Source organism: Clostridium beijerinckii, assembly GCA_003129525.1.
Lineage (GTDB): Bacteria > Bacillota > Clostridia > Clostridiales > Clostridiaceae > Clostridium > Clostridium beijerinckii_D.
Genome location: CP029329.1, coordinates 467,501 through 525,171 on the forward strand (window position 1 = coordinate 467,501; position 57,671 = coordinate 525,171).

Below are 57,671 nucleotides of genomic sequence, written 5' to 3' on the forward strand. Positions count from 1 at the left end.
CGCAATCAAGCAACTCACTTAGTGTATCACTTGGTTTTAATCTTGTCAACAACTTTTTTCAAATCTTTCAAACTCCTATTTTTCAAAGGGTTCTTATTAAATTCTTTTAAGTTGTTTGCGTCTCTTTGCGACGTCTTTTATCTTAACATATATAAATATTATAAACAATCATAATATTCCCTTATACATACTTTAAACCAACTATTATACATTTTACTCTTGTTTTCTTCTCTTTCCTATTACTGACACGCCCCGCATAGTTATTAGACAGTTAATCATATGCTATGCTTTCATAACTCCAACCTTGATAACCAATACTCTATTTTTTGTCTTTGTTCATATGTGATTTTACATCACTCCTCGGCAAGTTATTCATCACTCTGCAAGTGATATTTGACAAGTTTTTATTATAAAATATTTATGTTCACAGTCTTTATTTATACTTTATACTACTTAATAATCACTTGAATCATCTATTTCATCAGTTATTGATTATTATCTAACAGTTTAGTATAGCTTGAAATCTTTCCATTTCCTTTTTCTTAGTGTTAGTACCTGAAATCCTCTCATCCATAGATATACCAGTAAATTCATTATTCGTATGGTTACTTATAGAATTAGTATAACAATTTGTCCATTTCACTATTATTTGTATATCAAATATATTTCTTATATATATTTTTATTTAAATTATTCTACAAATATAACTTTATCAAAATATGCAATAATATGGTGTATTATTTAACTACTATAAGCTATAGCAACCGTAAAGTAGATCACACGTGATTTTATCATCACAAATGCAATGTTAATATACTAAAGTTCTTATGCTTAAGATTTTAATATTTTAAAAAATCTATTTTAACTATTATAATTACAAATTCATCTATATTTTAATAATTCTTTTGCTTTTAGCATAATTGCACGCATCATCATCATCTTTAAAAGTTCTATCATAATTACTTTTTATTTTCCCTATCTTTATATCTTCCATTAAATCATTAATAAAAGACTCAAAGTCGATATTTTCGTTTACAAGCCTATCTATAGTATTCCAATCCAAAAATTCTTTAGTTTTAGCAGAAAATAATATTTCACTTTGAGTTATATGAGCTGGATTTAACTTAATTATTCCAATTCCAAAAGCATTGTTAAGTCTTCTTAATTCATCTATAAATTGAGTATCTTCTTCAATATTTAGTGTTACTAAATATCCTTCATGAGCCCAACTCGAATTAGATACTGCCTGAAAATAATATTCCCTAAGATTAGAAAAATTCAAATCTATTTTCATTTCAAACGCAAACAATTTATATGGATTTTCTTTTAATGCTTCTAACAATCTTAGTGTATTATTTTTATACTCTTCAAACGGAAAGTAGATGCCTACTATATCAGGATGCAACCATTTATTATAACCCTTGTCTCTCTTTTTTGAATTTTCATGATATATTGTTTTGGTATAACAATTAAAATGTGCATCTTGATTTACAAAAGTTGAAAGTAAAATATGTAAATCTCTTTCATTAAATGATATTTCTTTTGGTGTATTTTCTTTCTCTATCATTTCTTCATAAGCAGTCAAATCTGCAGTTTTTCCTTTTATAAAGAATTTTGCTGGCCTTTTGCTTACCTGCTCAAATATAGTGTCTTTTGAATTTTTAATATCCATATACAATCTAGCTGATAAAGTTCTGATTGGTGTCTTACCAGATGAGCCAAGTTTAGTAGTTAATCCTTTTTGCTCCGCCACTTTCCAAATTGCTTCAACAGATAATGGAGCTTCTGAACTTCTTAAAACTTCTTCTCCTAAATTTAAAAAACTATAATTCATGAATATATGAACTCCCCCTTACTTTAACTATATTCCTATTATGCCCATAATTGTTATAAAATGTTATTATGTTGATTAAAAAAGTAAAAAAGGTATAAAAATAGGACTAAGGAAGTTCTGTCCTTAATCCTATCATCATTCTATCTAAGCCCTTTATATATGTGGCTTCGCCACTAATACGGTCTACCTGTTAAATTCTCACTTAATCATCATTTTTTTCTTGCTTCTAAACTACCACTTCTGCACAGTTTTTTTCAAAATCACAGGGGTTTTTTAGAAGTAGCAATGGTTTTTTTAGTTGGCTACAATTTCTTAACTAGCTTAACAACTGTTTCAGCGTGAGGAGTATTCGGGAACATGTCTTTCACTTTAGTTTGAATAACTTCATATCCTCTTTCTGTGAGTACCTTAAGGTCCGTAACTAAAGTTTTTGGATTACAAGAAACATATATTATTTCTGGTGCCTTAAATTTAATTACATAGTCTAAAGCCTTAGGGTGTACTCCACTTCTTGGCGGATCTAGAATTATTATATCTGGTTTATCTTTTACATTTTTTATTATTTCTGCTACATCCCCAGCTAAGAATTCGCAGTTATCTAATTCATTTAATTTAGCATTTTCCTTCGCTGCTTCAACTGCTTCCTCTATAAGTTCAATACCTATAACCTTCTTTGCATTTGGAGCTACTATTTGGCCAATTGTTCCTGTACCACAATATAAATCAAATACAACTTTGTTTTCACTATTTCCCATAAACTCTTTAACTATTGAGTAAAGGCTTTCTGCACCTTTTGTATTAGTTTGGAAAAATGAGAATGGTGATATGTTAAATTCTAATCCTAAAACAGTTTCTCTAATGTAATTTTTACCATATAATAAATTAACCTTTTCTGGTATTACTGCATCAGATAACGAATCATTTTCTGTATGTAATATTGATACAAGATTTCCTTTATAACTTTGGTTTCTTAATAATTTAACGTATTCCGTTAAATCAAAGTCAATTTGAGTTGTTGTTACTAAATTTACTAGTATCTCCCCAGTGTTTTCAGCTTTTCTTATTACTAAATGTCTTAAATATCCTTCGGCCTTCATTATTCTATAATATGGCAAATCTTGCTTGCCAAAATAATCTGCAGTTAGTTTAATAATATTTCTATAATCCTCATCAACAATATGGCAATTATCTACGGTTATTATTCCGAAAGATTTTCCTCTAATGTGCATTCCAACAGATAGTGGTGCACCCTTTGATTCATCTCCAAAAGTAAATTCCATTTTATTTCTATATTCCCATTGACTTGGGCTTCCTTGAACTCCCAAGTATTCCCCTGTTGTAACATCTGCATCTTTAAACAAATCTTTAACTTCTTCACTTAGAAATTCTAATTGCATATCATAAGGTATACTTTGTGATGAACAACCTCCACAAATTCCAAAGTGAGGACATGGAGCCTCAATTTCATAATCTGCTTTTTCATCTACAGATAATAACTTAACTTCTGCAAATTCTTCTCTTTTCTTTTTTACTCTCCCTGTTATTGTTTGACCTGGAAATGCATTTTTAACATATATTATTTTATCTTCTGCATATCCTATTCCAGTTGATGGGAATTGGGATTTTTCTATTTTAACGCGTAAATCGCTTCCTCTTCTCATTGATTACTCCTATTGTATTCATATTTTTTTCTTATAGTTATCTGATATATATATTAATTTATATTTAATATCTTCTTTGCAATAGTATTTTTTATTTTTGTTTTCTCAATTATTGGTGCATAAATACAATTTAAAATAAAGTATATAATTCCGCCTGCTATAACTAATGCCCCTGTTTCTCTTATAAACATATAACCGAATAACTTTAATATAAAATCACATAATAATAGCAAAACTGCTGAACTTGCAACTATTAATAATTGATCAAGAACATTAGCTAAAATAACTTGTATAGATGAATTTTTATTAATATCTTCATCATTATTGTCGCCATTTATTAATCCTTCAATTTCAACGTTTGTATTTTCTATCTTTAGCTCTTGGCTTTCACTATTGGCATCTGATTCGGTAGCTTCTATATTTGAAGTTTGAGCCTCAGTTTCTTCTACCTCACTTTTTATTTCGTTTTCTTTTATATTGTCTTTTTCCAACAAAGTTTCCCCCTTATAATCTACTTCATACTCATTTCTGCATCTGCAAATTTATATTTCTTTGTAGATAGTTTATATATAATACACTCTTTGGTGGCTATAATTTCTTCTTTCAAGCCATCTATTGTGTTATTTATCTCTATTTCTTTATCTCCATTTTTTAGCTTATCAATTATTTCTTTATTTATGTCAGAATAATCCCTATTTTCTTGATCAGTAAATGCTTCTATGTACTTCTTAAAAGATGTTTTACCTAAATCAAAATCATTGTTTTTTATAGCACTTTCACCATCAAAATTTAAACTTAATTTTAAACTTATATCTCCAGTCTCCAAATCTTCTTCATATGTCTTCATTCCAAAATACATACTTTCTATCTTATTTGCTTCAGGCTTGTTATTATCATAATATATAGAATTATCATTAATAGATTGTTCTTGCTCTTCTTTTATTTTTTCATCCTTTGTATATTTTACCCCTACTTCCTTGGTTATATTCTCCATCTTAGATAACTTTTCTTTAAAGAGTTTTTGTGTTTCTTCTAAATTAAAGTTTTGGGCCCATTTTCCTTCTAATTTTTCATCACCTATATCCGCATTATCTTCTGTTGCCGTTTCAGTTTTCTTTTCTGCATTTCCTACTGAACCTTTACACCCTATTAATGAAACTGCGACTATTAAGCTCATTAAAATACTTATAATTTTCTTAGACAAAAAAGTTCTCCCCCTTGTACAGATATTATTTATAAATTGTTTAACAATACCTTATTCATGTATAAAACTAGTTATAAAATATTTACATAATAATCAATTAAAATTTTATGTTTAATTAATGCATAATAAATCAATATTACAATATTATCATTTTTGTATTACAATTATGTGTCAATGTTATACTTTTGTATTTATTTAAATATTTTATAATTTGAGTAATCATTTCTAATTTATTTTTCCATATACCTAACTCTATGTACGACATGTATGTCTATTATATATTTTTTTATGGTTCCGTGCAATTAGGCATATGAAATATAGATATAAAACTATTCTAATCCCTCGGAAACGTCTTATGTTTAATATCATATTTTAAGAAATATTTGTGAATAATAAGTTCAAAGGTTTCAATACAATATCCAAAGAAAGGATTAGGATAGAAATTATCATTATCTACTTTTTCACAATCTGGTATTATGAAAGTAATATTAGAATTTTTAGCTAAAGTACTTTGTGAATTGCCAGTGAATGATATTATTTTTAAATTTCTTTCTTTAGCTAGCATGCATGTTTTTACACAATGATTGCCTTCACCAGACTTAGATATAAGCATAACTGAATCTATAGTTTCTACATGGTTGTCGAAGAGAATATCAAAATCTATAAATGTTGAAAGTACACTTTTTTTTCCAAGAACTAATAACTTCATATAAATGTACTTTGAAACAAGTTCTGAAAAGCCTTCTGCTGAAACTAATATATTTCCTTTATCAATGCAATCTATAAAATCATTAATAGCTTCATCATAATTAGTACTGAATATTTGTTTGTTTTCTATGGCATTAATAAATTCATTATTATCTTCAGTGGATACCTTGATCTTTAATGAGTATACCAATTCAACAAATCCATTATATCCTAGTTTTTTTGATAATCTAATTATAGTTGATGGGGATGTATATGTCTTTTTAGCTATTCCTCTTATTCCTTCATCCATACAACTATCAATATTATTTAATATATATGTAATTATGCTTTCTTCAAGAGAAGTAAACTTTATATCTCCAAACAGTTTTGTTACGTCAAGCATTTTTATATCACCTCTTATCTTTTTTGAATATGCTTATACTTCTATGATAACATGTTCCTTTCAATGACAACAGGTTTCTAAAACCCTCAAAAGTATATAATTTATAAATTATATATAGTAATATGCAATTAACGGGACGATAATTTTTTAAATATCTCGTAGATAGAAATATTAAAAATAGGTTGATCTATAAATTTGTGAAAGAAGGAATAAATATGAATTTAATTATTGTTGAAAATTACGATGAAATAAGCAAGTTAGCAGCTATAAATATAAAAGATGTTATCAACAAGAAGCCAAATGCAGTTTTGGGATTAGCTACTGGGAGTACTCCACTCGGAACTTATAAGGAACTTATCAAAATGAATAAAGAAAATGAAGTAGATTTTTCTAATGTTACAACTGTAAATTTAGATGAATATATAGGATTAAGTGAAAATGATACTCAAAGCTATAGATACTTTATGAATGAAAATTTATTTAATCATATTAACATTAAAAAAGAAAATACTTTTGTGCCAAATGGATTAGCTAAGGATATTGATGAAGAAACAAAAAACTATGATAAAAGAATAGATGAATTAGGCGGCATAGATATACAATTTTTAGGAATAGGCGCTAATGGTCATATTGCCTTTAATGAGCCAAGTGATATTTTAATATCTGGTACGCATTTAACTGAATTAGCTCAAAGCACAATTGATGCAAATTCTAGATTCTTTAATTCTATTGATGAAGTTCCTAAAACTGCCATATCAATGGGACTAGGTCAAATAATGAAATCAAAAAAGATAATATTGCTAGCACACGGTGAAGAAAAGGCAAACGCTATAAAAGAAGCTTTATCCGGAAAAATAACTACTAAAAATCCTGCTACAATGTTACAAATGCATAAAGATGTAACTATCATAATAGATAATACAATAGCATCTTTAATAAAATAGCTTATGTAAATTTTATAGTATAAACTTTTTTATATTTTGATACTATATATTTAAAATTATATTATTTTAAAATCACCAGCTGATTATATAAAAACAGTAGATAATATTGTGTGAAAACAAAATTATCTACTGTCCCGAATTAAATTTGGCAATATATAAATATCTACTTAATACTTACAGTTCTAAACTCAATTTTATCACTTCTATGATGAGCATTTGAGTATTCAAAAGGTTGCCCATTATCTAAAAATCCTACTTGTTCAACTTCTAATATAGGAAAATTGTTATCTATTTTTAACCATTCTTGTTCTAGCTCATTAGGTAGAATTGCTCGGATATTTCTATGTGCACTCTTTATTTTTAATTTAAGGTTTTTTTCAATATAGCCATATACTGAATTCAATAAAACATCATTTTTTATTCCTGGTATAAGACCTATAGGCATATATGTATATTCAATTACATATGGTTCATCATCTGCATATCTAGTTCTTATTATGTCATAAACAAAATCATCAGTTGTAATCTTCAATTTAGTTGCAATTTCTTCAGTTGGATGCACCACCTCAAATTTTACAACTTTAGAATATATTTTTTTACCCTTCTGTGTCTCTGTAAATCCAGCAAATTGTTTAGCTAAACTTAATTCTTGAACAGCACCATTATCAACTGATTTTACAAAGGTTCCAGAGCCTCTTCTCTTTATTATTAATCCTTGAATAACTAGCTCGTCAACAGCCTTTTTTATTGTAATCCTACTGACCCCATAATATTCACACATTTCCTTTTCTAAAGGTAATTGTTCATTTGGATTATATTTACCGCTTAATATTCCATTTCTGATATCCTCAGCAATATCTTCGTATTTCGCCATTATATCTATGTTCACTCCTTAAAATATAACCTATTTATATATTAATTATATCATTCTTATACTTTATTATATACTTAAATTTATAAAGTCACTAAATTATCCATTATTAATAAACTTCTTTGTATTAATTCTTTAAACAAACTCTATATTTAAATTTATCCCCTCGTGCTATAGTTATTGTATATTCAATAATTTTCATATGTTCATATGTTATTCTTTCAAATTTTAGGCCTGCTTGGCCTTGAGGTATTCCTAAGTATACGCTTTCTAATTTATTTATCAGAACACTTTCAATTACTTCCTCAGCAGATGTTATCTTTGCACCAAAGGATTTTTTTAGTATTTCATATAATGAATTTTTTTCCATCATTTCTTTAGTCATTCCTATAAATCTTTCATAAGGTAAATATGTTATTTCATATATCATTGGTATATCATCCGCAATTCTTATTCTTGATATTTTAAATATAAGTTCACTTGTTTCTATTTGCAATTTTTTTGCTATTTTACTATTAGCTTCTGTAATTTCAAAATTCAATAATTTTGAAGTTGGATTTTTGCCACGCTTTTTCATGTCTTCAGTAAACGAAGAAACTTTTATTAAATCTTGTTCCACTACTCTCGAGGCTATAAAGTTTCCTTTTCCTTGTACTTTATATATATATTTACTGTTCTTTAATTCATCTAAAGCCTGTCGTACAGTTGTCCTACTCACACCATATTTTATGCAAATTTCTCTTTCTGAATCTAACTTATCATTTTCCTTCATGTGATTTTCTATCTTATTTATAATAATGTCCATCAATTGTACATATAAAGGAGTAATAGAATTTTTATTAATTGTATTCATAAGCGCACCTCTTTTTAGTTTTAGCAATTCAAATCTATATATGATTTCTTTTTTATAAAGCAAAAATATAATTTAAATTATATAATATTTAAATTATGTTTAAATTTTTTTATACAAAGCCCGTAGCTTCTTGGTGGTCATTACCAATATTTATATGATAATTTATTGCTCTTAATATGTCAATATTCTACTTGAAAAGCCCTTCATAAATGCATATAATAGTAGTATAGTAAAATTGGTAATGTCCACTTTACATGAATATGTGTAATTGTTAATTTGTAGTAAGTATTTCAAAATGTATAAAAAGAAAGGAAGTGAATTTTAGTGGGGGTTTGGTCCTTATTATCACTCTCTCACTAAAGATAAAAAATGTTAATAAAAAATTGTAATATTATTTATTTAAACAAAGTTGAAAATGGTTCAATACTAATTGAGAATGGAAAAATAAAAGAAATTAATCCTGTCACATATTATGATGAGAATATATTAGATGCAAACGGTTTATATGTTTCACCTGGTTTTATTGATGTTCATATTCACGGTGCTGGTGGCTTTGATACAATGGATGGCACTAGTGAATCAATGAATACTATTGCTAAAACAATAGTTAAACATGGAACAACTTCATTTACACCTACAACAATGACTGTTTCAATTGAAGCTATACAAAAATCTATGAAAGTAATCAAAAACTTAAAAGAAAAAGGAACTGAAGGTGCCCATGTTTTAGGTGCTCATTTAGAAGGTCCATTTGTAAATCTAGAAGCAATCGGTGCACAAAATCCAAATTATCTTTTAGCCCCTTCAATTTCTGCATATAATGAAATGGTAAAAGATTGTGAAGATGCTGTTATTTCAATAACATTGGCTCCTGAAGTTGATGGAGCTAAAGAACTTATTAAATATCTATCAGAGAAAGGCATTGTTTGTTCACTAGGTCATACTATAGCAACTTATGAACAAGCAATGGATGCTATTAAATGCGGTGCTTGCCATTCAACTCATCTTTATAATGCTATGACTCCTTTAAGTCATAGAGCTCCTGGAGTTGTTGGTGCTATATTTGATAGTGATATAACAACTGAAACTATTTCTGATGGAATTCATATTTCATATCCATCATTAAGAATTGCTTATAAACAAAAGAGTACAGATAAAGTTTTATTAGTAACTGATGCTATGATGGCTTGTTGTATGCCTGATGGAGATTATTCATTGGGTGGACAAAATGTTACAGTAACTAATGGTGCAGCTCGCCTTGAAAATGGTGCTTTAGCTGGTTCTATTCTAACTCTCGATAAAGCTGTTAAAAATGTATATAAAAATTGTAATTTACCTTTAAATGAAGTTGTAAAAATGGCTTCATACAATGGTGCTAAACATTGCAAAGTTGATGATCATAAGGGTCAAATTAAAGAAGGCTATGATGCAGATTTAATTTTATTTGATGATGATATTAATATTCAAAAAGTATTTATTTCAGGTAAAGAAGTTTACACAAAGTAATCTAAATTTACTTACATTTTCACTTTAGATTTCTAATCTTCACCTTTTATGTTTTATAAAATGATATTAAAAATGTACAAAAAATAGAGGATAATATTTATTGGAAAAATAAAATATTATCCTCTATTCTTTATAACACATTTAGGTATCTATATATACCCGCCTTCTAAATTATACTTATACTATGAAAATGTATCTAACCAGAACAAAAGCATGCTCCTTATTTCGGCGTGGTTATACGCCTAAGTATAATTCATTCTGATTATTTTTCTCTTTGAAGATAGTTACATAATGCACCTAATTTATTTGCATCATTTCCATATATACATGTTTTTAAAATTGGCTTTATTGTTCCTTCTAGGCCATTATTCATAATTATATCTAATCTTTTATTTATTTCATCAACATATTCATTTCTTGCACTTATTGCTCCACCCAATATAATAACTTCTGGATCATAAGTATATTGTATATTATATATACCTACTGCCATAGTAAAGTAATACTTATTTACTTCTTGAAGTGCAATTTCATCACCTTTATTACATAATTCAAAGACATCCACACCATCAATACTACCTTCTTCTAAGCCTTTTAATTTAGCAACATTTTTTGCTAATGCAGTAGTAGATCCTGATTTACTCCAAGTATTAAACTTAGGTTTCCCATCTACAAAATCAAAGTTTATTGAACAGTAGCCAAATTCTCCTCCATGTTTATGAATTCCAACATGAACTTTTTTATCTTTAACTATAGCTCCACCTATTCCTGATCCACAAACAACAAATGCTAAATCGTTGTTGTCCTTACCCGCTCCAAGCCAACATTCTCCGAGTGCTGCACAATTTGCATCGTTTTCAAGTTCCGCATTTAAGCTTGTACCTTCTTTTAAAATTTCCTTAAAATTAGGTCCATGTATATATGGTATTGCAGTTATGCCTCCAATTAATCCGGTTTCACCATCTACTGCACCTGGTGCACTTATAGCAATTCCTTTGACATCACTTTTTACTTTCATTTCATTTGTTATTTTAATTAATTCACTAAAAAATTCTTCTGCTGTACTTGGACATCTAAATTTACCGCTTTCCTTAAATTCTCCTAGTTCATTAATTACAGACCACTTAGTAGAACTTCCACCAATATCAAAAACCATAAAATCTCTCATCTATAATCCCCCTATTTTTTATAATATTCTCTTAGTTAAGTTTTAAGCATATAATTAAATTAAGTTTCTCACTACAAATATGTTAATACATTCATACAGAAAGATTTTAATTGTTAATAATTGATAAAACTTATATAACTTAGTTTATACTAAAACATTTACATAATTCAAGTAGCTGTTCCAAAATAATCATTCTTGAAACAGCTTTTTATATTAATTAAAATCCATTATTTTTCGAAACTTCTTTAATCCATCTTCCTGATTTTTTAATTGTTTTCTTTTGAGTAGCTAAATCTACCGCAATAAATCCATATCTATTTTTATATGCATTACTCCATGACCAACAATCAATTGGTGTCCATGTATGATATCCAAAACAATTAGATCCTTCACTTATTCCTTTATGAAGATATGTTAAATGTTCCTCATAAAATTCTATTCTATAATCGTCTTCTATTATGCCATCTTCATTTATATACTTTTCTTCACCTTCAACACCCATACCATTTTCAGAAATATACCAAGGAATATTATTATAATTATCTCTTATGTTAATTCCAATATCATACATACATTGTGGATATATTTCCCATCCTCTATAAGGGTTCATTCTTCTTCCTGGCATTTCATAATTATCAAAGTATTTATCTGGCATCCAACCATTTGTTTCATCGAATTTTGTTTCCTTAGCTTTGGCTCTTCTTGGTTGATAGTAATTTACTCCTAAGAAATCAATTATATTGTTTTTTATTATTTCAATTTCTTCTTCTGTTGATTCCCATATTACTTTATCGTTAGTTAATACTTCAACTAATGATGGTGTAAATTCTCCTTTAATGGCTGGATCTAAGAATGAATTATTGAAGAAATCTTCAGCAAATTTAGCTGCTTTTATATCGTCCTCATCTTGTGATCTTGGATATGCTGGAGTTAAATTCAGAATTATACCAATCTTGCCATCTTCTTTGTCACAACCTAATTCTCTAAATGCTTTTATAGCCTTTGCTGATGCTAAATTTATATTATATAAAACCTGAACTGCTTTTTTACCATCAACTATTTTAGGATAGTGAAATTGATATAAATATTCTCCTTCAACTACAACCATCGGTTCATTAAACGTAGCCCAATGTTTAACTCTATCACCAAATAGTTCAAAACACTTCTTAGCAAATACTGCAAATAAATCTACTACATGCTTAGATTCCCATCCTCCATATTTCTCATATAATTCAACTGGTAAGTCAAAGTGATGTAAATTCATAACTGGAAGAATATCATTTTCAATACATTCATCAATTACTTCATTATAAAATCTTACTCCATCTTCATCTACTTCACCAGTTTCAAAATCTTTGATTAGTCTTGTCCATTGAATTGATGTTCTCAAGCTATTTAATCCAATTTCTTTAATTAGATTAATATCTTCTTTATGACTATTATAAAAATTTGATGCCACATTAGGACCTACTCCATCAAAAAATACTTCTGGTTCTATATCAAACCAATGATCAAATACGCTATCATGTTTTTTGTTAAATCTACCTTCACTTTGTGGACCTGATGTTGCTGAACCCCACCAAAAATTTTCTGGGAATTTATATTGTAAACTCATTTTTTTCTTCCTCCTAAATTCTTTTTGTTTATTTTAACCATACTGACTTATTATTTTTTGAATATGCCTAGACTCTACTATAGAAGTGCAGCCCCAATAAGACCTGCATTATCGCCAATCTGTGCTATTCTTATGTCTACCATTGCTGGATCTGCTACTTTTGTCTTTACACACTCTATAACCTTAGGTAATAAATAAGGATTATATATCATTACGGCTCCACCAATAACTACAGTTTCTGGGTCTACTACTGCAATTATATTAGCGATTCCAATTGAAATATTATCTATCCATTTTTCTATTACTCGAGTAGCTTTTTCATCATTACTTTCATATAATTCAAAAACTTCTTTTGTGCTTAATGTTTTGCCATATGATTCTGATGCTATTCTTGCTATATGAACTCCGCTACATTGTCCTTCTAGCCCACCCTTATTTAGGCCTACATGACTATATTTATCTTCATTTATTATCATATTGTATATTTCTGCTGTTTGGCTATGTGCTCCATTTATAATCTTGTTATCAAGTATTAAAGCACCACCAACTCCTGTAGAAACTGTTATATAAAATACTGACTCACATTCCTTGGCACTTCCAACTAAACTTTCTGCAAGCCCTGCTACATTAGCATCATTATTAACTTGAACAGGTAAATTTAGTTTTTCATTTAAATATTCTTTTATATTAAAGTTTTCCCAGCCTTTTAAATTAACTGGATTTAATAATCTTCCTACTTTAAGATCTAAAGGTCCCGGTGCACCAACTCCAACTTTCTCAAATTCATACTTATTCCATTCTACGTTTATTTGATTAATTAATTTGTCCAAATTATAAGATGGCCCTTTTTTTACTTCATTTTCAACTTTAAATATTTCTACTATATTTCCTTCTTGTGAAATAATAGCTGCTCTTAAGTTAGTACCTCCAATATCAATTCCAATTAAATATGCCAATAGAACTCCCCCTAACTATTTATTAAGTAATTGTTAATTTTTTTGAATAATCACTTTTAAATTCATTTATATACTATTTATATTTTCAATTTTCTATTATTTGTAGATTAATTATATAATAATATTTATAATTAATCAATTATATGTTATATCTTTTCTATACCAAAAATATATTGTTTAATTTTAATCTTTTTTATCATTTGTTTCTATAATTATTTTTTGCTTTTAATTCTCTTCATTCTGAATTTTCTTTTATAAATAAACTTATTATTATTTTTATATTCTTTAAATTAATGGCGTACATATTAGAATTAACTCTTACAATTAATTCTATATTTGATCAAAATACACAAGACCATCATTGTTCAAAGAAAATAAAATCCTCCTCAAATAGTCTTGCTATTTGAGGAGGATAATTGAAGTTTTATAATTTTTCACGTCTTTGGGTTGATTTTATAAATATTTCTTTTAATGATTGTTTATCATCATTTTCTATTGCATCTTTTATTTTATCTAGTTCTATCTCAAAATTTTCTATACTTTTCAACAAATTCTCCTTATTTCCCAGGAAAAGTTCACTCCAAAGATCTTCATTTATATTAGCTATTCTTGTTAAATCTCTATAGCTATCTCCAATAAAGCTTCCCGTTTCTCTTCCTTCCACATCACTATTAACTAATGCTACAGCTAATGAATGTGGAAGTTGGCTTGTATATCCAATCATTTCATCATGATACTCTGGAGTTATTCTTTTAACTCTTTTAAATCCAATTTTATAAATTAAATCTTCTATCATGTTTAAATTTTCTTCTTTATTCCTAGCTACTGGAGTTAAAATATAATTTGCACCTTTAAAAACCTGACTACTTGCAAAATCTATTCCCTTCTTTTCCCTTCCTGCCATTGGATGTCCAAAAACAAAATCGATATTTTTAGGTAATATTTTTACTATATCTTCAACAAATAACTTTTTTATTCCAGTCGCATCTGTTATTACAGCACCATCTTTGAAATTGTCTTTATTATCAATAATAAACTGCTTAACCAATCTAGGATATAAAGATATAATTATAAAATCTGCACTTTTAACAATTTCTTGCCCACTTGTAAAGCCATCTTTAATTAATCCAAGCTTCTTAGCTTTTTCTAAAGATTCTTCATTGATGTCTATTCCATACACATCATCATACCCGGCTTCTTTCAAAGCCATAGCAAATGATCCTCCAATTACTCCAAGACCTACAACTACTATTTTCATATTTATAGCCTCTCTATGCCGACTTATATTTGTTTATCTTCTATCTTAGCCACGGCTTTAACTTTGCTCATTAATACATCAAATTGATCTGGTGTAAGTGATTGTTGTCCATCGCTTAATGCATTTTCAGGATCATTATGAACTTCTATCATAAGCCCATCAGCACCTGCCATTATAGCTGCTTTAGCCATTGGTTCTACAAGATATGCATATCCTCCAGCATGACTTGGATCAACAATTATAGGTAAATGTGATAACTTCTTAATTACTGGAATTGCTTGTAAATCTAATGTATTTCTTGTAATAGTTTCGAAAGTTCTTATTCCTCTTTCACAAAGAATTACATTTTCATTACCACCAGCCATAATGTATTCTGCTGACATAAGCCATTCTTCTATAGTTGCTGATAAACCTCTCTTTAAAAGAATAGGTGTCTTAGTCTTACCAATTTGCTTTAATAAATCAAAATTCTGCATATTTCTAGCACCAATTTGAATCATATCAACGTCTTCAACAAAGGCATCTAAGTAATCTGTAGACATAAGTTCTGTTACTATTGGAAGTCCTGTTTCTTTCTTTGCTGTTTTTAAAAGTTTTAATCCTTCAAGTTCTAATCCTTGGAAACTATATGGTGAAGTTCTTGGCTTAAATGCTCCTCCTCTTAAGAAGTTAGCACCTGCTACCTTTACTCTCTTTGCAATTTCAATAATTTGTTCTTCGCTTTCAACAGAACATGGACCAGCCATTATTCCAAGTCTTCCGCCACCAACTATTGATCCTTCAACATTAACTACAGTATCTTCAGGCTTGAATATTCTATTAGCTTTCTTAAAAGGTTCTTGAACCTTCATAACTCTATCAACACCTTTAAGTACTTGTATTTTTTTAGGATCTATTATAGACGTATCTCCTACAACTCCTATTATGTAGTATGTGTCTCCCTTAGAAAGATTAGTTTCTAAGCCTTTTGATTCAACTACTGCTTTTACCTTTCCTACTTCTTCGTCACTTGCTTTTGGGTTCATAATAATTATCATTTTACTTTCCTCCTGTACTTCTACTTTTAATTTTAGCTTTTCTTTCTACTATGCTTCTATCCTACAAACTTGACACCTTATACAAATAAACTCTAATTTACAGCTTTTTTAAAACTGATCATTATCATTTTAAGATGTCTATATATAATATAAACTATTTAGGCAATTGTTTCAATTCTAATGCCTTCATAGCTAATACATATCCATTTTCTCCAAAACCACACATTTGTCCTATACAAGCTGGTGCAGTTACAGATTTTTTTCTAAACTCTTCTCTTGCATGTACATTTGATAAATGTACTTCAACTGTATCAATATTAAGTCCTTTTATTGCATCATGAATTGCATAACTATAATGAGTATAAGCTCCTGGATTTATTATTATTCCATCATACTTTTCAAAATACGCTTTTTGAAGTTGATCAATTATTTCGCCTTCACAGTTACTTTGAAATAATGTTATTTCATGACCTCTTTTTTTTCCTTCTTCTTCAATATATTCACATATATCTTCAAAAGATTTTGTGCCATAAACGCCTTTTTCCCTAACTCCAACCATATTTAAGTTAGGTCCATTAATAACCATAATCTTCACTTTAATCACTCCCTTACACAATGCATCGTTAATTAGTTGTTTATTGTTCGTTAATAATTTTTTTCACTGCATTTACAGTATTTCTAACACTTTTATCATTTTTAACTATTTTATCTGCATATGATTTATACAGCTCATAACGTTCTTCATATAATTTAATTATCTTTTCTTTGCCTTCTTTAAGTAGTGGTCTTTTTGAAATATCCACATCAGTTAAAAGATCTTCTAACGGTCTATCTATAAAAATAATATATGATTCCTTTTTTAATATTTTAATATTCTCTTTTCTTTTTACAACTCCACCACCAGAAGAAATTAAGATATTACTTTTTTCTGCTAGTTCTTTACAAGCCAATGTTTCAAAATCTCTAAAGTAATCTTCTCCTTGCTCAAAAAGTTGCGAAATTGTTTTAGTTGTCATATTTTCAATGTAATCATCCATGTCAAAAAAATTAAGATTTAATTCTTTGCTTACCAATTTGCCAATTGTGCTTTTACCGCATCCAGGCATACCAACAAGTACTACTTTATTTTTCATACATTTCACCTACTTAAATTCATCTTGAAATATTGAGTACAACTCTTGAGTCACATCATTATCAAGTGGAATACCCTGCCATATTTCCTCTGCCTTTATAGCTTGACCTACTAGCATTTCAATCCCACCATATACTTTTTTGTTCAAGGTTTTCCCTATTTTTAAGAATTTTGTTTCTTTTGGATTATAAATGACATCTATTAAAACATTGAAATTAGATATTATATCTTCATTAACTGCAGTTTCATTTATATGAGGATACATTCCAAGTGGAGTTGAATTTATTAAAATATCACCTTTTAGATTTGATATATCTTCATAAGATCTACATTCAATTCTATTATCATCATAGCCACAACTATCTTTGCTTTTTCTTGATACTAAATAAATCTTTTTTATTCCTTTATCTAGAAGATAAGTAATTACAGATTTAGCTGCTCCACCATTTCCAAGTATCATTGCTATATTGCCTTTAACATTAATATCATTATTTTTTATAATCGTCCCAAAACCAAAATAATCTGTATTATATCCATATAACTTTCCATCATTTAAATAAATAGTATTTACTGCACCTATTTTCTTAGCTTCCTCTGATATACAATCTAAATATTTCATTACCTCTTGCTTATAAGGGATAGTTACATTAACTCCCTTTATTTTAAGAATTTTTAATGAATCTATAGCATTGCCTAAATCCTCCTTTTCTACTTCAAAGAGCTTATATGCCCCTTCAATATCTAAAGCTTTGAAAAGTGTATTATGAATCTTAGGCGAAAGACTATGTGGCAATTTTTCTCCTATTAATCCGTAAAAATCCAAGTTAATCCCCCCTTAATTCAATTAACAATGTACAATTAACAATTGATGATAAAGCTCAAAGAGAAAGTTCGAATACCGAAATATAAAATTTCGATTTTCACTTTTCCCTACAGGATTTTTTATATTATATTAATTGTTAATCGTTAATTGTTAATTGATTTTTTGTATCCACCAATAAGTTTAAAGTAAGCACTACTTTGTTCAATTAATTTTAAAGCTTTTATTACTTTTTCACTTTCAATATTACCTTCAAAATCAATATACAAGAAATATTTCCAAGCACCCTTTTCCATTGGTCTTGATTCAATTTTCATCATGTTTATATTATTTTCAGCAAAATGCCTTAATAATTTATATAAAGTTCCTGCCTTATGTTCAAGTGAAAATACAACACTTACCTTATTACAGCTTTGATCTGTCTCAAGATTTTTTGATATTATTATAAATCTTGTTGAGTTATCACTTTGATTATTTATATTTGCTTCTATAATATCTAATCCATATATACTAGCAGCTCTATTACTTGCAATAGCAACTTTGGATATATCTTTCAAATCACTAATGAGTTTTGCACTTACAGCTGTACTATGGAAAGGTATAAGCTTCCAATCACTATGTTTTTTCAAAAATTCAGTACTTTGTTCAATAGGTTGAGGATGAGAATATACCTCTTTAATTGTATCTAAAGTTGTACCATTAATACCAATTAAATTTTGGTTTATTTTAATACACTCTTCTCCAACAATGTGAAAACCGTATTTATATATAAGATCATAAACTTGTGAAATAGCACCTGTTGAAGAATTTTCTATAGGTAGAATTCCATATTTAATTTCATCATTTTTTACTGCTAAAAATATATCCTCAAACTCATCATAATCATTAGGTTTTTCCACAGAACCAAAATATTTCAACATAGCTTCTTCAGTAAATGACCCTGGAACACCATAGAACCCAATCTTTCCTTGTTTTATATCCTTAGTTTCCTGTAAACTTACTTTTTTTTCTATAACTTTTTCAGCTTCTAAAATTTTTCTGCTTTGAAGTTCCCTTGATACTTCCATTAATGATATAAAAAACTTTCTTGTTTCTTCAGCATAATCATTATTTTTTAGATATCCAACATTTTTTTCAATAACTTCATCTTCTCTATCTCTATTAAAAATAGGTAAGTTATTAGTCTTTTTATAATTTGCAATATTAATAACAGTGTCCATTCTATCTTCAAAAAGCTTAGTTATCTCTTTATCTATTTCATCAATTCTATTTCTATAATTATCTATATCTGACATTTTAACACCACCCCTTAAATCAATTGGCAATTAACAAAGAACAATTAACAATTGAGGATAAAATCCTCCGGGATTTTTCTAATATACTTTTTCCCAAGTTCCCTAGGAACTTGTTCCTCAATTGTTAATTGTTAACTGAGTAAATCAAGTATCCCAATGGCCGTTACTGCTTCAATTACTGGAACAGCTCTTTGTACTATACATGGATCATGTCTTCCTTGAATTACAAGGTCTGACTCTTTGTTTTCTGCAATATCTATGGTTCTTTGAGTCTTTGATATTGAAGGGGTTGGCTTTATCCCAACATTAAATAATATTGGCATTCCATTAGTTATTCCACCTGTTATTCCGCCATTATTATTTGTATACGTCTTAACTTTATCTCCATCATAATAATATTCATCATTACATTCTGAGCCTCTAAGTTCACTCATTGAAAATCCTTTTCCAAATTCTATACCCTTAACAGCCGGAACTGAAAACATTAAATGAGCTAATGTAGATTCTACTGAATCAAAAAATGGATTCCCAATACCTGCATCAATTCCAAGAACAGTACATTCAATTGTTCCTCCAACTGAATCTTGATCTTTCTTTGCTTCAAGAATTGTATTTCTCATTTCTTCTTCTTTTTCTGGAGTCAAAAGTGGTAATTCTTCAACTTTTAGTCGATCTAATAATTCTTTATTTAAATCAACATCATAAAAACTCTTATCTTCAACATTACCTATACTTTTAACGTGAGCTCCTATATTAATTCCCTTTGCTTCTAGAACTTGCTTGCAAACAGCTCCTGCAAATACTAATGGTGCTGTAATTCTCCCTGAGAAATGTCCACCACCTCTATAATCATTAAATCCGTTATATCTAATGGATCCAGGATAATCCGCATGTCCAGGCCTCATTAAATCCTTGAGCTTTCCATAATCCTTAGAGTGCATATCGGCATTTCTTATTAATGCACAAAGTGGTGTTCCTGTAGTTTTTCCTTCAAAAAATCCACTTAAGATTTCTGGTGCGTCAGCTTCTTTTCTTGCAGTGGATAAATTACTCTTACCTGGTGCGCGCCGATCCATCTCTTTCATAACTTCTTCAATGTTAATCTCAAAGCCAGATGGAAGTCCATCTATTGTTATACCTATTCCTACTCCATGAGATTCCCCAAAAATAGAAACCTTTAATTTATTCCCCCACATTCCACTCATCAAATACACCTCCTACATTCTTAAAATCTTTCCAAAATTCCGGATATGACTTTGAAACACATTCATAATCTTTTAATATAATAGGTTCTTTGCATACAGTAGATGCTATAGCTAAAGTCATTGCAATTCTGTGATCCTTATGGCTCCAAACTTCTACATTTCCTTTAAGTTCTATAACGCCTTCAATTATTAATCCATCTTCTTTTTCTGTGATTTTAGCGCCTAATTTATTCAGTTCAGAAGTTACAGCCGCTAATCTATCACATTCTTTTATTCTAAGCCTTCCAGCATTTATTATCTCTGTTGTGCCTTCACTTAAGGCTGCAACTAAAGATACTACTGGAATTATATCTGGACATTGAGAACCATCAATAACAGTTGCTTTTAAATTGCCATCAACTACTCCTATTAATCCATTATTTTTATTCTTTAAGTTTAGTCCCATTCTCTCCAAAATATCTATTACTTCTTTATCTCCTTGAAGTGAATCTAACTTTAAATCATTAAGCACAACATTATTTGAAAGTGCATCAGCGCAGAAGAAAAATGCTGATTGAGAATAATCTCCCTCAACTCTATAGTCTCTGCTCTTATAATTTTGATTTCCCTTAATTATAAATTCTTCATAATTATTATTTATAATCTCCACACCAAAATCCTTAATTGCACTTAAAGTTAAATCAATATATCCCTTTGATTCCATTTCTGTTGTTATTATTATTTTAGAATCTCCATCTAAAAGAGGAAGTGTAAATAATAACCCTGTTATAAATTGTGAACTTATATTTCCTTTGACCTCAAATTCTCCAGCTTTCAATTTACCTTCAGTCTTTAAATCTAATATTCCATCTTTATATGTGTATTTTATTCCTTGCTTATCAAATATATTGTAATATGTGTCTAGTGGTCTTTTTCCTAAATTACCTCTTCCAACAAACCTATTAACTCCATTAAATAAAGCTGCAATAGGTACTAAAAATCTTAAAGTTGAACCTGACTCATTACAATCTATAATTCTTTCTATTTTTACTTCATTATATTTAATATTTTCAGTACATTTAATTCCATAAACTTCAAGATGATCTTCTTTTCTTGTTATCTTTGCCCCTAATGATGACATAGCCTCAATAGTGGCTATAATATCATCTGAATAATCTATATTGGTAACCTTGCTTACACCATCTCCAAGTGCTGCACAAATTACTGCTCTATGTGCCATGCTTTTAGATGGCGGTATCTTAACTTCACCACTTAATTTGCTTGGATAAATTTTTAAATTCCCCATGATTTTACCTCACTTTATCAAATTTCAATTATCAATTATCAATTTAGCACTTTGCATCCATTCACACATATAATTGATAATTATGAATTGAAAAATTCAACATTAGTCTTTTCTAAAAATGATTCTCCAATATTCTTTAATAATACCACTTTAAGAACATTATCAATATTTTTCTTATCTAAAGCTATAGTATCTGAAATTACTGAATTATCATCAATTTCTACTTCATAAGGAAGACCATATTGAACTAATATTTCTTTAATATCTTCTGCCACACCCTTTTCAGTAAGTCCTTTATTTTCTGCAAGTTTACTTATTTCATACATTCCTATGGCTACCGCTTCTCCATGAGAAAATCTTTTAAAGTTATAATAAGTTTCTATAGCATGACCTAAAGTATGTCCGAAGTTTAATAACATTCTTTCTCCAGTATCTTTTTCATCATTTTCCACAACACATTTTTTTATAAAGCAACATCTGTGGATTATAGCCTCTATATTGTGCATAACTTCTTCTTTAGTCTTTAAGTTCTTTAGAAACAAGAAAAATTCGTTATCTTTTATACATCCATATTTAATAACTTCACCCATACCATCTCTAAAGAATCTTTCACTTAAAGTCTCTAACACATTTGGATCTATTAAAACTAATTTAGGATGATAAAAACTTCCAACTAAGTTTTTACCTCTTTCTAAATCCACTGCAACTTTTCCACCTACACTACTATCAACTTGAGCAAGGAGAGACGTTGGCATTTGTACAAAGTCTACACCTCTTAAGAAAGTAGATGCAACAAAACCACCAAGATCTCCAATTACTCCTCCACCAAGAGTTATAATCAAATCGCTTCTTGTAAGTTTAAAGTCTAAAAGTTCGTTATATATTATAGGAAGAGTAGCAAACGCCTTAGTTTCTTCACCAGGTTCTAAAGCCATTAGCTTAACCTCATATCCAGCATTAACTAAACATGATTTAACTCTATTTCCATAATGAGAGTCTACATTTTTATCTGTTAATATAAAGACCTTTTTACCTGTGTATATCTTTTTGATTTCTAAATTAATTTGATCAATTAATCCCTTTTTTATTATAATAGGATAGCTTCTTTCCCCTAACTCAACAACTAAGTCTTCCATTTTTCAAACGCCCCTTTTCTTTACTATAATGTAGAACCATCACTTTAATTAACAATTGATACCTTCTAAATAATTTACATTAAATTATTTATCTCTTAATCTTAACATAAAAAAATGGAGCTCATATATAATGAGCTCCATAAAATATCAATACTATTTACCTAATCTAAAAAAATTATATGAATATTAAACACTCATTAAAAAGGTATTATTCAGTTTTCTGCAAAATAAATAGCCAGCGCTAAAATAGAAGCCCCAGAACATAAAATAAAAAAAGCTATAAAATTTTTGCATAACTGATTTTTTAATATCCCTTTCCATGTTTTTCTCCATTCTTAATTTAATAGTTATTTTACACAACGAACATTAATCTAATATTCACCATTAAAATTTATCTTTTTACTATTATAACAAATTGAAATACAATGTCAATATTTTTTAATAATCTTTCATTTATATTATCAACCAGTTATTTACTTGTTAATAATAACTTTGTATGATTACTATATTTTTAAAAATTCAATTAAATAATTTTAAATCCATTAAAATTAAAACATTCATTATTTTTAAGAAAAACCTATTATATACTCTAACAATATATAATAAGGCACAATCAAAAAATAACAAGTCCATTTGTTAGCCTATTTCCCATCATAAATAATAATATAAATGTAAATAATAAATTAAATAACTATATGAATAAGGTGGACTATAATAATGATAAACAAAAAGTTTATTTGCATTTTTTTAACTTTTTTTATATTTTTTTTAGTCGGCTGTGATTATGAAAAGACTATTAAAAATAAAGATACTGAAAATATACCAGATATAACTTTAACTAATTCAAATAATGATTTACATGCAGATTATACTAATTTTAACGGTTTTAATATGACTAAAGATAATATAAGCTTTAAAATTGATGGTGTACCCTTAACTCTTACATTACCAATATATTTAGATAAAAATAGATATTATATTTCTTTAAATGAATTTACCGATAAACTTAATGGAAAAATTCAAAAAATTGATACTTTATTAAACATAAAAATTAATGATACGGATTATTCAATTAACTTATCAAACAATATAGTAGACTGTCCCAATAATAGTTTTTCCCTAAAAAAAGCATTATTAAATGAAAATGATATATATTATATAGGATTTTCTGATTTTTCACATATGCTTGATCTTTATACTAGATGGGATAAAGATCAGAAAATTATTAATTGTAAAACAAATTGTTTTACTAATTCAAATATTACTCCATATAAATCTAAAATAAATCAAATAGGTCTCATCAGATTTGAAGATGTTGGCTTAAACTCTCAACCTTATGGCAAAGATTATTTTGAAAAACTTCGTATAATATCATATTACATGAGTGAAACGAAAATTCCATATCATATTGCATGGATTCCACGATATGTAATTCCAAATAATGGAGTCGACAATGATCCATTAACTAAAAATAATTTTGAGATTGCAGAAATGGTCTATAGTCTAGATTATTTCACAACACATAACGGTATCATTGGACTTCATGGCTATACTCATCAATGTGGAAATTGTGAATCAGCTGTTGGATTTGAATTTGGAAAATATGAGCCTTCTCCAACTGTTTTTAGAGAAAAAATTCAAAAAGCTATTGAAACGGTTTTAGTGTTGCATAAAGCAACAATTTTCAATGAATAATTATTGAATATCAAGGACAACCTTCAATTATAAGATTGGAGGTTGTTTTTGATTATGGATAAACTTGCAAATAGAAGTGTGTTTAGAAAATTAATTAAACTTATTGATGGGAATATTGGAAGAAAATTAAGAAAAGCGAATAATGAATATAAATACTCAAAGTGCTATACAGGTCGGGATCATATTCTAACAATGTTGTTTTTACAAATCTCCGGCTGTGATGGATTAAGAGATATTAATGCTAAATATAAAAATTCATCGAAGATAAGTAAGGATTTCAACATGCCAAGTTATTCCCAAATATCTAGATTAAATAAGAGTAAGTCATCAGATTTATTTAGAAATGTTTTCGAAGAATTATTGGTAAAAGCTGATAAAGAAATGAATTCTTTAGTTAAAATAAAGAACTTTAAAGATATTAAAATAATAGATTCATCAGTAGTTAGTATAGGCAAGGGCTTAGCCCCTGAACTCTATTATGAAGATGAAAAATCTGCTGTTAGAATTAGTACTCTTTTATCATTTGAAACTAAGTTACCTGATAAAATTAGCATCCGCCCTGCTAAAGTAGGAGAACGTAGTTGTATTGACGGTTATGTTAATTCGGAGAAAAATATATATTTATTTGATAAGGGATATTTTAAGTATTCTTGGTATGATGAAATGAGTCATGATAATTATAAATTTATCACAAGACAACAAAGCAACTCTGTTACGGAGGAGTATTTGTCCATTTATACTGGAATAGATAATCTATATGATTATATTGTTACAATGGGGTCTGATTATAGTAAAAATAAAACTAAATATAAATATAGAGAGATTCTATATTTTACTAAGGACTCCGACGAAGAATTCCGTTTAGTTACTAACATATTCGATATGCCAGCTGAAGATATAGTATCTCTCTATAAAAAGCGTTGGGATATTGAGTTATTCTTTAAATGGATAAAACAACATCTGACTATTAAAAAATGGGTTGGAAGAACCCTTAACGCAATATCCATACAAATATATAGTGCCCTTATTATCTATATTTTATTACTTTTAATAAAATATAGATTTAAAAGTAATTTAAGCACTTTTGATGTGCTCCGAAAGTTTCAGGCTAATATATTAGAAAGATATGCTCTAAGGAATATTTTGTTACCGTGACTAATTATTAAAGTTAAAATTTTGTTGAAAAACCAAGGGGTATCTTTATAATATTTTATATACATAATATTACTTAAAAACATTTATGATCCAATTTGTAAAACTCCAACCAAATAAAATGTTATTGATTGGAGTTTTAAATATTATACTATAAATATTTTGTCTTTATGCAACATCAAAAATTGAAACGGCTTCTTATTTAGATATTCCTATAAGTTTCTTTGAAGTTCCCCATTATGAAATTACACCAAGCCAAAATAAAATTGCTGAAGAATACTTCAAAATATTATATTACCCATTTAATGATTATGGATTAAAAAAGGCTGATTTAACTAAGCCACAGCTTAGCCCTTATAATAAATCCTCTTACTATATTTCAACTCCACTTGATTATATTCCTCTATACAAAGAAGATAATGCTTTAGCTAAACTTAAAAATGCTAATATTAATAACATGGGTAGTATCTTTTTTCATCCTAATTTAGAAAATAACTATATTTCTTTAACTGACGACTCTAGTGGAGCACCTACATTTACTTATACTGATAATTCAACATTGAAAAAATTGGTAAGTATATTAGAAGAGAAAGGTTTTAAAATGATTAAAGTTACAGATATTTAATATACACTAATGTTGAGAATCACGACTGTAACTACACTACTAAATTTATTTTAATGCTTAGGCATATTCAAAAAAGAAAATCCTTCATAAGATAAATTAAACTCTTATGAAGGATTTTTTTTTTAGCTTTTTATTGAATTAATATACTTTTGTTTTATGTTTTTATTGCATCACATATAAGCTTAAAAATACTTTCATTAAAAAAACATTAATTTATTTTGTTGTTCTTTGAAATAACCTTACTAGATTGATTTGGAAGAATTTTAGAAGCAATTAGCGAACATATTAATATGATTGAAAATCCCACTAAGTACATTTTTGTGTATCCAAATCTTACTTGGATTATACTAAATATTTGAGGATATACAAAATTAGCACCAGCAGATCCTAGTACAGTTACAAATGCATATGTACCTGCAACTAATTCATCATTAACAACTTCTCTAATATATTTAAATAAAAATGTTAAATAACATGCATACATCACACCATGTAATTGGTCCCCTAAAACAATTAAAGGTATATATCCTGTTGAAAATAACACTATTCTAGTGGCTCCTATAAGAAAAGCTATAATTAAATACTTTTTAGGATTTTTGTCCTTTAAAAATCTTCCAACAAGCATAAAAGATATAAATTCAATAAAAACTCTAGCAAATATAGATTTACTATATATAGAATTAGCTAAAGCAGTGTTTCCTGTTATTTCTATTAAATAAGTTGAATATGCAAATTCTATTGCATTATAAACTCCAATAATTAAAATGCTAGTAAATCCAAGGATTATTGAATTTCTATTTTTCAATATATCATTTAATTTTATTGTCTTCTTTTTAGCCTTTGATTCAATATTTTTAAATTTTATAGCTATTATAAGTATAATTATACTTGTCATTATAATACCTAATAAATGGATAGTTTTAAATCCATATTTTGAAATTATAATACCACTTAAAAGTACTACACATCCAAATCCTATAGAGCCCCATTTTCTTATTTGAGAATATTCCATTTTTTGTTTGACACATAAACCTTCAACATACACTTCATATATCGTTCCAACTGTTTGTATAATTATTCCATACAAAACTGCAAAGAAATATATAACACTTCTATTAATAAACATTAAAAATCCTATCATACAAATTAATCCACATAAATGTACAATAATGAACTTCTTCTTATTTTCACTTGCTGAAAATTTACTAACTAAAAATTGTTGTGAAATAATTGCAAACAATGCACCTATAGATACAACTTTTCCTACTTCACTTAATGATAATCCAACTACTTGATTTAAATATGGTACATAAAAAGTCGTTACTATGCTTAGTACTCCATAATTAATAAAGGTAGTTAATGAATAATGAAATTTAACTTTGTCTTTCATATAATACTCCTTGTATTTTCTCTATTTTTAATATATTAATTTATTGTATTAATTAATATTATAATAGGTTTAGTCTTATGAATTGGTGAGTATCTATAATATAGGTGATACTAGTCTAATTAATGATTCCTTAATTCTAATAATAATGCTTCTATTATCATATATTTCTTTAGTTATTTCTTCTGAATCTTTAATATCTTTCATAAATTGTTCTTCTCCGTCCTTCGCAATCCTATCATCAAAAATAAATGCATTAACTTCAAAATTCAATTTAAAACTTCTTATGTCCAAATTTGCTGTACCTATACTCATTACTGTACTATCTGCAACTATTGTCTTTGCATGAATAAATCCATTTTGATAGTTGTATACTTTTATTCCTGCTTCTAACAATTCTCCTATATAAGAACTAGCTGCCCATTGCATATAAAAATGATCTGGTTTTCCTGGTATTATTATTCTCACATCAACCCCAGATAGTGCAGATATTTTTAAAGATTCTAATATAGGTAAATCTGGTACTAGATATGGTGTTTCAAGATAAACATTCTCTTTAGCATTATTTATGAGTTTTATGTAAGCATTTCTAATATATTGTTCCTTATGGTCCGGTCCACTGGTTACAATTTGTATTCCAATATCCCCTGCACATTTGTTACTATTTGATGAATATTTATCATAATCTTCTATTTCTTCATCTGCTGCATAACACCAATCAAGTAGAAATCTTTCATTCAAATCATCTACTGCTTCTCCCTCAATTCTTACATGGGTATCTCTCCAAAATCCTATTTCTGGATCTTTACTAATATATTCTTCTCCAACATTAAATCCTCCTAAATAACCGTATTCTCCATCAATTACAACTATTTTTCTGTGATTTCTATAGTTTATACGAGTATTTATGTGTGGTACGATTCCTGGAAAAAAGAGTGAGTATTTTCCTCCAGCAGCCATATATTTTTTAATTGCTTTCTTTGTTAATTTTCGAGATCCCATACTATCTACTAATAATCTAACTTCTAAACCTTTTTCTGCCTTCTTTGTAAGTTCCTTAATGATATTCTTTCCAAGCATATCATTTTTAAAAATATAATATTCTATATGAATATATCTTTTTGCATTTTTTATATCTTTAATTAGTTGTTTAAATTTATCTTCGCCATTCGCATATACTTTAACATTATTATTTGTTGTATATTTTGCACCTGAATGATTGAAATTCATCTTTCTTAAATCTAAAAATCTCTCGCCACCATCATGACAATGAGTATCTTTTTCATATTTATCATTTATATTTTTCCGTTTATCTTCATCAACACGTATTTTTTCTTTAAAAATCTTTTGTCTGCTCAAATTTTGACCAAACATAACATATATTATAAACCCTAATCCTGGCAAAACCAATAATATTAAAAGCCATGCCCATGTTGTAGTTGGATCTTTTCGCTCTATGAAAACTAAGGATAAAGAAAAAATCATATTTAATATTAAAATTATAATGCTTAGTATTAACAGTATATTCATGTTTTTTCACTTCCTTTTTCCCTGTGAATCAATTGCTAATCAAAATCTACTTATCCCCATTATTGCATAAGATTTATTGATAGTTTACATCTTATTGTATCATGATTATACATATTTATATTATTAAAGTTTTTGCAATTATAAAATGGATTTTAAATTAGATTATAAATTCGTTTATACCTTTAGATTTGAATATATAGATACATTTACGTAAAAAAATAATTGCTGTAAATTATGTATATATCAGCCACTATAAAATATGTTAAAACTCATATAATTAAATAACTTTAAAACCCTACTAGAATTGACTTTCACATTTAGTAGGATCTTAATATTATTTATGTTTTTTATTCTCTACTACTATTTAAAAACACCACAATTTATTAGCTCCACATTATTTTTCTTTAACCACTCTTTTACCTCTGCAAAAGTCAATGCTTTTACTTCAAGAGGACGAATCATATTATATGATGAAATTTCTAGTAAATTTTAATCTACATATCCTAGATGAACTGCAATTATTGCTAAATAACTATCTAATATTTCTCGCTGGTCATTTAAAATATTGATAGCATATAGCCTATAGTAATCGTTTAATTATATGCTAATGATAGTTTTTTTTATATTAACTGTCAATAATTTTCATGTCATAACTTGATTTTCATATTTTCAAATTATCAATAACTTTACTCAAAAATCTAAAAATATAAATATACTTTTATCCGTTTCTTGACTTTTTTAGATTTTTTAATATATAATGTTATTAAAATTTTATATTATGTGATGAATAGGAGTATTAGTAATAAATATATTTTAAAGAGAGCTGTTGTTTGCTGTAAAACAGTATTATATTGTTATGAACTTGCCTAGGAGCTTACTTGTTAAAGCAAGTACGGTAAACCCGTTAAAATATTAAGTGAGAAGAATTAATTAATTTAATTTCTTCTAATTAAGAGTGGTACCACGGAAATTATGCTTTCGTCTCTTTGTTTTAGAGATGAAGGCTTTTTTTATACAATTTAAGCACAATTGACAATATTTATAGGAGGCTATATAATGGCAAATTACGGAACTAAAGTTGATAAAAAATGGCAACAGATATGGGAAGAAAATGAGACTTATAAGTTTAATCCTGAAAAATCAGAAAAGAAACTTTATACCCTTGAAATGTTCTCTTATCCATCAGGTGCCCAATTACATGCTGGTCACTGGTTTAACTATGGACCAACAGATTCATGGGCAAGACTTAAGAGAATGCAAGGCTATAATGTATTCCAACCTATGGGGTTTGATGCTTTTGGTTTACCTGCTGAAAATTATGCAATTAAAACTGGCATCCATCCACAAGATTCTACTTTAAAGAACATTGAAACAATGGAAAAACAATTAAAATCAATGGGAGCTATGTTTAACTGGGAAAATGAGGTTGTTACTTGTCTTCCTGATTATTATAAATGGACTCAATGGTTATTTTTAAAGCTTTATGAAAAAGGCTTAGCTTACAGAAAGAAAGCTCCTGTAAACTGGTGTCCATCTTGTAACACTGTTTTAGCTAATGAACAGGTTGTTGATGGTGTATGTGAAAGATGTAGCACTGAGGTTACTAAAAAGGATTTAACTCAATGGTTCTTTAAAATAACTGATTATGCTGATGAATTACTAGATAAATTAGATGATTTAGATTGGCCTGAAAAAACTAAATCTATGCAAAAACATTGGATTGGAAGATCATATGGTGCTGAAGTTACATTTAAAGTTAAAGATTCAGATTTAGACTTTAGCGTATTCACTACAAGAGCTGATACTTTAAATGGTGTAACTTACGTTGTTTTAGCTCCTGAAAATAAATTAGTTGATAAATTAACACTTCCTGAATATAAGGATGTAGTTGAAGAATATAAAGAAGCTGCTGCAAAGCAAACTGAAATTGAAAGACAATCTGTTTCAAAGGAAAAGAGCGGTGTGTTTACTGGGTCATATGCCATAAACCCTATTAATGGCAAAGTAGTACCTATTTGGATTTCTGATTACGTTTTAGCTACCTATGGTACTGGATGCGTAATGGCTGTTCCTGCTCATGATGAAAGAGACTTTGCTTTTGCAACTAAATTCAATTTACCAATTGAAAGAGTTATAACTAACAAGGATAACACTGATCCAAAACTTCCATATTGCGAATATGGTGTACTTGTTAATTCAGGAAAATTCGATAATTTAACAACTGAAGAAGGTAAAATTAAGATTATTGAAGAGTTAGAAAAAGATAAATTAGGTGCTATGAAGGTCAACTTTAGATTAAGAGACTGGTTAGTTTCAAGACAAAGATACTGGGGTGCTCCAATTCCAGTTGTATATTGTGATACATGTGGAATTGTTCCAGTACCTGAAAAAGATCTTCCAGTAGAACTTCCTTATAATGTTGAATTTACTCCAGATGGTAAATCACCACTTAGTAAATCTGAAGATTTTATAAATACTACTTGCCCTCATTGTGGAGGTCATGCAAAAAGAGAAGCTGATACTTTAGATACATTTGTATGCTCATCTTGGTACTACTTAAGATATGCAGATAATAAAAATGAAGATGCACCTTTTGATACTGAAAAGATCAACAAGATACTTCCTGTAGATAAATATGTTGGTGGTCCTGAACATGCTTGCATGCATTTATTGTATGCAAGATTTATAACAAAGGCTTTAAGAGATATGGACTACTTAAACTTTGATGAGCCATTCTTAAGTTTAACTCATCAAGGCTTAATCCTTGGACCAGATGGACTTAAAATGAGTAAATCAAAAGGAAATACAATTTCTCCTGATGATTATATTAAAGATTTTGGTGCTGACGTATTTAGAATGTATTTAATGTTTGGATTTGGATACACTGAAGGCGGTGCTTGGAGTGATGATGGAATCAAATCTGTTGGTAAATTTGTAGATAGAATAGAAAGAATTCTAGACTCATGTAGAGAAATAATGGACTCCACTGAAAATACCAAAGACTCTATTGATGGAGCTGAAAAAGAATTAAACTTTTGGAGACATACAGCTATAAAAGGTGTTACTGAAGATGCAGATAAAATGCAATTTAATACTGCAATAGCAAGACTTATGGAATTAGTTAATGCGTTCAACAAATATCTTCAAGAAGATGTTAAAAATACGAATTTCTTAAAAGAAGCTATAGTTGATTTCTTAAAACTTCTTGCACCATTTGCTCCTCATTTTACTGAAGAACAATGGAGTTTAATTGGAAATACTTCAACAATCTTTAATGAAAAATGGCCAGAATTTAATCCTTCTGCCTTAATTAAAGATGAAGTTGAAATTGCAATCCAAATTAATGGTAAAATAAAAGCAAAAATTAATGTACCTTCTAATTTAGATGAAGAAGGAATTAAGACCGCTTCTTTAGGTAATGAAATAATTAAAGAAAATACTGATGGTAAAACTATAGTTAAAGTAATTGTAATTAAAGGAAGACTTGTTAACATAGTTATTAAGTAATATTACAATTGACAATTTATTATAAATTTTAAAAAGACATTAGAGTTTTTGCTATAGAAAACTCTAATGTCTTTTATAATTTTTACTATAAAATCTGAGGTGAGACTATAAAATTTAACGCTACATAAGATTTACTAAGTACTAACATTAATCCCTCTCCAGAGAAACCTAATTCTGTTTCTGTTGATTTTATGAAACAGCTAACAAATGAAATTAATAAAACTAAAAAAATTGACCAAGAGAAGTACTTATACTTGTTTTTTCTGCTTTAATTACTATAATATTTTCGTCTCGTGTATCCAATAAAATATCCGGACCACTTTCTCATCTTAATCAGTATATAAGTGATATTTCAGAAAGAAACTTTGGAAATAAAATAGAAATGCTAGTATATATTAATTAAATTTACAATGCACAATGCACAATGTACAGTTTAAATGTACATTGTGCATTAATTTTTTTGAATATTTCCTAATCTTCTAAATTTAATATTTCTTTAAATTCTAATAATATTTTTCTTACTAAAGTCTCATCTAAAGGCTGATATTCCTTAATATATCCTGATGAATCTAATGATTCATACGCTTTCTTACTCATTGAAATCCAATTTTCAGGCACATATACCCATACTATATCTTCATATTTACAGCTTAACAAAAAATGTTCTAGTCCCACAAATGCATACTCTTCAATTTCGTGTAATTCGTTGAATTTTTTGTAATCTTCTACTATTTTTGAAGTTAATTTGCATTCATATATATCTACATAAAAGAAATCAAATTTTTCTCTTTTTGCTTTAAAAGCGTCACTTCTAATTATCTTTATTTTTTCATTTTGGGGAAAGTTCTGATCATATAATTTGATTACTTCTTCACTAATTTCATATACTATAACTTCTTTTACATCACATTTTTTTGCAATTTCTTGAACTACATATCCAATCCCAAGCCCTACTATTCCAACTCTTCCGGAAGCAAAATGAATAGCTGTATAAGCACTTTCTATTTCTTTAGGCGTTAATTTCATTAAACTAATATCATTCTTATATAATTGAATTACATCTATATTATATTCTTCTTTATTTTCATACATATATCCTTGTAAATTTTGCTTTTTAATTATATTTTTAACTATTTTATAATTACCACAAGTTCCTGGATTAATTAATTCATTATATTTATTCATCTCTTGGAACACAAAATTTTTATTATATGGTTTCATAGTTAATTCCCCTTCTTGAAATATTTGCCTCAAAAGTTTCGCTTTATACTTATCAATTTATAGTAAAATTCTAATAGTTATAACTAATATAATTTTGTATAGCTATTACATTTATATGTTTAACAAACCATAATATAATAGCACATTATTCCTCATAATATAACCATTAAATTCACTTTTTTTTTCGATATATATATGCTATACTAACGTTAATGATTTATTTTCATTAATATTTTGTAGAGTAGGTGTTTATATGAAAAACGTTAATATAAGCGAAGAAGCTTATAATGAGTTTAAAGCTTTTTTAGAAGACAATAAAATAACTGATTTCAATATTAGACTAAATTTTGCTGGCTTTGCATGTAGCGGTCCAATTTTTAATATATCCGTTTCAGAAGCTACTGATGCAGATGAAGTTGAAAAAATCAACGACATTTCATTTATATATGAAAAAAGCCTAATAGAACAATTTGGTGGTTTTATGCTTCTTTCTTCTGAAGAAAATGGAGGTAATGGATTAAGTCTAAAGCCTATCATTGAACCTGAAGGTGGATGCGGCGGCTCTTGTAGTGGATGTCACTAAATTTTATTTAAACAATGAATGTAGAATAAATGTGAAAATATTTATTCTACATTTTTTATTTATTCTATTACATCAATATCTGTTGCTTCTATTTTCCACTGTAAATTCACATAGTCATCACTTATATCATATATACCTTCTAACATATCTATCCAATAATGGTCCTTTACAACCTTCTTTTCTTTATCTTTTCCTGCAATTCCACTTAATATTTCTTCGTTAAATTTATTAAGATATTCATATATTCTTAAAGAAATCGCATGCATATCTTTAAAAGATTGCAAATCTTCATTTCCTAATTCCAATTTACTTTTCTCATTTTTCATTTCCCTATTTAAAACTGATAACATATATTCTTTCATTTTTCCATGTATATCATTTTCCATTATCTTATCCGTTTCTATTTTTTTAGAAAATATTGATAATGAATTTTGCTTATATGATCCATATTGTTGCCACAACTCCATTATGTCACTTGTTATAGCATCATAATTTTTATAAAGTTTTAGCAATTCTTGATTTTTTATACTACCAATTTCAATACTTTTTGATAATATATCCATATTGCTCTCATTTCTTTGCTTAATATCTTCAATTTCAATATACGATTGCTGCCCTATTTTATATTTATAATTATTTATTTTAAATAACGCATATATATTTACTATTACACTGACTATAAGAAGTACAGATATTAGCATCATATAATCTATATTTTTTATTCTGTTTATCAAGCATATCCCTCCAGCCTTACAACTCATTTTAACATATAAGCTTATGTTTGCATATTTAAAATTACCTCGCCCATTCATGTATTGCTTCATTAAGCATTTTTAATCCTATATTTCCTTCTATGATTTCTTTTTTTTCTGTATTTATTCTTTTTACTTCCCCATATGGATTCTTCAAAGATAATTCCTCATTCCCAGATACTACCCATATTGTCTTTTTATTAATTGGTTTTGTGCTTAATTCTTTTTCTCCAATTCCATCAGTAAAATATATTAATACAGCATTTCTTAAATTATTATCAATAATATATTTAAATACTGGTGTAAATCTTGTTGACCCATTATCTTTAACTCTACTTTGTATATCTTTTTTAGTTCTAAGTTCATATATATTTCTAATTTCATTATCACACTCAATAATTGTAATTTTATTTTTTGTACTTGAAGTTATGGATAATATTTCTATCAATATTCTATGCATATCATCATCTTTCATACTAGCACTTATATCAATAGCTACAATAAGTTCTGTTTCATTTTTGGGTAGTCTTCCTCTCAAATCTAATCTATCTGGCTGCCTTCTATCCCTTCTTGTTATTGTTTTTTTATATCCTGATTTTATAGTTGGTAAAACATCTTTAAGAATAACTTGCCATGGTATTTCAGCTTTTTCTTCATATGCTAAAATTATATTTTCTAGACCCTTTGGAGTGTTTTTATTATAAGCACTTATGGCAGTTTTCTTAGTTAAACCTTTAATGTCCTCTTCACTCAATTGTATTTCTTCCCACAATTCATGTGCTTTTGTAATATCTATTTCAAATTTTAAATCTTCATCTTTACTTATTTTATTAACTTTAATCCTGGATTTAATTGATTTATAAATTTCTTCTGCATATTCTTCAATACTTCTATTTTCCTCAAGTGATAAATTATATTCCATATTTACTGAATTGATTTTTTTACTATATACCGGTAAATCCTTTATGTATTGATTTATTGAAATATCTAATGCAACACCTATAGCTTCTTTGTTAAATTTATCCTTCAGCTTTTTTTCTCTTTCAAAATGAGAATTCATTATATGATATATTTCATGTTTAAATAAAGCTGCCATTTCTTTTTTGCTGCAATTTAAAAATAAAAAAGGATTATAGTGCATATTAAAACCATCACGTTTAGGAATAGTAGCTATTGGGACAGTTATGTTAATGTCTATGCCTCGTCTTATTCTAAGCATGAATTGTCCAAAAAAAGCATCTTGAGTTTGTAATAAATACAAGATAACATCTTCAATTAATTCAAAAAATTTTTTTTTGTAATCATTATTAAATTTAACATTGTCCTCTAATGAATATGCTTCTTTTAAGAGCTGTTGTCTCTTTTCTTCAAAATCCATACACATTTTCTCCTTATTATATTTATTATTTAAATACATTTACAATATTACCACATTATGTCATAAAGGAATAGTATTTTTATTAATAACTTAATATGGTTCTACAGTGGAAAATTCAAATATACTTAGGGCATATTTTTGATAATATATATTGCAATTATCAATTTGCAATTATAGTTGAAATCCTCAAAGGATTTCTTAAATTTATAATGTAGAATTATTATTGCAACATATATATCAAATTATATTTCCATCAATATTTTAAATTCTCATTATTGAACTATCTATAAATACCAACCTTCTAAGTTACTTATACTATGATATATACAAACGAGAAATGAAGGTAATACCCAAAAATCTAGTTTTCACCACAGGTATATATCACCCTTTTACTTGAATATATTAAAAAATGCATCTAAAAACTCTTCATTTTCTAATAATTCTTTATATATTCCATTTTTATAATCTCGTTTTATTTCCTTCATTATTCCAAGTCTTAAGTCCTTAGGATATAGGTTTAGAAGTTCTGAAAATAGTATGAAATTTTTTTCTATAGGCATATTTTCTAAATATCTTACTGAATTTTTTGCTAATATGTATAATCTTGAATGGTTTTCTTTTTCTATTTTTTCTTTTAATTCAAAATTAAAAATTTCATTGTTAAATATATCTTCTACACTTATAAGAGGTTTTTTTAAATTAATTAAAAAATTTCCAAAATCATTTGCAATATTTACTCCAACATTTCCTTTTACAACATTTAAAAATATATCAAAAGAATACTTTTCTTTATTTTTTAAATATATTTCATATGATTTAGATATTCTTTCCCAACTTCTTGGAGTCGCTTTTATAGTTTCATCAGCATTTGGCATATGTAAATACTCTGGGAAAGTAGATAAGAATTCTATAATATGTTCATTAATATTTCCCTCCATACTCATTCCCCACTTAATCCATTCCTTAATATCTGAATCAAGGTTCACCCATACAAATCTATCTTCTTGAGCAGGATCCATGTCTACAACATCATATTGGCTATTATAAAATCCATCATTTTTATTAGATGGATTCATTGCTGCAATTACCTTAACTCTCTCATCTAGAACATACCCATTAATTTCTTTATTTAAAATTAGATTCATAAGTTCTTGAGCTACCGCATGATCACATCTGTTTAATTCATCTATAAATAAAATAACTTTTCTGCTTTTCTCTTCTTTTAATGCTTCTTCAATTTCAATAAGTTTATTATGTGTCGCATATATAGTCGTTCTATTTTCAACTATAGGTAATCCTCCAATTTCTCCTTCTTTTAATAAATTAGCATCTAGTGTAACTAAATAATATTTATTATTTTTAGCTATATATTTAACTAAAGAAGTTTTCCCAACACCACTTTCTCCTATAATTAAAGGAACATCATTTGATGCAATTATTAAATCCACCGTACATAAACACTCTGAATAATTCAAAATTTCCACCTCTATTCTTAGAATATGAAACAAAATTGACTCTTACTATTTTGTTTCCTTTGTCTTACATTGATAATTCATAATCCACTAATATCTTTTTAGCATTTTTACTTCCATATTCTCTAATGAAATTGATTTTATCCATCTCTAAAATCTCTAATTCTAAGAAATTTTCAATATATTTCTTTTCAATATTATCGTCTTTAATTCTTTCTTTAAGAATATCAATCACTATATCTACATCAATACTTTCATAAATATACTTAACGACATTTATATTTTCATGAATAAATATATTTATATCCTCTAAATCATAGTTAGAAATGTAATTTATAGCTTCTCCATTTGATATTACAGCTTTTACCTTAGCCTTTAGACTTGGATTTTTTATGAATCTAATTGCTACGTAATAATTTTCTATAGCTGCAAGTTGAACATTTTCAGAAGGATTTTCTATATACTTAATTGAATCATAGTCTTTACTTACTGCTAACAGCTGCAATTGTTCACTTGGTTCTTTTACAAATTGTATAGCCCATCCCTTAGTTTTAATAGCTTCTTCTATTATCTCGTTGCTTGGATTATTTATTAATTCTAATGAATTCCATAAGCTTTTAACACACATTATTCCAATCTCTTCATCAATATTTTTAATATATTTAACAGACAAAGGAGTATTCTTAATAGCTTGCTTTTGAACTTCTTTACTAGGTTTCTCAATATATTTAATATTATTTCCATTATTCTTAACTATAAATGTTTCCAATTCTTCATCTACTTGATTTAATTCTTGAATATATTCAGGATTATTTTTTAATTTTAATAATATCTCTTCTCTATTCATTAACTTTCTCCTTTATATCATAATACCTAAATACTTATGTTTTGGTATTTTGTCTTCAATATTTATTATAATAAGACATATATCAAAACTAGAAATAAAGGTCATGCTTTTGTGAAGTTTATTTCAGAAAAAACACATGACCTTTATTCATCACTATATAAGGTTCCATATTGATAGTCTAACATGTACATTGCTTACAACTGTGTAATATTAATGAATTTTGCAAGCTTAATTATCATTGCGAAATCCCATATAGATATCCACCCCATAAGTATAGCCCTTACTAATCTTTATATTTTTCAATTTCTTTCTTAACAGAAAAAAGTAAACTGTTCAATTCCCAAACTTCTCCCTCTTCTATCAACTTGTTTAAGGTCTTTTGATATCTAGATACCTCTGCTTCCTTGCCTAATGAAATCAAGGTTAACAGTGAATTCATTATGTTCGAAATCAAATGGGATTTAACTTCAAATAATTTTTGAGCATCCTTAATTTCATCTTTAATTTCTAGCATCTCTTCATCTAATCTGAATGCTGCATCTGCAGAACGCTTAAGTTTCTCTTTTAATTGTTCTGGTATATGTTGTTTATATTTATAATTAAGAGAATGTTCAATCGTTGCCCAGAAGTTCATTGCTAATGTTCTTATTTGAAATTCTGCTAAAATTTCAACTACGCCTTCTGCCATATTTACTGGATACTTTATTATCATATGATAACTTCTATAACCACTTTCTTTAACATTTTTTACATAATCCTTTTCATAAAGAATTTTCATATCTCTTCGACCTCTTAATATTTCAACAACAGTATCTATATCATCAACAAATTGGCACATTATTCTTATGCCTGCAATATCCTCAAGTTCATACCTAACTCTGTCTATGGGAATTTCAAATTTGTTAGCTTTTTCTAACATGCTTGATACTTCTTTTACTCTTCCAGTTACAAATTCTATAGGTGAATACTCATTTTTTTTTCTATATTCTTTTCTAATTGATTTTAATTTAACCTTTAGCTCATCTACAGCTTGCTCGTAAGGCATTAAAAAAATCTTCCAATCATTTATTGCCATAATACCACCCTTTAATAAGGCACATTACAAAAAATATATAACATCTTTTACTTGTTATTTTCTTTGATCTGCCTAATATCATTTCTCAATATCATTCTTATCCATTATATCAAAAACTTTAAATTATGTGTAATTATTAATAAATAAACTTATGAAAATTTTTTCATAACCTATTTATGTAATTGTTTAATGTGATATAATCTAGATGTAATATTAAATTTTTTAATAAATGTACTTTTAATGAGGTGACTAAATAATGAACGATACCGATATACAAAATCATCTATTTGATAAACAGGTAATTTGTCCTGTTTGTGACACACATTTTAAAACTAAAACTGTAAAATCTAAGTCACCGAGAGTTATTTCTAAAGATTCTGATTTTTTTGTTAGATATTCTGTTGCAAATCCGTATTTCTATGATGTTTGCTTATGTAATTCTTGTGGTTATGCTGCAATGAAATCAGATTTTGAAAACCTTAAATCTCATAAAAAAGAACTTGTTCTAATTAATGTAACTCCAAAATGGAAACCAAGAGAATATCCTGATATTTTGGATGAAAAATTAGCAATTGAGCGTTATAAATTATCTTTATTAAACGCCATGCTTCTTAATCTTCCAGATAGTACAAAGGCTATGATTTCATTAAAAATTGCTTGGATGTATAGGTTACTAGATGATAATGCTCAAGAAACATTATTTTTAAGACAAGCTCTTGAAGGTTTTAATTATGCTTATACAAAGGAAGTTTTTCCTATGTATGGATTGCAAAGAGATTCTTTAATGTATCTGCTTGGTGAATTAAACAGAAAATTAGAAGACCATCAAAATGCATTGTTATGGTATTCAAGAACTATTGTTAGTACAAATTCTTCGTATAAGATTAAAGAAATGGCTCGTATTGGCAAAGATTTAATTAAAATCACAGATGTTTAGAAATGTACTTTTTATTTTTAATAGGGGGAATATAAAATGGGAATTTTTAAAAACAGAAAAACTAATGAGGATAATTTTTCACAAGTTTCTCAGAATGTAATTACCAATACCGATACTAGTAAGGAAGAATTAAGTAATAAAATTAATGATTTAAAAAATGGATCTAATATAATAACTAGTTCTATTAATGATATTACATCTTCTGCTTCATCTTTGGCATCTCATAGCGAATCTCAAAATAGAGAAATAAATAATGCTAGAAATATATTATCTAGTTTCAGTTCAGATATGGAGAATTTAGCAATTAACATTACTAATGTTCATATTAAAGTACTAGATACTGATAAGCTTGCTGATACTGGTTTAAATACCATTGATAATTTGGATACATCTCTAAATGATCTTGAAAATGCATTCACGGTTTCAACTTCAACAGTAAATGCATTAGTGTCAAAGCTAGAATCTGTAAATAGTATAACTGATTCTATAAGTCAAATAGCAAGTCAAACTAATCTTTTATCATTAAATGCAGCCATTGAAGCTGCAAGAGCTGGCGATGCTGGTAAGGGATTCTCTGTTGTTGCAGGTGAAGTTAGAAAACTTGCTGAAAATTCAAAACTTGCTGTTCAAAGCATAACTAGCATATTAGAAGAAATTAAAGTAGATATTTTAAAAGCATCTAATGCCATGAGTTCTGGTAATTCTGCTTTATCTACTCAACATAATTCATTAGAAGATGCTAAAAGTAGTTTTTCTGATATAAAAACTTCTATTGGCGATGCTACTGAAGAAATTAATACTTGTATAGAAAACTTAACCAACGCTTCCTCTGCAAAGGATACTGTGATATCATCAATAGATAATATTAGCGTTGTTTTCCAAGAACATGAAGCTTTATCTAAGGAAATTGCTTCAAGTCTTCATACTCAAAAAGATGCTATAAAAGATATTAACAATTCAATAACAAACTTATTATAATTATAAAATTTATACATAATAATAAGCTATCTAAGTTTATACTTAGATAGCTTATTATTATTTGTCTACTTAAATTATTCTTTTCGGGTTGAAATCAAGATAGTCTGCTGATGTTAATATATATTCTACTTCATCAAAATATCCATTTAATAATTTCCCAAGTAATATAGGGCCATGTAGATGTCCATATATAACCTTATCTACTTTATACTCTTTTATTATCTTGGTAAATTCGGATTCCTCAAAGTTTTCATTTGTCGGAGGATAATGAAGCATAATTATAATCTTTTCAAATCCATTTTTCTTTGCAGCATCTAAAGAAAGTCTTAATCTTAGTTGCTCTCTACTATATATTTTTTGATCCTTAATACTATATTTATCTCCACCAGGACATATCCACCCTCTAGTTCCACATATAGCATAATCTTCATAAACATAAAAGTTATTTTGCAGAAATTTAGTATTTTCATACATACTGTTTAATTTTGAAATACTTCCCCACCAATAATCATGATTACCCTTACTTATAATCTTTTTTCCTGGTAATTCATTTATCCAATCTAAATCATATTTACTATCTTGTTCTTTTAATGACCAAGATATATCTCCAGCTATAAGCACAGTATCTTCATCTGTTATTTTACTAAGCCAATTTTCTTTTATCTTTTGAGAATGATTCTTCCATCTATCACCAAAAATATCCATTGGCTTTTCAACATTAAATCCTAAGTGCAAATCTGAAATAGTATAAAGTGCCATTTATTTATCACCTTTCTATTAGGCATACAAGAAAAGTGGCTACGCCACGCTTCTTCCAATTAACAATTGACAATGTACAATTAACAATTAAGGATGATATTCCTACGGAATATATAAATTAATTTGTTTTTTCAAACTCCCTTAGAGTTTGTTCCTTAACTGTTAATTGTTAACTTTTAACTGTTAACAATGCCTTATCTTATCTTCTCTTATCTAAATCGGTAAGAAAAGCTATTACATGTGCTACTGCTTCATATAATTCTGTAGGAATTTCATCTCCAACATCTACATTGCATAATAAATCAGTTAATTCCTTATTATAGACTATTGGTACTTCATTTTCTGCTGCTCTTTCTAGTATCTTGTCTGCAATATGTCCCATTCCAGCAGCTGTAACTATTGGAGCGTCACTATTAAATTCATATTTTAATGCTGCTGCCCTTTTTCTCTGATTCATCTCCTTAAACACCCCCAGAATTCAGTTAAGAGTTAAGAGTGCACAACTAAGAGTTATAGATGAAATTTCCAAGGAGAAAGTTCATGTTCTCAAATATAAAATTTGGACATTCATTTTTGTAGTCTTACTTTTTGACTTTCACTTTTCCGTAATGATTTCTGAAAATAATTTTTTAGAAATCACGAAAGGACTTTCTCCTTAACTCATAATTCTTAATTGCCAACTGATAATATTATACCTTAATATCAATAGTAGAAATAGTCAAATCATTAAAGAAATTTCTACAATTGACTAAATCCATAGGTTTCTCTTTAGCTGATACACTTATGTTAACAAATAATCCCATTGTTGCTAACCCATTAACTAATTTTGATTTATTATTATTTAAAACTGAAGTAAAATTACTTTCACAGTTTAATTTTACATCAATCTTATTTTCTCTCATAGTTAAATATCCATCAACTTCTCCTAAATTTATAGTTTTTACACTGACAACCATTTTAGCATTAGTTGAATCTATTTTTTTACCATCTTTTCTATTATCTTTTATTATAAGTTTACAAGGATATTCACTGTTATCTGCTGTTATAGGAATATTTAAATAATAATACTCATTACTAATAGAATTGAATACTTTAAAGTCATTAATATTTGCTTTTACTAAATTCATTATCTTTTCATATCCAGTTTCTTTTACATCTGTTTGAGCTATTAAATTTTTCACTATATCTCTTATATTATTGATTTTATCCTTCATTTCAGTTTTTATCGCTTCTTTGTTATCTAAGTTGCTTTTCCCCAAATCTTCAATATTTAACTTCCCTAAGTTTTCTTTAATTACAACTGTTTCTTTTATAGCATTTGCTGAAATTTCTTTAGCTTGAATAATGCTTTTGTCATTGAGTCCATTTTCTTGTAAAACTTCTTTTATTTGATTCTTATTATTTATTAACTGACTAAAAGCTTTAAATTCACCATCTGTAAGTTTAACTTCTTTACCTTCTATGTTGCTTAATATGCCTTCTAATTTAAATTTATTTGATGATTCTATAAGGCGTTCTGCTTGAGTCTTAGTTGTATCATTAGTTGTTGTATTGTTTCCAATGGTGTCTTTAATTAATTTTACTATCTCAGGATCATCTAATTTTTTAATTAATGAAGCTGAAAGATTTAATTTTTCAAAATTGGCATTACTAATTTCTTTACCAGCATTTCTTTGAACTATATCTAGTTCACTATTTTCACTTCCTGCTAATGTTTTTAAAACATCTAATATATTTATTTTCTTAGTTAATGAGTCATTTTCATTATAAGCCTTTGATGCTAAGGTTGTATTACTATCTACTGTATTCTTAGTTAATTCAGCTTCTTTATTTATTAATTTATTATTCATTACAGTTTCAATATTATTATTTGAAATACCATCTGAAATGTCTAGTGAGTTAAGTGAATCACTTATCCTTTTAAGAATTTGTTCTATTGAAGAATCTCCTTTAAATAATTTATTAAAACTATTTATATTTTCTTCTGTAAAATCCAAGTTATTTTCTATAAATGCAAGTATATCTTCTGGTTTCATCTTTTTAAACTCACCTAAAAATTTTGTAAGTAATTCTTTAACCGCTTGACCTTGTTCACTATTAATTGGTATATCCTTACTTTGAAGATATGTTTGAACAAAAGCATCTATTTCTTTTGGATTAGATGCCATTTTTTCATTAAATTGAATTAGCCCTTTAATTTGATTGATATTTTCTCTTGTTAATGGAACATTATGTTTAATCATTTTCTTCAAAATATCAATATCTTCCTTTGAAAGTCCTTCTTTTTCGATAACATCTTGGAAGTTCTCATCTCCAATTATTCCGTCATCTTCAGTTCCTTTTACTATTTTTAAATTTAATTTTCCATTTTGAAATCCATCTACTTGAAATTTAACTAGTTTGATATCATCTAACTCAACATTACCCTCAAGTTCCGCAATAAATTGCCAACCATCTGCTAACTTTATTGTAACATCTTTTCCGTCTCCCTTTGAAACTACTCTCCCTGTAAAGCGCTCCCCTACTTCAAAAGTTAACTTGCTAGAAACTTTCTTTGTATTTATATTATATCCATTATTAATATTATAAATTCCTGGCATATTATCTTCTCCCTTACACTAATTCACACTTTAATTTACTCTAATATATTTATCGTATAAAAAGAGTATAAATTAACTTAAAAATATAATGTTAATAAATTATATTTTAATTGTTTACTCTTATAATAACTACTTTGCATAATCAAAAAAGCTATCCGTTAAACAGATAGCTTTTTCTTACGGTAGTTTTTCTACCTTACAAAATTCTGATTAAGGAATTTCAAAAATCCCTCGATTCTTATAAGATTAATAATTCAAATTATTTAACTTCTATTTTATTATAATTCTTCTTACCTCTTTTAATTAGAACAGCTCCATTTTCAAAATCTTCTTGATTCAATGTTCTATTTACATCATCAACCTTAACTCCATTAATAGATAATCCGCCTTGTTCTATTAATCTTCTACCCTCTTTTTTAGATGGTAAAATCTTAGTACTAGCCATAATATCTAACATTGGTAATCCAATTTCTTCTTTAGTTATTGTTACAGTTGGCACATTTGACATATCAGCTCCCCCTGCAAATAATGCAGTTGCTGCTTCTTCTGCTTTTCTAGCATCTTCTTCACCGTGAACAAGCTTTGTTACTTCATATGCAAGTATCTTCTTAGCATTATTTATTTCAGAGCCTTCTAAGCTTCCAAGTCTTCTTACTTCATCCATTGGCACAAATGTTAATAATGCTAAACATTTTTGTACATCCGCATCATCTACATTTCTCCAATATTGATAGAAATCATATGGAGAAGTTTTTTCAGGATTTAGCCATAATGCTCCACCAACAGTTTTACCCATCTTTTGACCTTGACTGTTAGTTAACAATGTGCAAGTCATAGCCATTGCATCACCTTCAGCTTTTCTTCTTACAAGCTCAACGCCAGCTATCATATTAGACCATTGATCATCTCCACCAAGTTCCATCTTACAGCCATATTTTTGATTTAAGACATAAAAATCATATCCTTGCATTAACATGTAATTAAATTCTAGGAACGATAATCCTTTTTCTAGTCTTTGTTTAAAACACTCAGCACTTAGCATTCTATTTACTGAAAAATGAACCCCTACTTCTCTTAAGAAATCAACATAATTAAGATTTAATAACCACTCTGCATTGTTTACGAGTAGTGCTTTATCATCAGAGAAATCTATAAATCTTTCCATTTGCTTTTTTATAGAATCAACATTATGTTGTATATCTTCCTTCGTAAGCATCTTTCTCATATCAGTCTTACCACTTGGATCCCCAACCATAGCTGTTCCACCACCAATTAAAGCTATTGGTCTATGTCCTGCCTTTTGCATATGTGACATAAACATCATAGCTATAAAATGCCCTACATGTAAGCTATCTGCTGTTGGGTCAAAACCTATATAAAAAGTTACCTTCTCATTTTCTAATAATTTTCTTGTTTCATCTTCATGAGTAAATTGTTTTATGTATCCTCTTTCTAATAGCTCATCTAATACGTTTGCCATTATAATACCTCCTAAATTTTTTCTTATTTAAAATAACTTATCTAATACAATAAGTATATATTCCCAAATTAAAAGTTGACTTTATTAACACCACATTACATGTTATTTTGTATTTTACTCAGTACTATATTACATTTTATTTCATGTTAAAATATAACATTAATCCTACGTTATTAAGTAGATAAAATATTACCTATTATAGTATATCCTCAACTATAGATTTTAGCAACAATTCTAAATACAGATATCCTAAGTTATACTTATACTATGAAAGTATACTCAACTAGAAATAAGTGGTCATACTTTTGTGAAATCTTTTAGTAACTTTTTACTATCCATAATACAATCACCCTACCTTATATATACTATTAAATCATATAATATTATTTTTAATATTATATTTATCTACCAACTAAAAATCACCCTTATTGAAATTAAATAAGAGTGTTTTCTAATAATATTATTAAATTTTAAATATATGCCCACTCAAAACTCTATTTTTACCACTTTGCTTAGATTTATATAATAAATCATCAGCAGCCTTTATCAATTCATTTATATCCATACCATTTAAAGGGAAAAATGAAATTCCAAAACTAGCTGTTACAAATTTTTTTTCATTATCAAAACTAACTTTACTGCTTTCAAGAGCACTTCTTATGGTTTCAATTTTATTATATACACTATTCTCGTTATTAAAATTTGAAATATATAAAATAAATTCTTCGCCACCATATCTAGCTAGAATATCATCCTTATCTATACCATCTCTTACAATCTTTGCTGTATTAATTAGTATTTCATCTCCAAATTGGTGTCCATAAGTATCATTTATCTTTTTAAAATCATCTATATCTATCATTACTATAGCAAATTTTTCTTTCATCTTTTTGTATTTATTTTTTTCTAAAAATTCAAAGAAATATTTTCTATTATATATGCCTAATAATGAATCTCTTTGATTTATTTTCTCTAATTCCTTGTATAGTAAAGAATTCTCAATGGCAATTGCAATTTGATTAGCAATTGATCTAAGGAAAAGCTTTAATTCTATAGTCATAAATTTATAGAGATTATGTTCTACGATTACATATCCAATAAATTTATCTCTTAATTTAATTGGAGATCCCATAATAGAGTGTATCGCTCTTTTATGTTCACCTGTTTGCTTTAAAATTTTTTCTGAATTTATTAAAAATTCTTCTTCCTTTTTTATATATGAAAGTTCTTCTGATGTTAATTTTATATCCATATTTTCAACATTACTAGCTTTAACAACTAATTCACTGTTTTCTATTAAAAATATAGTAGAATATGTGACACCTAATATTCCGAGTATCATATCATTAATCATTGATATCAAATTATCACTACTGAAAAAAGTATTTATATACTTACTAACTTCTATTATATTAGATAGCGAATCTATACTTTTTTCTAATTTAACATTCTTTTGATTTAAATCTTGTATATGTTTTTCTGAAAACATTTGATAGTTCTCATATTCTATTTTTAATGCATTATAAAGATTTTCATAATCCTGCATTTATTCCCACCATCCTCAAACCGTAGCCCCATTATGATTATTTAGCAACTCTTATTTACCATCATTTTAAAACTCATTTCAATTATACTACAACTAATCAAATAATTGAATACACTTATTTTAATGTATAAATGATTACTATTATACTATACTCTTTAACACTAAAATTATAAATTTGCATATATAGTTTCATGAATTTCATTCTTCAACTTAGGATAAACTAATAATGCAAATTTAGTTTTAGAATAAAAGGAGATACTGAAATGAAATTTATACATTGGCTTTTAAGCATATTTATATTTTTATTCATCTGTGTATTGTTTATCCAATTTGGTAATACAGTATTAAATGTAATATTGTTAAGTTCCCTATTCATTTTTGTTATAAAATTTTTAATTCAAAAGTTTACTAAACATTATTAGTTTAAGGCATAATAATAGTACAATTTCCAAATGAAAGTGTACTATTATTATTATATATATAAATGTCTTGAAATTTCTTTTTCCCTTATTGTGCTTAATAAGTTCTTTATTGCACTTTGCTCTTTTTTTATATGTGAAAGTTCTTGGTTGTGCTTTGCGCTTTTTTTATATGCGAAAGTTCTTGGTTGCGCTTTGCGCTTTTTTTATATGTGTATAAATTTTATTAACATCGTTAAAGTTATTATCCAAACTATAATTTTCTTCCACGAATTTCCGTGCATCAATTCCCATTTTGATTCTTAATTTCTCATTCTTAACTAAAGTTTCTATTTTTTCAGCTAAATCTTCTACTGAATTCTTTTTAGCAACTAAACTAGTCACATTAGGTTTAGTAGATTCCATAAGTCCACCTACATCGGTCACAATTAACGGCGTTCCACATGCCTCTGCTTCCACTGCTGCAACTCCAAAACTTTCACTATCAAGAGTTGATGGAAAAACTGCTACATCAAAATTTTGAAATTCTTTTATTACATCATTAGGTTTTACAAAGCCTAAAAAAGTTACATCTTCATCTATAGAAAGTTCTTTAACTAATTCCTTTAGATAATCTTCCTGGCTTCCTCTTCCACCAATTCTAAGTTTAAGTTTTAAATCTTTATTTCTTTCCTTAACTTCTTTAAAAGCTTTAATTAAATATTGTATCCCATATTTCTCTTCTAAAGTTTTAATTGTTCCGATAACAATCTCTTCTTTTTCTGTTCTACGCGGAATAAATTTATTAATATCAACACCAAAAGGAGTTACTTGTATTTTTTTATTTGTATATTTTTGAGTTTCTATTTTCATCACATTGCTTGTTGATAAAATATAATCTGCTTTTTTTAAATTATATTTTATTATAAATTTATGCAACGGTGACTTAATTGGAAAATCATAAATATCACTACCCCATACTGAAATTATATATGGATGATAGTTTGCTAAAGCACCTAATAATCCATAACTGCTAGCATAATGTGCATGAAGTATATCAGGATTAATCTCTTTAATTAAAGATCTAACCCTCTTTATCTTTTTAAAATATTCTAATTTATTCTTATCAGAAGTTTTCTTCATAATATTATCTTGTACATCCAAAGAATGTACTGTAACGCCTTCATATTCACCTTTTCCAAGTGATATAACATGAATATCATATTCTTTATCAACAAAATAATTTAACCATTTATGAGTATGAGCACTATTAATATCTGCCAAATAACATATTTTCATTTTTTATTTATTCTCCTGTATTGTTTCCCAAGGCTTAGTATTTAAGTAATTTATAAAATCTTCTCTCAATTCGTCTTTCTTTAAAGCAAATTCTATAGTCGCTTGTAAAAAACCAAGTTTATCTCCTACATCATACCTCTTGCCTTCAAAATTATATGCATACATAGCTTCTTTACTAATTAAAGTTTTTAATGCATCTGTTAATTGAATTTCCCCACCTTTTCCCGGTTTAGTATTTTCTAATATGTTAAATATTTCTGGTGTTATAATATATCTTCCCAGTATAGCTACATTACTTGGTGCTTCTTCCATAGAAGGCTTCTCAACTAAGTCCTTAACTTTATAAACTCTATCTTCTATATGAATTCCATCTACTATTCCATATTTAGAAACATTCTCTTTATCAACAGTTTGAACGCCTAAAATAGTAGTATTATATTCACTATAACAATCAATTAATTGTTTTAAGCAAGGAACTTCACTATCAACTACATCATCACCTAATAAAACTGCAAATGGCTCATTTCCAACAAAAGTTTTTGCACAATGTATTGCATGACCTAAGCCTCTTGGTTCTTTTTGTCTTATATAATGTATATCAACCATATCAGAAATATTTCTTACCATTTCAAGCAATTCTGATTTTCCTGCTCTTTCTAATTCTAATTCTAATTCTATTGATTTATCAAAATGATCTTCTATACACTTTTTATTTCTACCTGTTATGATAAGGATTTCTTCAATTCCTGATGCAACAGCTTCTTCTATTATATATTGAATTGTTGGCTTATCAACTATTGGAAGCATTTCTTTTGGTTGAGCTTTAGTTGCAGGTAGAAATCTTGTTCCAAGACCTGCTGCTGGTATAATAGCTTTTTTTACTTTCATTTCATATCATCCTTTCTTAAAAGGCCATATTGTTTTTTCTTCCTTAAATAGTAACATATTTTTATAGTTTATTTTTTATTATTTTCTGTATTCTATTCTTCCTTTAAAATCATCTTGCATATCTATTGTTTTAAAATCTGTAAATGGGAATTTAACAGGCATTCCTGTCTTTCTTGACTTATATGCTGCAAGAATTATAGACATTGCTTTTTTACCTTCTTCTCCAGAAACCAATGGATCTCTGTTTTCATTTATAGAATCAATTACATCTTTAAATAAAGGGGTATGTCCTTCCCCATATACATTATCTATCTTAACATTTACTTCATTCTTTATAGATGCTTCATCTTCACCATCAAATCGCCAAGTTTCAAGTTCATTAACTGCAAGACCGCCAATTGATACTGCTCCAGTTTCTCCAAATAAACTTAATGTTTCTTCTAAGTTTTTAGGATAAACACAAGCTGAACCTTCAACAATTCCAATAGCACCATTTTTAAATCTTATAATTACAGCTCCAAAATCCTCAGCTTCTATGTCTCTTAAATAAGTATCACATTCAGCATATACTCTTTCGATTTCTCCACCCATCATCCATTGAAGCAAATCAATATTATGTATACATTGATTCATAAGTGTACCACCATCTAAAGCCCATGTTCCTCTCCAAGGAGCTTGGTCATAGTAACCCATATTCCTGTTCCAAAGTATTCTTGCTGTACCATTAATTAATCTTCCGAATTTGTTGTCTTCTACAGCTTCTCTTAATTTTTGTATTGGTTTGTTAAATCTGTTTTGATGACAAACTCCAAGCTTAACATTATTTTCTTTAGCTACTTTAATCATTTCATTAGCATCTTCAATAGACATAGCCATTGGTTTCTCCACTAAAGCACTTGCACCCTTTTTCATAGAATAAATAGCAATTTCTGCATGATATCCACTTTCTGTAGCTATTGTAACTACATCAATGTCTTCTTTTTCTAACATTTCTTTATAGTCTGCATATGCATGAATAACTTCTGGATTTACTCCTGTTTTTTCTATGTATTCAGTCCTCTTTGCTTCAGCATTTTCTAAAATCACATCACATGTTGCAACTAATTCTGCTTCCTCATTATTTTTAACTAAAGCTTCAACATGCTTATAGGAAATTCTTCCACAACCAATAATAGCAAATTTTAATTTTTTCATTTTACTACCCCTTTTTTTTCAGTTAACAGTTATTAATTAACAGTTAACAGTAATGGTACAACTTCCATTGGAAATTGTATTATTATATAGAAATGCAATTGCATTTCTTATTTTTTCTAATTAGTTCAAATCCCATGGGGATTTGCTCCTTAATTGTTAACTGTTCACTGTTAACTCTTAACTGATTAAATACATTTTATTATTGTTTTAAGTATTATATAAATATCAAAAAATACATTGTTTTTCTTTATATATTCTAAATTTAGCGCTAGTTTATCCGGCATAATTGTATTTATGTACAAATCATCTGGATTTTCTGCTTCTCCAAGCAAATCATTTTCATCTCTGTATCTAATTGATGCTAAATCAGTTATTCCCGGTTTAACTTCTAATACTTTTCTTTGTTGTTCATTATAAAGTTTAACATATCTTGGTACTTCCGGTCTTGGTCCAACTAAGCTCATATCTCCTTTAAACACATTTATTAATTGTGGCAATTCATCTAACTTATATTTCCTTAAAAATCCACCTATTCTAGTGATTCTGCTATCATTTCCAACTGTGATTTGCCTTCCTAATTTTTCAGCATCTACAACCATAGTTCTAAACTTAAGAATTTGAAACTCCTTATTTTTTTCACCAACTCTTATTTGTTTAAAAAACACTGGACCATCAGAACCAAATTTTATTTTAATTGCAATTGCAATCAAAATTGGACTTAAAACTATAAGTCCTAAAGTAGAGCATATAAAATCAAATATTCTCTTAACTGCTTTATTAAATTTATTCATGTATCTACTCCCACTAAAATTATTTCATTATACATCTCTATATATTATATTTCCTATTTTACAACTTTTCAGTCAATTTAGCTCATAAAAATTTATTTCTTAATAAATTTTTATGAATCTTCAAAAAACAACTAGTCAATACGTAAGTATTTACTGTTATTTCTTAGATACTTTATTAATGAAACTCGATTCATGCCAAATATTCTTAAAAATAAGATGCTTAACTCAACGCATCTAAAAACTTCTCTGCGAGTCCATGGTAAGTATGATTAGCTAATACATAATCATTTCCATTTTTACCCATTTTATTTTTTTCTTCTTCACTTAAATTTTTAATCTTCATAACTGCATTTACTACAGCATCTGGATTTTCTGCTGGCACTGTAATACCACAATTGGAATCCTTAACTGGATCATTAGATGCTTCTACTGCATATATTACTGGCCTTGCTGCCATCATATAATCAAATAACTTGTTTGGACTTACTCCATAATTGAATAAATTTTGCTTTTTTAAACCTATGTAGCAAATATCCAATAGTTGTAGTACATTATCCATATTATCCTTTAAAACTGGATCTAGAAATTCTACATTAGTTATATTGTTTGTTTTTGCATATTGTATTAATTTATCCTTTACATTTCCATTTCCGACTAATACATATTTTACATCTTTTTCAGTGGTTTTTTTAGCAGCATCAAGCATTGTATCTAAAACATTTGCTGGTGAATGATTACCTGTATACCCAACTAAAAAATAACCTTGTTCTTTTAATTCTTTTAATCTCTCAATTGTTTTTTCCATAATCGGATTTTTCTTTTCACCAACAATTATTCCATTTGGAACATGCACATAATTATCGGTATTAAAGCCTCTATCTTTCATATGATTATCTGCATTTGGCAAAATTGAAATAATCTTATCACAATTTCTAAAAGCAAAATCCTCTGCTCTTTGAAGCATAACTATAGCAGGATTATTCTTAGAATATCCCCCTATTTCCATTGGCGTTAATGGCCATAAATCATGTATTTCAAAGAAGAGCTTAGCCTTAGATCTCTTTGCAATTCTATGTGCAGGATATATATCTAAAGGATAAGTTGAAGAAGCTATTACAGCATTTGGCTTATATTTATCAGTAATCTTCTTATAATTCATTCTTAATTTATACATAAATGTAGCTATATTTTTAATTCTTCCAACACCATTCCCATGATATTCTGGAGTTTTTACCCATATATATGTAATTCCATCTATTATTTCTTCTTCAAAATCTTCTTTCACTTCTGGATTTTTTTTTCTTAAATGAGAAAAATCTGCAGCAAGTATAGTCACCTCATGGCCCATATTAACCCATTCTCTAGCCATATAATAAGGTCTAAATTCCATTCCATGATAATCAGATCCTGCATAGTGATTTATAAGTAAGATATTCATCTTAATTTGCTCCTTTTTTACATTATAATGCTAATTAACTTCATAAATTATAACATATGTGAGAATCAAAATCTACGATTTTGCTCTTCGAACTTACTCAGCGAACGAATGTGAGTCGAGTTTCCTTTTAAAAAAGAACCCCAATTTTATACTCAAATATTTTCCAAACCTTTAACCTCATCTTTGACCTATGATTTTGCTAGTCGAACTTACTCAAGGAACACGCGTGAATCGATTTTCCTTAAGTAGATAATCCAAAATCGAAAGTCCTAAGTTCATATGTAATTCCTTGAACTTTAACAGTCAGTGACTACAAATGGATTTTTCCTTATATTTGGCTCTTCCAACTTTCACACCATGTATATGGATTCGGTATGAATAGTTTAGTTTTATTAATATCCATAACTATGCTAAAATGATATTATATTTAATTGAAATAACTTTTTTGAAATTTAAGGAGGAACAGTACATGAAAGTATTAACTGTTATAGGAGCTAGACCACAGTTTATAAAAGCTGCAACAGTATCAAATAAAATTAGAAGAAATGGCAATAGTGAAATTTTAGTACATACTGGACAGCATTATGATAATAATATGTCAGATATTTTTTTTGAAGAGCTTGGCATTCCAAAACCTGATTACAATTTAAGTATTGGTTCATCAAATCATGGCCACCAAACTGGTAGTATGTTAATAGCACTAGAAGAAATCTACTTAAAAGAAAAGCCAGATATGGTTTTAGTTTATGGTGATACAAATTCAACACTTGCAGGAGCTTTATGTGCTAGTAAATTGTTAATACCTGTAGCCCACGTAGAAGCTGGACTTAGAAGTTTTAATAAAACTATGCCTGAAGAACAAAATAGGATATTAACTGATCATATTTCAGATTTGCTTTTTACACCAACATTAACAGCGGTAAATAACTTAAAAAATGAAAATATTACAAAAGGTGTTCATAACACTGGCGATGTAATGTATGATGCTATAAATCTTTTTAAAGAACGAGCTAAGGAATTATCAACAATAATAAAAGACCTTGCTTTAGCTCCAGACAGCTATATACTTTCAACAATACATCGTGCTGAAAACACAGATAACATTGAAAGATTAACTTCAATAATAAGTGCTTTAAGTAATTCTGGTAAGAAAATAATACTCCCACTTCACCCAAGAACAAAGAAATTCATTGAAGAATATAATTTACATGTTGGAGGAAATATTGAAATTATAGCTCCTGTAGGGTATTTAGACATGATTTCCCTACAAGAAAATGCACAAAAAATAGTAACAGATAGTGGCGGAGTTCAAAAAGAAGCATATTTTTTAAAGAAGCCATGTATAACTATGAGAGATGAAACTGAATGGGTTGAAACTGTAGAAAATGGTTGGAATGTTATAGTTGGAAGTGATTCTAATAAAATTTTAGACGCTTTAGATAACTTTAATCCAAAAGGCACTCCTGTTTCTGCATTCGGAAATGGAGATACATCTTCATTAATCACTGATATTATTGAAAAATACTTATAATAATTTTAATACTTTGCGCACGCGCAAGAGCATATTAATTTCAAGATATGATGTGTATTTTGCGTGATACACTGAGGTATGTTTGCCTCATAGTGAACTACTAGATTAACATGTTTACCTAATAGTCCACTATGAGGCAACTAAATTCAATTGAACTTTTTTCATGTTGCATCTAAATTTAGCTAAACCTATAACTCATAAGGGTAACCTCATAATCTCAAAATTGATCTAATCTTAAGATAGACTTGCCTAATGTTTAATCATTTGCTTATCTAAATCTGTTTGTTGATATATATGGAAATTAATTATAAATAAAACTATATATTGGTTTATTATCCATTTTTATTGTATAATATGTTATATAATTGTATAACATAGGGGGAGATTATTATGACAGACATTAAACAAGCTAGTAAAATCACAATATTTTTTAAGAGTGGTAGAGAATTATCCATCAAGAAATCGATTACTCTTAACTATAATCAGCTTATAAATTGGTTGTTTTCTAATGATGATATTCCATTTAAGGTAAATAGTAAAGATGATGTAGAAGATACTATAGTAAAAGATTTTATATTATATAAGGAAGCCATAGAATCCATAGAAGCACTGAAATAACTTATTAAAGTTAGTCTAACAATTAAATAATCCTGAGTATTACATATGTAATAAATCATAATGTGAAGTATTATTAAATATACGGGGATTGCGTAACATAGATACCCAAAGTGAAAATTAAGGTTACTTATATAAACTACCGAAATGAAGGTCATGCATTTGTTCGGGTTACTGAGGATTTAGATGTGAATTTCTATCAGTAGAAGTTGTTCCAAAGATGCTTGTTCAAAGCTGTGGCTTTGAGGCTAGCACTTTGGGCGCAACTTCTAATGTTAGAAATATCCAGAAAATTCTCAGCAACTGGAGCAAACGTATAACTCTGATTTCGGTTGTTAAGCAGTAAATTCAAATTATCCTCACACTGCAAGTATTTTTATATTTCGTCTGATTCGCAATACCCGTAGGTGTTGCACTATAGCATTGTATATTCTTTTCTTGAAGATACGTTCCTATATTTATTGTTTTCTTGTTTGTAAACTTGAATACATGATACTGCAAATCCAATAAGTATCCAATGTGAAAATACATACGTTATGGAACTTGGTCCAAAACTTGCTGGCGCAAAAGCTATAAGACCTGCAACTGCTGCAAAGCACATAATACTCTTTTTCTTTATTCCAATAATTAAATTCCCTATAAGTAGATACGAATAGTAAATTCCATATAATGCTATGCCTGGTAGTCCAAAATCCCCTAAAATTTCAATTGGATAACAATGTGGACTATATACAGACCCTGTATTACCTTTATCTTTTATAAGTTGTTCAACATTACCTACACCATACCCTTGATATTGTCTCTCTTTTATTACACCATTCAATACGTTTTTTATTATCTCCATCCTATGTAATGTAGAACCTTCTGCATTAACTTCTCCATCTGTAAAACCTTCTAATGAATGTAATTTACCCGATAGACTAGTTTCTAGTTGCTCATTATCATCTAGTACTGGCTCTATATTCATGAGCAAAGTACTATAATTAAAAGCTAAAATAAATCCACATATTAATACTATTGGAAAAATCATTTGCTTAATTCCCAAATTCTTAATATTAAATATTGAGTAAATTATAAATATTACAACTCCAAACAAAAATGCAAAAAATCCTGTTCTTGAAGT

General features: G+C 27.8%; 49 protein-coding genes (1 of these 49 cut by a window edge). 11 read left to right on the forward strand and 38 right to left on the reverse strand.

The genetic code is table 11. The annotated features are described in order from the left end of the window. Positions 1–886: 886 nt before the first annotated feature. From DIC82_01920 to DIC82_01940, 5 genes are all read right to left on the reverse strand, one after another. Complete coding sequence (locus DIC82_01920; protein ID AWK49918.1) at positions 887–1,834, reverse strand: HrgA protein; 948 nt, start codon at positions 1,832–1,834, stop codon at positions 887–889. Positions 1,835–2,136: 302 nt separating this feature from the next. Further along, positions 2,137–3,495 (reverse strand): 23S rRNA (uracil(1939)-C(5))-methyltransferase RlmD, encoded by a 1,359-nt coding sequence (locus tag DIC82_01925; protein ID AWK49919.1) that lies wholly within the window; start codon positions 3,493–3,495, stop codon positions 2,137–2,139. Positions 3,496–3,548: 53 nt separating this feature from the next. Next, on the reverse strand, positions 3,549–3,986 hold the full coding sequence (locus DIC82_01930) for an RDD family protein (GenBank protein ID AWK49920.1): 438 nt from the start codon (positions 3,984–3,986) through the stop codon (positions 3,549–3,551). 20 nt (positions 3,987–4,006) lie between these two features. Beyond that, positions 4,007–4,699: a hypothetical protein gene (locus DIC82_01935; GenBank protein AWK49921.1), complete on the reverse strand. Its 693-nt coding sequence runs from the start codon at positions 4,697–4,699 to the stop codon at positions 4,007–4,009. A 334-nt stretch (positions 4,700–5,033) separates the two neighbouring features. Further along, the gene (locus tag DIC82_01940) at positions 5,034–5,789 is read right to left on the reverse strand and encodes a MurR/RpiR family transcriptional regulator (protein ID AWK49922.1); all 756 of its coding nucleotides are present in this window, start codon (positions 5,787–5,789) and stop codon (positions 5,034–5,036) included. Positions 5,790–6,004: 215 nt separating this feature from the next. On the opposite strand from DIC82_01940, the gene nagB reads away from it, so the two are divergent. Further along, positions 6,005–6,733 (forward strand): glucosamine-6-phosphate deaminase, encoded by a 729-nt coding sequence (gene nagB / locus DIC82_01945; GenBank protein ID AWK49923.1) that lies wholly within the window; start codon positions 6,005–6,007, stop codon positions 6,731–6,733. Between the two features lie 163 nt (positions 6,734–6,896). On the opposite strand, the gene DIC82_01950 is transcribed toward nagB, so the two are convergent. Continuing rightward, complete coding sequence (locus tag DIC82_01950; protein AWK49924.1) at positions 6,897–7,607, reverse strand: GntR family transcriptional regulator; 711 nt, start codon at positions 7,605–7,607, stop codon at positions 6,897–6,899. 124 nt (positions 7,608–7,731) lie between these two features. Next, complete coding sequence (locus tag DIC82_01955) at positions 7,732–8,457, reverse strand: GntR family transcriptional regulator (protein AWK49925.1); 726 nt, start codon at positions 8,455–8,457, stop codon at positions 7,732–7,734. 369 nt (positions 8,458–8,826) lie between these two features. Between DIC82_01955 and nagA the strand changes: the two genes are divergently transcribed. Beyond that, a complete protein-coding gene (gene nagA / locus DIC82_01960; protein AWK49926.1) occupies positions 8,827–9,963 on the forward strand; it encodes an N-acetylglucosamine-6-phosphate deacetylase in 1,137 nt (378 codons plus the stop codon). Between the two features lie 262 nt (positions 9,964–10,225). Here the strand turns inward: nagA and DIC82_01965 are convergent, their stop codons facing one another. The 12 genes from DIC82_01965 to DIC82_02020 form a co-directional block, all read right to left on the reverse strand. After that, on the reverse strand, positions 10,226–11,131 hold the full coding sequence (locus DIC82_01965; GenBank protein ID AWK49927.1) for an ROK family protein: 906 nt from the start codon (positions 11,129–11,131) through the stop codon (positions 10,226–10,228). Between the two features lie 217 nt (positions 11,132–11,348). After that, complete coding sequence (locus DIC82_01970; GenBank protein AWK49928.1) at positions 11,349–12,746, reverse strand: 6-phospho-beta-glucosidase; 1,398 nt, start codon at positions 12,744–12,746, stop codon at positions 11,349–11,351. A 77-nt stretch (positions 12,747–12,823) separates the two neighbouring features. After that, the gene (locus DIC82_01975; protein ID AWK49929.1) at positions 12,824–13,702 is read right to left on the reverse strand and encodes a sugar kinase; all 879 of its coding nucleotides are present in this window, start codon (positions 13,700–13,702) and stop codon (positions 12,824–12,826) included. 424 nt (positions 13,703–14,126) lie between these two features. Continuing rightward, on the reverse strand, positions 14,127–14,960 hold the full coding sequence (locus DIC82_01980; protein AWK49930.1) for a prephenate dehydrogenase/arogenate dehydrogenase family protein: 834 nt from the start codon (positions 14,958–14,960) through the stop codon (positions 14,127–14,129). Between the two features lie 23 nt (positions 14,961–14,983). After that, the gene (gene aroF / locus DIC82_01985; protein ID AWK49931.1) at positions 14,984–15,997 is read right to left on the reverse strand and encodes a 3-deoxy-7-phosphoheptulonate synthase; all 1,014 of its coding nucleotides are present in this window, start codon (positions 15,995–15,997) and stop codon (positions 14,984–14,986) included. A gap of 154 nt (positions 15,998–16,151) precedes the next feature. Continuing rightward, positions 16,152–16,592, reverse strand: coding sequence for a type II 3-dehydroquinate dehydratase (gene aroQ / locus DIC82_01990; GenBank protein ID AWK49932.1), 441 nt, complete (start codon positions 16,590–16,592; stop codon positions 16,152–16,154). Between the two features lie 40 nt (positions 16,593–16,632). Beyond that, positions 16,633–17,130: a shikimate kinase gene (locus DIC82_01995; protein AWK49933.1), complete on the reverse strand. Its 498-nt coding sequence runs from the start codon at positions 17,128–17,130 to the stop codon at positions 16,633–16,635. 9 nt (positions 17,131–17,139) lie between these two features. After that, positions 17,140–17,952 (reverse strand): shikimate dehydrogenase, encoded by an 813-nt coding sequence (gene aroE / locus DIC82_02000; GenBank protein AWK49934.1) that lies wholly within the window; start codon positions 17,950–17,952, stop codon positions 17,140–17,142. 143 nt (positions 17,953–18,095) lie between these two features. Then, positions 18,096–19,244 (reverse strand): bifunctional chorismate mutase/prephenate dehydratase, encoded by a 1,149-nt coding sequence (locus DIC82_02005; protein ID AWK49935.1) that lies wholly within the window; start codon positions 19,242–19,244, stop codon positions 18,096–18,098. Between the two features lie 131 nt (positions 19,245–19,375). Continuing rightward, positions 19,376–20,449, reverse strand: a complete 1,074-nt coding sequence (locus DIC82_02010) for a chorismate synthase (GenBank protein ID AWK49936.1) — start codon at positions 20,447–20,449, stop codon at positions 19,376–19,378. Next, complete coding sequence (gene aroA, locus DIC82_02015) at positions 20,427–21,734, reverse strand: 3-phosphoshikimate 1-carboxyvinyltransferase (protein AWK49937.1); 1,308 nt, start codon at positions 21,732–21,734, stop codon at positions 20,427–20,429. The genes DIC82_02010 and aroA overlap by 23 nt, the downstream gene beginning before the upstream one ends. Positions 21,735–21,814: 80 nt before the next feature. Continuing rightward, entirely contained in the window at positions 21,815–22,870 is a 1,056-nt protein-coding gene (locus DIC82_02020) for a 3-dehydroquinate synthase (protein AWK49938.1), read from the reverse strand. A 717-nt stretch (positions 22,871–23,587) separates the two neighbouring features. Here DIC82_02020 and DIC82_02025 point away from each other — a divergent pair. The 3 genes from DIC82_02025 (at position 23,588) to DIC82_02035 (ending at position 26,342) form a co-directional block, all read left to right on the forward strand. Continuing rightward, entirely contained in the window at positions 23,588–24,565 is a 978-nt protein-coding gene (locus tag DIC82_02025; protein ID AWK49939.1) for a hypothetical protein, read from the forward strand. A 54-nt stretch (positions 24,566–24,619) separates the two neighbouring features. Further along, a complete protein-coding gene (locus DIC82_02030; GenBank protein ID AWK49940.1) occupies positions 24,620–25,720 on the forward strand; it encodes an IS4 family transposase in 1,101 nt (366 codons plus the stop codon). A gap of 154 nt (positions 25,721–25,874) precedes the next feature. Beyond that, positions 25,875–26,342, forward strand: a complete 468-nt coding sequence (locus tag DIC82_02035; protein ID AWK49941.1) for a hypothetical protein — start codon at positions 25,875–25,877, stop codon at positions 26,340–26,342. A 208-nt stretch (positions 26,343–26,550) separates the two neighbouring features. Here DIC82_02035 and DIC82_02040 read toward each other — a convergent pair whose 3' ends face one another. Both DIC82_02040 and cls read right to left on the reverse strand, forming a co-directional pair. After that, positions 26,551–27,732, reverse strand: coding sequence for an MFS transporter (locus tag DIC82_02040; protein AWK49942.1), 1,182 nt, complete (start codon positions 27,730–27,732; stop codon positions 26,551–26,553). Between the two features lie 93 nt (positions 27,733–27,825). After that, positions 27,826–29,259 carry a cardiolipin synthase gene (gene cls, locus DIC82_02045; protein ID AWK49943.1) on the reverse strand — a complete coding sequence of 478 codons (1,434 nt, stop codon included), beginning with the start codon at positions 29,257–29,259 and terminating at the stop codon, positions 27,826–27,828. Between the two features lie 1,056 nt (positions 29,260–30,315). Here cls and DIC82_02050 point away from each other — a divergent pair. Continuing rightward, positions 30,316–32,766 carry a leucine--tRNA ligase gene (locus tag DIC82_02050; GenBank protein ID AWK49944.1) on the forward strand — a complete coding sequence of 817 codons (2,451 nt, stop codon included), beginning with the start codon at positions 30,316–30,318 and terminating at the stop codon, positions 32,764–32,766. Between the two features lie 471 nt (positions 32,767–33,237). Here DIC82_02050 and DIC82_02055 read toward each other — a convergent pair whose 3' ends face one another. Beyond that, positions 33,238–33,987, reverse strand: coding sequence for a hypothetical protein (locus DIC82_02055; protein ID AWK49945.1), 750 nt, complete (start codon positions 33,985–33,987; stop codon positions 33,238–33,240). Positions 33,988–34,240: 253 nt separating this feature from the next. Here DIC82_02055 and DIC82_02060 point away from each other — a divergent pair, with 253 nt between their 5' ends. After that, positions 34,241–34,570, forward strand: coding sequence for a HesB-like protein (locus DIC82_02060; GenBank protein ID AWK49946.1), 330 nt, complete (start codon positions 34,241–34,243; stop codon positions 34,568–34,570). Between the two features lie 59 nt (positions 34,571–34,629). On the opposite strand, the gene DIC82_02065 is transcribed toward DIC82_02060, so the two are convergent. The 5 genes from DIC82_02065 to DIC82_02085 all read right to left on the reverse strand — a co-directional run bounded on the left by DIC82_02065 (position 34,630) and on the right by DIC82_02085 (position 40,094). Next, entirely contained in the window at positions 34,630–35,304 is a 675-nt protein-coding gene (locus DIC82_02065; GenBank protein AWK49947.1) for a hypothetical protein, read from the reverse strand. A gap of 61 nt (positions 35,305–35,365) precedes the next feature. Continuing rightward, positions 35,366–36,700 carry a hypothetical protein gene (locus DIC82_02070; protein ID AWK49948.1) on the reverse strand — a complete coding sequence of 445 codons (1,335 nt, stop codon included), beginning with the start codon at positions 36,698–36,700 and terminating at the stop codon, positions 35,366–35,368. Positions 36,701–37,089: 389 nt separating this feature from the next. Next, positions 37,090–38,175 (reverse strand): ATP-binding protein, encoded by a 1,086-nt coding sequence (locus tag DIC82_02075; GenBank protein ID AWK49949.1) that lies wholly within the window; start codon positions 38,173–38,175, stop codon positions 37,090–37,092. A 64-nt stretch (positions 38,176–38,239) separates the two neighbouring features. Further along, the gene (locus DIC82_02080; GenBank protein AWK49950.1) at positions 38,240–39,019 is read right to left on the reverse strand and encodes a hypothetical protein; all 780 of its coding nucleotides are present in this window, start codon (positions 39,017–39,019) and stop codon (positions 38,240–38,242) included. 283 nt (positions 39,020–39,302) lie between these two features. Further along, positions 39,303–40,094, reverse strand: coding sequence for a GTP pyrophosphokinase (locus tag DIC82_02085; GenBank protein AWK49951.1), 792 nt, complete (start codon positions 40,092–40,094; stop codon positions 39,303–39,305). Positions 40,095–40,350: 256 nt separating this feature from the next. Between DIC82_02085 and DIC82_02090 the strand changes: the two genes are divergently transcribed. Then, a complete protein-coding gene (locus tag DIC82_02090; GenBank protein AWK49952.1) occupies positions 40,351–41,031 on the forward strand; it encodes a DUF2225 domain-containing protein in 681 nt (226 codons plus the stop codon). A gap of 36 nt (positions 41,032–41,067) precedes the next feature. After that, positions 41,068–42,009 carry a chemotaxis protein gene (locus DIC82_02095; GenBank protein ID AWK49953.1) on the forward strand — a complete coding sequence of 314 codons (942 nt, stop codon included), beginning with the start codon at positions 41,068–41,070 and terminating at the stop codon, positions 42,007–42,009. A gap of 69 nt (positions 42,010–42,078) precedes the next feature. On the opposite strand, the gene DIC82_02100 is transcribed toward DIC82_02095, so the two are convergent. The 10 genes from DIC82_02100 to DIC82_02145 all read right to left on the reverse strand — a co-directional run bounded on the left by DIC82_02100 (position 42,079) and on the right by DIC82_02145 (position 54,402). Continuing rightward, the gene (locus DIC82_02100) at positions 42,079–42,768 is read right to left on the reverse strand and encodes a serine/threonine protein phosphatase (GenBank protein AWK49954.1); all 690 of its coding nucleotides are present in this window, start codon (positions 42,766–42,768) and stop codon (positions 42,079–42,081) included. A gap of 199 nt (positions 42,769–42,967) precedes the next feature. Then, positions 42,968–43,225, reverse strand: a complete 258-nt coding sequence (locus DIC82_02105; GenBank protein ID AWK49955.1) for a flagellar biogenesis protein — start codon at positions 43,223–43,225, stop codon at positions 42,968–42,970. Positions 43,226–43,457: 232 nt separating this feature from the next. Continuing rightward, positions 43,458–45,368 (reverse strand): flagellar hook-length control protein FliK, encoded by a 1,911-nt coding sequence (locus DIC82_02110; protein ID AWK49956.1) that lies wholly within the window; start codon positions 45,366–45,368, stop codon positions 43,458–43,460. 259 nt (positions 45,369–45,627) lie between these two features. Continuing rightward, positions 45,628–46,848 (reverse strand): tyrosine--tRNA ligase, encoded by a 1,221-nt coding sequence (locus DIC82_02115; GenBank protein ID AWK49957.1) that lies wholly within the window; start codon positions 46,846–46,848, stop codon positions 45,628–45,630. A gap of 463 nt (positions 46,849–47,311) precedes the next feature. Further along, positions 47,312–48,394 carry a GGDEF domain-containing protein gene (locus DIC82_02120; GenBank protein AWK49958.1) on the reverse strand — a complete coding sequence of 361 codons (1,083 nt, stop codon included), beginning with the start codon at positions 48,392–48,394 and terminating at the stop codon, positions 47,312–47,314. 587 nt (positions 48,395–48,981) lie between these two features. Beyond that, a complete protein-coding gene (locus DIC82_02125) occupies positions 48,982–50,091 on the reverse strand; it encodes a glycosyltransferase family 4 protein (protein AWK49959.1) in 1,110 nt (369 codons plus the stop codon). A 3-nt stretch (positions 50,092–50,094) separates the two neighbouring features. Then, the gene (gene galU, locus DIC82_02130; protein ID AWK49960.1) at positions 50,095–50,979 is read right to left on the reverse strand and encodes a UTP--glucose-1-phosphate uridylyltransferase; all 885 of its coding nucleotides are present in this window, start codon (positions 50,977–50,979) and stop codon (positions 50,095–50,097) included. A 78-nt stretch (positions 50,980–51,057) separates the two neighbouring features. Next, entirely contained in the window at positions 51,058–52,173 is a 1,116-nt protein-coding gene (locus DIC82_02135) for an oxidoreductase (protein AWK49961.1), read from the reverse strand. 185 nt (positions 52,174–52,358) lie between these two features. Further along, positions 52,359–52,964 carry a glycosyl transferase gene (locus DIC82_02140; GenBank protein AWK49962.1) on the reverse strand — a complete coding sequence of 202 codons (606 nt, stop codon included), beginning with the start codon at positions 52,962–52,964 and terminating at the stop codon, positions 52,359–52,361. Between the two features lie 220 nt (positions 52,965–53,184). After that, positions 53,185–54,402, reverse strand: coding sequence for a glycosyltransferase WbuB (locus DIC82_02145; GenBank protein ID AWK49963.1), 1,218 nt, complete (start codon positions 54,400–54,402; stop codon positions 53,185–53,187). A 469-nt stretch (positions 54,403–54,871) separates the two neighbouring features. Between DIC82_02145 and DIC82_02150 the strand changes: the two genes are divergently transcribed. Both DIC82_02150 and DIC82_02155 read left to right on the forward strand, forming a co-directional pair. Next, on the forward strand, positions 54,872–55,933 hold the full coding sequence (locus DIC82_02150; protein ID AWK49964.1) for a UDP-N-acetylglucosamine 2-epimerase (non-hydrolyzing): 1,062 nt from the start codon (positions 54,872–54,874) through the stop codon (positions 55,931–55,933). 390 nt (positions 55,934–56,323) lie between these two features. After that, positions 56,324–56,551, forward strand: a complete 228-nt coding sequence (locus tag DIC82_02155; GenBank protein AWK49965.1) for a hypothetical protein — start codon at positions 56,324–56,326, stop codon at positions 56,549–56,551. Positions 56,552–56,963: 412 nt separating this feature from the next. Here the strand turns inward: DIC82_02155 and DIC82_02160 are convergent, their stop codons facing one another. Then, positions 56,964–57,671: the 3' end of an O-antigen polymerase gene (locus DIC82_02160; protein AWK49966.1), read on the reverse strand. The gene runs 792 nt beyond the window's last position; 708 of the gene's 1,500 nt are visible here — the last part of the coding sequence; its start codon lies off the right edge, out of view; its stop codon occupies positions 56,964–56,966.

Coding starts and splice junctions, on each gene's coding strand:
- DIC82_01920 (AWK49918.1), bottom strand. CDS start 1,834: ATGAATTATAGTTTTTTAAATTTAGGAGAAGAAGTTTTAAGAAGTTCA.
- DIC82_01925 (AWK49919.1), bottom strand. CDS start 3,495: ATGAGAAGAGGAAGCGATTTACGCGTTAAAATAGAAAAATCCCAATTC.
- DIC82_01940 (AWK49922.1), bottom strand. CDS start 5,789: ATGCTTGACGTAACAAAACTGTTTGGAGATATAAAGTTTACTTCTCTT.
- nagB (AWK49923.1), top strand. CDS start 6,005: ATGAATTTAATTATTGTTGAAAATTACGATGAAATAAGCAAGTTAGCA.
- DIC82_01950 (AWK49924.1), bottom strand. CDS start 7,607: ATGGCGAAATACGAAGATATTGCTGAGGATATCAGAAATGGAATATTA.
- DIC82_01955 (AWK49925.1), bottom strand. CDS start 8,457: ATGAATACAATTAATAAAAATTCTATTACTCCTTTATATGTACAATTG.
- nagA (AWK49926.1), top strand. CDS start 8,827: ATGTTAATAAAAAATTGTAATATTATTTATTTAAACAAAGTTGAAAAT.
- DIC82_01965 (AWK49927.1), bottom strand. CDS start 11,131: ATGAGAGATTTTATGGTTTTTGATATTGGTGGAAGTTCTACTAAGTGG.
- DIC82_01970 (AWK49928.1), bottom strand. CDS start 12,746: ATGAGTTTACAATATAAATTCCCAGAAAATTTTTGGTGGGGTTCAGCA.
- DIC82_01980 (AWK49930.1), bottom strand. CDS start 14,960: ATGAAAATAGTAGTTGTAGGTCTTGGAGTAATTGGAGGATCATTTGCT.
- aroF (AWK49931.1), bottom strand. CDS start 15,997: ATGATAATTATTATGAACCCAAAAGCAAGTGACGAAGAAGTAGGAAAG.
- DIC82_01995 (AWK49933.1), bottom strand. CDS start 17,130: ATGAAAAATAAAGTAGTACTTGTTGGTATGCCTGGATGCGGTAAAAGC.
- DIC82_02005 (AWK49935.1), bottom strand. CDS start 19,244: ATGTCAGATATAGATAATTATAGAAATAGAATTGATGAAATAGATAAA.
- DIC82_02010 (AWK49936.1), bottom strand. CDS start 20,449: ATGAGTGGAATGTGGGGGAATAAATTAAAGGTTTCTATTTTTGGGGAA.
- aroA (AWK49937.1), bottom strand. CDS start 21,734: ATGGGGAATTTAAAAATTTATCCAAGCAAATTAAGTGGTGAAGTTAAG.
- DIC82_02020 (AWK49938.1), bottom strand. CDS start 22,870: ATGGAAGACTTAGTTGTTGAGTTAGGGGAAAGAAGCTATCCTATTATA.
- DIC82_02025 (AWK49939.1), top strand. CDS start 23,588: ATGATAAACAAAAAGTTTATTTGCATTTTTTTAACTTTTTTTATATTT.
- DIC82_02030 (AWK49940.1), top strand. CDS start 24,620: ATGGATAAACTTGCAAATAGAAGTGTGTTTAGAAAATTAATTAAACTT.
- DIC82_02040 (AWK49942.1), bottom strand. CDS start 27,732: ATGAAAGACAAAGTTAAATTTCATTATTCATTAACTACCTTTATTAAT.
- cls (AWK49943.1), bottom strand. CDS start 29,259: ATGAATATACTGTTAATACTAAGCATTATAATTTTAATATTAAATATG.
- DIC82_02050 (AWK49944.1), top strand. CDS start 30,316: ATGGCAAATTACGGAACTAAAGTTGATAAAAAATGGCAACAGATATGG.
- DIC82_02055 (AWK49945.1), bottom strand. CDS start 33,987: ATGAAACCATATAATAAAAATTTTGTGTTCCAAGAGATGAATAAATAT.
- DIC82_02060 (AWK49946.1), top strand. CDS start 34,241: ATGAAAAACGTTAATATAAGCGAAGAAGCTTATAATGAGTTTAAAGCT.
- DIC82_02070 (AWK49948.1), bottom strand. CDS start 36,700: ATGGATTTTGAAGAAAAGAGACAACAGCTCTTAAAAGAAGCATATTCA.
- DIC82_02080 (AWK49950.1), bottom strand. CDS start 39,019: ATGAATAGAGAAGAGATATTATTAAAATTAAAAAATAATCCTGAATAT.
- DIC82_02085 (AWK49951.1), bottom strand. CDS start 40,094: ATGGCAATAAATGATTGGAAGATTTTTTTAATGCCTTACGAGCAAGCT.
- DIC82_02090 (AWK49952.1), top strand. CDS start 40,351: ATGAACGATACCGATATACAAAATCATCTATTTGATAAACAGGTAATT.
- DIC82_02095 (AWK49953.1), top strand. CDS start 41,068: ATGGGAATTTTTAAAAACAGAAAAACTAATGAGGATAATTTTTCACAA.
- DIC82_02100 (AWK49954.1), bottom strand. CDS start 42,768: ATGGCACTTTATACTATTTCAGATTTGCACTTAGGATTTAATGTTGAA.
- DIC82_02105 (AWK49955.1), bottom strand. CDS start 43,225: ATGAATCAGAGAAAAAGGGCAGCAGCATTAAAATATGAATTTAATAGT.
- DIC82_02110 (AWK49956.1), bottom strand. CDS start 45,368: ATGCCAGGAATTTATAATATTAATAATGGATATAATATAAATACAAAG.
- DIC82_02115 (AWK49957.1), bottom strand. CDS start 46,848: ATGGCAAACGTATTAGATGAGCTATTAGAAAGAGGATACATAAAACAA.
- DIC82_02120 (AWK49958.1), bottom strand. CDS start 48,394: ATGCAGGATTATGAAAATCTTTATAATGCATTAAAAATAGAATATGAG.
- DIC82_02125 (AWK49959.1), bottom strand. CDS start 50,091: ATGAAAATATGTTATTTGGCAGATATTAATAGTGCTCATACTCATAAA.
- galU (AWK49960.1), bottom strand. CDS start 50,979: ATGAAAGTAAAAAAAGCTATTATACCAGCAGCAGGTCTTGGAACAAGA.
- DIC82_02135 (AWK49961.1), bottom strand. CDS start 52,173: ATGAAAAAATTAAAATTTGCTATTATTGGTTGTGGAAGAATTTCCTAT.
- DIC82_02140 (AWK49962.1), bottom strand. CDS start 52,964: ATGAATAAATTTAATAAAGCAGTTAAGAGAATATTTGATTTTATATGC.
- DIC82_02145 (AWK49963.1), bottom strand. CDS start 54,402: ATGAATATCTTACTTATAAATCACTATGCAGGATCTGATTATCATGGA.
- DIC82_02150 (AWK49964.1), top strand. CDS start 54,872: ATGAAAGTATTAACTGTTATAGGAGCTAGACCACAGTTTATAAAAGCT.
- DIC82_02155 (AWK49965.1), top strand. CDS start 56,324: ATGACAGACATTAAACAAGCTAGTAAAATCACAATATTTTTTAAGAGT.